The organism is Ruegeria hyattellae (genome assembly GCF_041537925.1).
Lineage (GTDB): Bacteria > Pseudomonadota > Alphaproteobacteria > Rhodobacterales > Rhodobacteraceae > Ruegeria_C.
This window is the reverse complement of record NZ_JBGOSH010000016.1, coordinates 53,383-109,080: the sequence shown is the minus strand read 5'-3', so window position 1 is coordinate 109,080 and position 55,698 is coordinate 53,383. Positions and strand designations below refer to the sequence as shown.

Sequence of the window (55,698 nt, the reverse complement as noted above, 5' to 3'; positions counted from 1 at the left end):
GGATACCGGGGATGGCGTTGCCGTGGTGACCGATCTTTTTGGCGGATCGCCCTCCAACCTGAGCCTGCGCGCCTGCGCCCCTGCCAATAGGCGCATTCTGTATGGCGCGAATCTCCCCATGCTGATCAAACTGGCAAAGAGCCGCCATTTGCCGATTGCCGACGCGGTGCGGGGCGCGCTTGAGGCCGGGCGCAAGTATATTAACGCGCAGAACGTGACGCTGGATTGAAGACAAATGGGACCGAATGATTCAACGCAACCTTAAGATCGTGAACGAAAAGGGCCTGCACGCGCGGGCTTCTGCCAAGCTCGTGGAGGTGGTAGAAGGGTTTGATGCCACCGCAGAGGTCTCGCGCGACGGGCTTTCCGCCGCCGGTGACAGCATCATGGGTCTTTTGATGTTGGCAGCGTCGCGCGGAACCACTATTGACGTTGAAACGTCCGGCCCCGATGCCGAGGCGTTGGCAGATGCGCTCGAGGCTCTTGTGGCCGACAAGTTCGGAGAAGGGTTCTGAGCGCCGCCGCGATGGCGCATAGGACAGGAAGACCAGAACGTGGCCGACACCGCGCATAACGATAAGACAGGTGTGTTGCCGGAGGCAGAGACCTCCCAGGGCGAGGTCTATGACCGCCGCACGCTGACTTATGCCAATTCCTTTGACGACCGCTGGACTTCGACTGCGATCCGGGCCATCGAGTGGGTGACCGGAAAGATCACCATCCTGCGCATGGTCAACAAGTTCGAAAAGCAGAACGAGTATTATCGGGGTCAGAAATTCTGGCGCGGCGCGCTGAACATCATGGGGATCGAGTTGCAGACTCCCTCTGAGCAGATCGCGCGCATACCCACAGAAGGACCGGTCGTCGTGGTGGCCAACCATCCGCATGGCATGGTCGATGGCATGATCTTTGCCGACCTGATCGGGCGCGTGCGGCTGGACTATCGCATTCTGACCCGCTCGGTCCTGACTGGCCTAGACGAGGCGGCGACTTCGTTCATGATCCCGGTGCCCTTCCCGCACGACCCCGAAGCGCAGACCAAGATGATGGAGATGCGCGGTAAAGCGATGGCGCATCTGAAAGAAGGCGGCGCGGTGGCGCTGTTCCCCTCTGGTGTCGTGATGTCCTCTGACACGTGGTTTGGCCCCCCGATTGAACGCGAGTGGAGTGTCTTCACCGCCAAGATGATCCGTCGCTCGGGCGCGCGTGTCGTGCCGATCTACTTCCCCGGCTCAAACTCGCGCTGGTATCAGATCGCCAACCGCCTTTCGCCGATCCTGCGGCAGGGCCTGTTGCTGAGCGAGATCGTGCGTTCCTGCAACAAACCGCAGGCGCCGGTGATCGGCGAGCCGCTCAGCGACGAACAAATGCAGCTGCTGGAAGAGAACCCGCGCCAGTTCATGTCCTGGCTGCGCGACCATACTCTGGCCCTGGGCAAGCAAAACTGATCCGCCCTTCATCTGGCTGATAATATCCTGTGGGTGCACGGAGGCTCGGAAACCGTCCAGTGGACGATTTCAATCGCGAACGGGCGGACCCCCGGCAACGAGCCACAAGTCAAGAAAGGGCTGGCCCCTTGCTTAACGTGTCGGCACCGGGGTTTCGCCGCGATAGTCGTAGAATCCGCGCTGCGTCTTGCGCCCCAGCCACCCGGCCTCGACATATTTTGTCAGCAGTGGGCAGGGGCGGTACTTGGTATCGGCCAGCCCGTCATGCAACACGTTCATTATAGCCAGACAGGTATCAAGACCGATGAAATCCGCCAGTTCCAGCGGCCCCATCGGGTGATTGGCACCCAATTTCATCGACTGGTCGATCGACTGAACCGAGCCCACGCCCTCATACAGCGTATAGACCGCCTCGTTGATCATTGGCATCAGGATGCGGTTGACGATGAAAGCGGGAAAATCCTCGGCGCTGGCGGCGGTCTTGCCCAGCCGGTCGACGACTTCTTTGCAGGCCTTGAACGTCGGCTCATCGGTGGCAATCCCGCGGATCAGTTCGACCAGTTGCATGATCGGAACCGGGTTCATGAAGTGGAACCCCATGAACCGCTCGGGCCGGTCGGTGCCGCTGGCCAGCCGGGTGATCGAAATGGACGAGGTGTTCGAGGTCAGTATCGTGTGCGGCAACAAATGTGGTTGCAGATCCTCGAAAATCGCCTGTTTGATCGTCTCGCGCTCGGTTGCGGCCTCGATCACCAGATCGGTCGCGCCGATCTCGGGCAGGCTCAGCGTGGTGTGGATACGCCCTAGCGCCGACTGCATGTCACCTTCGGTGATCTTGCCGCGCGACACCTGTCGCTCCATGTTCGCCTCGATCAGCGCGCGCGCGCCGTCCAGCGCCTCCTGGCTGACATCGGACAGGATGACTTCGTAATCGGCCAATGACAGTACATGGGCGATGCCGTTACCCATCTGACCCGCGCCGATCACTCCAACCTTGCTGATGCTCATGCCGTCCGCCTTTCGCCCGACTCTCGCCCGGACCATATCGGCATTGCTGCCTGGGCGGAAGAGGGCGGGACCATGAGGATTTGCCGCAAATTGGCGCATTAGCCGAATCGCAACTTGTGTGACTGCACAGTGGCTATCGGGTGAAGACGAAACAATTAGGTGGGTGATATGAGCTATCAGGCTCCGGGCGCGCCGTCGCCGGAAGACGTGACGTGTTTTTATGGAAATTCAAAACTGCCAGTGCGCGGGCCAAGGCGCGCGTTGGACGCGCGCTATCTGGCTTGTCTCGGCGGAACGGAGACCTTTGGCCGATTCGTGCCAACCCCCTATTGCGAGCTTCTGGAACGGCGGCTGAGACGTAAGACGGTCAATTTGGGGGGCGTGAATTGCGGGCTCGATGCCTGGCTTGGCGATCCCGATCTGATCAGCATCGCCAAAGGGGCTGAACTTTGCGTGCTGCAACTGTCCGCCCTGCACCAGCTTTCGAACCGTTTCTACCGCGTGCATCCGCGCCGCAACGACCGGTTTTTACGGGCCTCGGACGGGCTGCAGGCGTTGTTTCCCGATGTGGATTTTACCGAGATCCACTTCACCGGACACCTGATGCGCCATCTGCAAGCAGCGGATGCCGAACGGTTCGAAACCGTGCAGACCGAGTTGGAGCGCGTCTGGCTTGACCGTATGCAACACCTGATCGCGGTCTTGGACACAAACGTGGTTCTGTTGCGGCTGCAGATAGAGACCGAAAACTTGATCGGCGATCCGGCCCCTGTCAGTGCCAGAATGCTGTCCCGGATCGCACCGCAGGCGCAGGCGACTCTCGACATTCCCGTTCATCCGGCGGGGCAATCGATGGAATTGGGCGACATGATTTTCGGCACGCTGCAGCAGCCAGCGGCTGAACACATGCTGGGGCCTGCCGCGCATCAGGTCATCGCCGACAGGCTGGCCCGCAGCATCCGCGATCTGGACTGAGCGACGCCGCCCGGCGGCTTAGCCCGAAAGCCGCGCCAGATCGGCGCTCAGCGCCTTCGCGTCGGCAATGCTGCGTTGCAAGGAGGCCAGTTTCTCGGCATCGGTGGACCCGGTCGGGTTGGAATTCAGAACCCGGTCGATGCGCTGCGCGGTGGCTGGGTCCGTCCCGCCCAGTCCGTCGCGCTGTTGCAGGATCTTCAGCTTCAGCTGCGCCAGCTCAGATTCCCGCCCCCGGATCTGTGCCGCAAGCGCATCATTGCGCGTCTGCGCGCTGGCCACATCCGCTTCGGCAGCGTCGATGCGGTCGTCATAGGCTCCGGTCGCAATGCCCGAGACGCCGTTGAAAAACCCGCCTTCGGCCGGGTCGGTTGTGGTTTGACACCCCGCAAATGCGAGCAGGGTCAGGGGAAACAGGGCCCTCATGGCATCCTCCTCAGATCGCAGTGGCCAGGTCATTGGCGATCGCGCGCATCTGCCCGATCTGGTTCTGCAAAGCGGCCAGATCGCCGTCGATGGGCGAGGCGCTTTGCCCGCGTTTGACGGTCAGGCTGCGCGCTTCGGTGAACTCGCCCTGCCGCTTGGTCGCGCCGTCAACGGCGATCTGCATCTGCGCCAGGTTGCTGTTGGCCTCGGTGATTTCCTGCTGCATCTGCGTGCCCGAGATTTGCCCGGCTGCCGATTGCGCCTTGAGCGCATCCAGTTCGGCCTTTTGCGCCGCTAGCACCTGGTTCATCACGTTGATCGTGGTCTGCATTTCGACAGCATTGGCATCCAGATCCTTCTTGATCTGCCGTAGCCGCGATTCACGCCCGATATATTTTCGTTGGACGAAGGCCACATAGGTTCCCGCCGCGGCACCCGCACCCAGCCCGATCGAGATCCCAGTGCCCACATCATCGCTGCCGCCAAGGCCTAATCCGATCAAACCGCCGGTCGCTCCACCGGCCACGGCACCTTGCAATACCGTCTTCTGCAGCGCCGCAGCCTGCTCGGCAAGTTGCTCTTCGGCCTGACTGTCACCGGTCTGCACCGCCGTTAGTGTGGTGGATCGCGTGTCGTTCCCGCCGTCGCTGCAGGCCGACAGGGCCAGCGCCGTTGCCAGCATTGTCGCGATCACTCTTGGGGTAACAGGTCTGCCAGCCATTGGTAGCTTCCTTTCTTGCTGTCATCTGCCTGAGCGACATGGGCCAGAAATAACGCGGCGTCTTCGTTCAGGTGGTGTCCGGTCTGTTGCAAGTCCCGGAACCGGTCGTCGCCACCCACCCAGGCAATGGTGGCGTCGGGCGGAAAGAACAGGACCGAACGGTTCAGGACCTCGTCATAATAGCTGCGACTTTCGTCCAACCGCCGCAGGATGATGCCGCGTGACCGGTGGATGTCATAGACATCGTTATGGGCCTGCCGCAGCACCGGCAGCGCGTCGGCATTGGTCTCTGCGATTTCTGCGATTTGCTCAAGCGCGACCTCGGCGATGGCGAGCGTGCGCTCGACACTGCGCAGCGCCACCAGATCGGTGCGCAGACGTTGCAGCGTCGTGGCCGCCAGAAACATCGAGACCTGCGCCGCATCGCGATAAAGCGCTTCGGTGCTGATGTCGTCCCCGTCAGAGAGGTGCCTGCGATAGCCCTCCAGCGCCGAGGCCAGATCGGGAGGGACCGCGCGCGCCCGCCCGGCATCGAACAGTCCAAGTGCGGTCAGCGCGGCGGCCATTCGCCCTGGATCAGCCGAAGCGAACAGCGGTTGAGAAGGGGCCGCGGGCGCGGAGGTTGCCTTTGTCGAGAGCATTCGCGTCCTTTCCTGAGCGATGCTACTGAATAACCCGTTGGGATAGTCGCGCAGATAGGCGTCGAAATCACGCGAATCGTCTGAAGAGGCGATGCTGCGCCAGCGGGCCAGCTCGCTGGCAGTGGCGTCATCGGGCGTGTCATCAGGTAGGGCGGGGGCAAAAGCATGCTCGCTCAGCACCGCCTCTTCGACCCAGGGCACCTGCCGCCCGTCGGTCTGCATCACCACCTGCTGTCGTACCCGCCCCAGCATCAGCCGGGTATCGAGTCCGGGCGTTGCGATATGATCAAGCAGTCCGCTGGTGAAAACGCTGTTCTCGCCGGTGCCGTCATAGGCCACGTTGCCGGGATCGGTGGCATAAGCGATCAGAAGGCCCGCGCCGCCCTTGGCCCGAACCAGCCCCTGTTCCACTAACCCGCGTTCAGCAAACGGGTTGTTGCGGCAGGCATCCAGCAGCACGATCCCGATCTCTGGCCCCGCGCGCGAGATTGTGTCGCGCACTCGCGCCATGGTGATCGAGCTTTTCCGAAGGGCGGCGACATCGCTGCCTGAGAATTCGGTTCCGATCAGATGGTTCTCACCGCCGATCTGCACCCCGTGACCGGCATAGAAGAACACCGCCATCTCGGCACCCTGCGCCGCTGCACCAAAGGCCTTTAGGGCGGTTTCCATGCCCGCGGCATCCTGATCGGTTGTTTTTGCCACGACAAATCCCAGATCCCTCAAGACTTGGCCCAAGGCGTCGACATCGTTCGCCGGGTTGCGCAGGCTCATCTCGGGCGTGGCATAGGCGGAGTTACCGATCAGCAGAGCTACCCGCTTTGCGGCCTGTGCGAAGTTGGCCGTGGTCAGCAAAACAAGGCTCAGACAGAGCCATAAGAGTGGGAATTGACGAGATCTCGACCTCATGCGGTGACGTTACCGCACTGGTGAGGGAAGTACAGTTGAATTGATCAGAACGGATTCATCCGGCGCAACAGGCGTGCGCGCCGGGTAAGATGCTATTTCCTGCCCGCTATGATCCGGTCGAGAATGAGCGCGCAGAGCAGGATCGCAAGGCCTGCCAGAATTGCCTGTCCTGCGGCGAGTTATTGCAGCGTCTCAGGCACGTTCTCGCCCAGGCCCTAAACCCCGATCAGCGAGGCGACGACAACCATCGTCAGCAACATCAGGGCGGTCTTGTGCGCCAGCGGCAAGTCCACTTCGTTCCAAGCGAGCAGTGGACCTGTCAGGATTTGATGCCGCTCCGATTGCTCGTTTCGATTGCGCACCCCGGTCAATCGCTGAGTAGGTCTAAGGGTTTTTAATGAACTAGGGTCTATCAGCAAGTGGCGCGTGGCCGATCTTTGCTGATCCTCCGAAGAGCGAGGAATTCCGATGTCATAGTGCGAAACCACTTACCCGTTCTACAAGCCAGTAGGTTGCCAGGCATCCGATGCTGTAGCCGGTTGCTGATTTCGCAATCGATTTGACAGTCGGCGTGGTGAGGTGTCTGGAACTCCGCCCAAGCAAAAACAAAGCAAAGAGCGCTGCGATGAACGTGAGTTGCCCTGCCTCAACGCCAATATTGAAGGCGATTAGTGCAGCCGGGATTTCCGTCGGTGGCAGCCCGATTTCCGACAATGCCCCCGCAAATCCGAGCCCATGCAACAGACCGAAGCAAAAGCAGACGATCCACGGGAATTGTTCGGACAGCCTCATCTGCCCGTCCCTCTGTTTGAGTATTTCCAGCGCAAGAAAGACGATGGAAAGAGCGATCACCGCCTCGACCGGTTGCCCGGGAACGCGCAAGACCCCAAGTGTCGCCAAAGCCAATGTGATCGAGTGCGCCACCGTGAACGCGGTAATCGCGCCGACAAGACGCCAGGGGTCGCGAACCAGAACGAACAGGGCAAAGACAAAAAGAAGATGATCCCAACCTTCCAGGATATGTTCGAATCCAAGGCGAAAATAGCTGGCGAAGACCGACCAGATTGTTGGTGCTATTGGGACAGTCAGAACCGGCGTTTGAGGTGTGAAACGCAAGGTCGTTGGCTCACCATCGAGGGGTTGCAGACGCAGCAGGACGTCATTTCTCTGCGCTTCGAGCCCTTTGACGGTGATCGGGTGGCCGGCAAGTCCTGAATCGCATTCCGCGACCCAGACTGACAACCAGGCGGCGCCATCAGATGTCGGATCCGGGCCGCGTGCAGGTGAGCAGTGCTCGGGCAATACGGCCTCGATCTCCATGGCTCGGCCGTTCACGTCCGGCGTGCGCCAGAGCACTTGCCAGCTTTCAGCCGTCAACTGTCTTATGTCGAGATACCCCGGATCCAGGGCATGGGCATGTCCGGCATTTGCCGCAAAGGCCAGACACATGGACAGCAAGAAAAACCAGGCCGACCTCATTGGGCCATCGCTCCTAGGTCGGGCATGGTGATCTGGTATTGCCCTGCCAGTTTCTCGTATTGCGCTTGCGACAGTTCCACGCTGACTTTGCGGCGCCACTGTTGCACGACGTTCTCGCGGATGCCTTCCAGTGGCGGCAGCTGTGCTGGCCGCGTTTCGGTAATCCGAACAAGGTGTTGCCCGTACCCCGAAGGGACTGGGCCTGTCCAGATACCGGGATGCATCGGTGCAATGACCCCCGAGAAACCACGACCGAAAGTGGCGTCGACAGTGCGACCTGCGGACAGGGGCATCGTCGCGGGAAGCAACGATGGCGTGCCCACCTTTGACCGGTCGATACCGGAATTCAGTGCAGAAAGTGCGTTCTGAACTTCATCAGAGTTTGGTGCATCGCCCAGAAAGACCTGTTCGAATGCAAACTGAGGCGCAGACAAGAACTGCTGGGGGTTGTCTTGCAGATAGGCGGTCAGAACGTCATCCTCTGGAACAACCGAGGAGGCGATTGCGTCGGTCAGAAAGTCCATCTTTTGCGCGAGCCGCGCGCGAATGACCTGATCACCACGGTTCAACCCAAGTTTGCGCGCCTCGCGAACAAGCACCTCTTCACGGATCAGCGCGTCGACCAAAGCCTGCAATTCCGTCTGGTTTGGCGGGCGGTTCCAGCTTGTCTGAAACCGGGTGATCAACAGGTCTACATCGCCTTCGTCCACAATTATCAATTCATGTGGAGCCGCCGATGGGTTTTCAGGTTCAACTCGGGCGAACCAAACAAAGATGGCTATTCCAACCAGCAGAAAGTGAAGCAGGGGTTCTTTGAGAATGCGCATGAGCGATCCCGACTGAGTTCAAGGCAGAGCGTAAGAGTGAGTAACACACCTCAAGAGATCGGCGCAGACTTCCGATTTTCTCTCTGTTACCGGAGCAGAGGTAACCGGGCGGTCAGGTCCGCCCGGTGAAGCATGAATTCGCCGACGGATCAATCACTCGCTGGGCGTATACCAGATTGGCGATGAATAGGCGCGCTCCTGATGGGTCAATTGCGCCTCTTCCGGCAGATCGACACCGAACCGAACCTTGTCATAGAGCACCCAGCGCGGTGACGGGATTTCGAGAACTCTTGCGTAGTAGAACGCTCGCTCCGCAGGGTCGAATTCCGGGTCTGACCAGACCGCAACCAATTCAGACGCACCGATTGTGTTGCTCCAACTGGCGGTTTCCAGGTCAACGGTATTCCCGACGTCGGGAAGCGTGCCGTCGGCTTCGAGAGCCCGATCATCCGACCAAACGACATTAAAGACCTTCTCCTGAAGCGCCCCTTCCGCGTCCAGCCAACCCTTTACAACCTGCACCCGATCAAGATTCGCCCCGATCGGGTCGCGCAGTGCGCCAATCAGGAAAGTTGGCGCGCCATCACCTTCACGCGGGCGCAAATCACCGCCCATCGGCACACCTTTCGTATATCCTACGTCAGCCACGAGACGGGTCAGCAAATCGTCTTCGACAAAGTCCCACCCACCGAAGAAACGGAGCCCGATCCTTGGGCCCGTAGTGGCGTAGGTTTCACGGCGCTTGAACGCGTCGAAAATGGCCGTTCGCGTGTTCTCGGAGGCCCAAACCGCAGTATATCCCGAGGCAACCAGTGTGTGGCCTTCGAACGCGCCCAGGTCACTTTCGACGAAGGGGTGCTGCACCCGGGTCGCAGAGGGTTCGGCGCTGACGGACTTGCCGAAATAGTTCTCTTCCTCGGCGGTTGCCAGGGACGTATGGCTATCTGTGGCGCCGCCCATGCCGAACTTGTAGGGGTTTACGCCAAACTTCTCTTCCAGTGCCAGGCCACGCTTCAATGCTTCGCGCGCGTACTCTCCGGCCAGCATTTCGTCGGTCTTGAGTTCGGTAATGTCGAGGTTGCCAACATCCCAGTTTTCATAATCGGCAAAAGCGTCATCTGGGCTTAGGAAGGGATGTGCCTCGCCGTCACCCTTGATCTGTGTGACCTCGTAATGGGGCTCCCATTTTGCGCGGTTCTGAACGTATTCCTCATCCACTTTGCCGCCGTGATAAGTATCCTCGGTCGGGAACATCCAGCCGTTGGACAGGTTCCCGTTATGGGCAAACGCCACGGCGCGGCCGCCTGTCTTAGCCTGATATTCCTCCAGCCAGGCATATAGCGCTTTTGGGTCGGTATCGCCATATGGCGGCTGGGTGACCGGGGGCACCATCTGAAGCGCCCTGATCGGACCGTCCCGCAACATGACATTGCGGTGCAGGTTGAATCCCTTGGGTACCGACGTCCATTCGAAGCCGATGAATGCGGTGAAACTTCCCGGATCGTTGTGACGCTCCGCCGCCATGACGATTTCTTCCCATGTGAACGAAAACGCATCCGCGCCGGGGCTGTAGGACTCCAGCAAGATCTCAGGAAGGGTCATCTGGGAAAAATTGGTGATGATGTCGAACGCTGCTTTGGCCGCATCCGCGCCGCCGGCTTTATATCCCTCGTACCACTCCAAACCTTTGGGATCAGCAAGAACGCCCGGCTTCCCCGCCTGCAGGTCAGGGGCAAATCCCATCAGGTCAGTGTGATCCGTCAACACCATCCAATCCAGCGGCCGCGCCAAACGGACAGGCTGTCCGGTTGACGAAATCACCTGCTCTCCCTTCGCAAAGCGCCACGCTTCGTCAGGCAGCAGGGTGTTTCCGAATGCACCAGCATCAAGCGAAAGACCGGTGTGCAAATGGGAATCGCCCCAAAGCGGCCGCTCTGGAAATGTCCGGTTGGCATAGGGTGAGTACGGCCGCCCTGCGAATGTGCCCTCTGCCGCTTCCTTGCTGGGAACGGCGTCTGCAATCGCTGACAGGGGCAAAGACAGAAAGGTGACCAAAATTGCGGATTGTCGAAGCATCAAAACCTCCAGAATCAACGGTGCTCAAAACGCCGCAAGGCGCTCACTTTTTCGTGAAATCCTCCTGCATTGATACCATAAGTTAGTGGTTTGACGAGAAAAATACTGCCAACCAAAAAGTTTTTAGGGTTGAACCCGCCTACCTAATGGTAAGGGACAACCGCCACGGAGGAATACCCGGACCCTTTCAGGCGATCGGTCATCGGAACCAGCGTAGGTCAACGTTACTCGATTGGGCCCAGCCAAACTCAATATCCGCATGATACCATCTGGCCTTGCCCCACAAAAGCCGAGGTAGGGGTGGCAATTATCGCGCATATTGGAACGCGTTGATGGCGCGAAACAAAATTGAGCATTGCATGGTCGGGCTGCGCTTTCGCAGTATGGCGGCTGAAACGAGGATAATTTGATGCGACTGCTCGGGTTTCTGACGGGAACCTTCTTCCTGCTTGCACTTTGTTTGCTGACCTCTACTGCGATTGCGCAGGAAGAGGCGCGACCGCCTGAAGTCGTCGCTGAAGACGCGGACACGCAGGAACATTTCTTTGCACCGGTAATCGTTGACGGAGAAGAGCTGTTTCGATTGCGGGGCTCTAGTGCTTTGCCAGCGTCGGAACGGGTTCTCGACGTACAGACGCGCATCATAGATGCGGCAGAAGCGTCGGACCGGAACACGGTCGAGATTACCTTTAAGGACCATGATCTGGGCACACTCATCCTGGCTGATGGCAGCGAGATCACCGTGGTCACCGAGGCAGATTCCGAACTGGAGCAGATGGATGTAGCGGTACTGACGCATATGCAGGCTGAGGCTATCGAACTGGCAATCTTGACATATCGTAGTGATCGAACGGATGAGGCACGGGTTACCGGCGCATTGGAAGCGCTGGGTTGGACCCTGGGTTTTGGTCTGTTTTCCTACGCAATACTCTGGATCAAGAAACGTCTGAAACGCAAGATAACAGGCCTGGTACGCCGCCATTTCGCAAATGTGGAGTCAGCGACAAACGAGCAGGTTCAGGCGGATGCCATCGCGTCGCTGATCCGCTTTGGCGTCAACTTCGTGCTGCTGACGCTCTTCTTCCTCGGTTTCTATTACTACCTCTCTTTCATCTTGCTGTCCTTTGCGGAAACCCGATATATCGCGCAGCTTCTGCTGACCTACGTCACCGAGCCTGTTTTGCATATTGTGCTCGGGTTCATCAGTTACCTGCCAAATCTGATAACCTTGGCGATCATCGCTCTCTTGACGCGTTACGTGATCAAAGGGCTACGCGTGTTCTTTGATGCGGTTGCGGCAGGAACATTCGATCTGGGTGATTTCGAAACTCACTGGATCAATCCAACCTTCAATATCGCCCGTGCCGTCGTCATCCTGCTCGCATTGGTGTTTTCGTTTCCCTACATACCTGGCTCTGACTCCGCGGCCTTTCAGGGGCTCACAATTCTGATCGGCGCGATGCTGTCGCTGGGTTCGAATTCGGTGGTCGGCAACATCCTGGCCGGTCTTTTTGTGATCTACAGGCGATCAACATCCATCGGGGACCGCATCAAAGTGGGCGAGCATATCGGCGATGTCGTGCAGATCAAGCTGATGGAAACGCATCTGAAATCGATCAAGAACGAACTCATCTCGATCCCCAATGCGCAACTGCTGAACTCGGAGGTCATAAATTACTCCAAGAAGATCGACGGGAGCGGGCTGCTGCTTCATACAACGGTGGGAATTGGCTACGAGGAAAGTCCCGAGAAAGTCGAAGCGATGTTGATCGAAGCCGCGCATCGCACGAAAGGGCTCAAGAGCAGGCCCGAACCATTCGTGCTTTGGACTGCTTTGGCGGATTACGCGATAAATTACCAGATCAACGCCTACACGACACGAGGCGCATCCATCCCACGCATTACGTCGGATTTGCATCGAAATATCATGGCGGTCTTCACCGAGAACGATGTGCAAATCATGACGCCATCCTACATTGCCGATCCGGAAGAGCCGAAGATTCCCCGGCAACCGTGGGAAGGACATCTGGCCCATGATCCGGGCGACGCTGACGCAACACCCGATCGATAGCCAAATCCTGCCGCGGTGATTCAAACCGATCGGCGTCAGTTCAGGAATACCTTCAGTCCGAAATAGGGCCCCTGCTGTGTCACATCATAGGCGAAATCGCCAGTATCGAGCGTGTCGCTGTAATCGATACTGAAATAGCGATAGCCGAATATGAGCGCCGTCCTGTCCCAAGGCTGATAGTCAAATCCCACATTAGCCCCGATCTGAAGGTCATTGCCTCCGGCCCCGAACCCGCCAAGCTCCAGCGACGCGACGGTGGTCCATCGCTCGTTCAGACGCCACATGCCGCGACCACCGATCACCGGTTCGATCCAGTCTTGATCGCCGCCAAGCACCGGCGGCATACCGGGCCCGGGTGTTGTGATTGTGATCTCCTGCCGGATCGAATTGTACCGCGCGCCTCCGTGGATATCGAATGTGTAACGTTGATTGTTCGCCCCATAGGTGCCGTCCGCAACGCGGTATGCGGCCATGACCCCGAACCATTTCTGCCGGACATCGACATTCACCCCAGATCCAAGCGGGCCGGGAAGCGTCGTGTCTTCTTCGATCCCCACATAGTTGGCGTCAACAATGAAACCGAGATCTCCGTTCCAGGCCTCATATCGCCCGGCTGCCGCAAAATCGAGGACGTCCAACACGTCTCTGAGGTTGAGATCGAGATCGACCGATCGGCCAGCGACCGTCGATGTGCCGCGGGTTCGCAACGGCGTGAAAAGGTAGAAGCCCAGCGTATGCCGCCACCCGTCTTCGCTCTGCCCCGGCGCGGGCAGTGACTGGGCGGAAGCGCCGCCCGCAAGCAGGCAGCATGCGGCAACGATACATGCGGATCGCGCGCAGTTTCTTGTGGCCATTGATTGGTCTCCTAGTGTTTGTTGCAGCTACGCGGCGTGCGCGCGCCCGGATCAGCCAGATGCTCGCCTTAGTTTCGGTGTACGACGGTCAGATCATTTACTGACGGAGGATTGTTTGAGCAGGAATGCCTCAACCGCAGCCTGACTCTCGGGACGCAGGTTTTCAATCCCTTCGTAGGGAATGCCGCGCGCCGGTTCGGTGTCGGGGTATTTTTCCTTGCGTTTCAGGTGGCGGCCAAGGATGCGCACGAACTCCTGTCCACCCCAGGCACCAACTTCGGTCGAAACAGGATATTTTTCATGGGTGTCGCGATAGACATCAAAAAAGTCCGCAAGGATCGCGCTTTCACCTGAGCCCGGAATTCGCAGCTTCAACTGATCCTTGATGACCGCCCTAGGTGTATGCACCGAATAGACGATCAGGTGATCTCTTCTTCCGTTCGTCTCACCCAACAACAACAGCGCGGACTGATCGACACCATCGACCAGCCGGTCCCGAGGGATACCGCCATCTGCACCCGCGAAACGGGCAAGCGTCGTATAAAGATCGGAGACGTGGACAATATCGCCAACAATCCCGTCAGCCTCGATCATACCGGGCCAGCGGATGAAACTGTCGACCCGGATACCGCCCTCGGATACGTCGCCCTTGCCCCCTGCAAACACCATCGGGGTGAAACCGGATTGCGGCGAATACTTGGTGAAATGCCCATTGTCGCCCATCACAACAACGATGGTGTTGTCGGCGATGCCCAAGGCCTCCATTTCGGCAAAGATGTCCCCGAGCCAGCTATCGAGCTGCTGCATCTTGTCAACATAAAGACCACCATTCGGTGACTCGGGCCCGTCGCGACCTGCCCGGGTATTGTCCAGCGGAATCAGCGGCCAGTATTGGAGGAAGAAAGGCGTCTCTTCACCAGCGAGCTCGCGCAGCTTTAACAGCGTCTGATCCTGGTAGCGCTGGTTCATCTCGTCATATTTCAACGCGTCCCATCGCTCGCCCGCGGCAATGCCGACCTCACGTGCGAGCGTGCCTTTTTCGGCTTCCAGCCCCGTGACCATTGCAGCCGGGTCGGGCCTGAAGAAATCATCCAGAATATAGCGCTCTTCGAAATCCGAAATCCCGACCGACACCTGCTCTTTGATGGCATCGTCGTTGTAGATCGTCAGCTGTCCTTGCTGATGAACGGGAAATCCAGCCCAGTCAAAGCCTTGATTATGCGGCCATGCCTCGGGGATGTCGCCCATATGCCACTTCCCGACATGGGCCGTTGCGTACCCTGCATCGGACAGGACCTCGGCCAGCGTGACTTCGTCGGCGGGCAGTCCGAAGCCTGCTATATCTACCGTGGTGTCGCCCATGCCCATCCGGACCGGCAGCCGACCTGTCATCATCGCAACGCGCGTTGGAGTGCAGGACGGTTCGGTATACATGCGCACCATTCGCATCGCCTCATCCGAAAACGCGTTGATGTTGGGGGTCGAATATCCACGCACGGCATTCAATTCAGGAATGCCCAGGTCGCCGAAACCGATATCGTCAATCAGAATGTTGATGATATTGGGCGGCCTGCCCCCATTCGACTGTCTGAATGCCTCAAGCCGTTGATCAACCTCAGCATTGTCGGCGGTCCACTTTTCGGCGTTCTGGGCTTCGAGGATGTAGTATTCCGCATCGTGGATGATCGGCGCGTCCTGCGCCATCACGACATTGGCGGCAAGGCAAAGGCATGCCGTAGCGGCGCTCAAACGTTTCATATCGATCCTAACTTTTGATTTTTGCTCTGGTGTTGGGCGGCGCGTTTTGTGTTCGATCAGCCTGGTCAGCGACTCCGGAATGCAAATCTGAATGCTCATATTGTGACGCCTTCCAAGGGATCTGATCCGCCTTCCTCTACAGTTGAGTTCATCCGGTTGATGTCTGTCTTGGGAAAGAACTCGACCCAGACATGCCAGAACATGCCCGAGCGCAGGGTTTCGACCCGTTCGAGCTTCCCTTGATCCGAGTTGCCAAAGAAATCGACCTGTGCGACGGGCGTCCCGCTGTCATTGTACCAGACGCCGACACTCTCATAAGCCGGGTCATAAGACACGACGAGGCCTCGGCCGCCAACCGTGGCGTTGATCAGCCCGCGCTGCTCGGCAATGAAATCATCGGTCCAGCACACCGCGTCATCGCCGATTGTCACACCCCATACATAGGTCTTGTTGGGCAGGCGATCATCATAATGGCTCATATTGTCCATGATCGGCGCGGCCTCTTGATGCTGGCGCGCGATGCCTGACGAGAACACGGTCTCGGTAAACATGTCGAAGAGGCGCAGAAGCGGGTTCGAGGGCGGCTTGTTCAGAAAGACTTCCCCATCCGGATAGGCTTTCTGAAACCCGCGAAAGCTCATCCGGAATGTGGGCCAGGGCTGCATTGCCGATTGCTTCGTCGCGTCGTTGTCGTAGTGGCCGTAAATGTGCTGGATCGGTTCCCCGGTGTTGTTGTCCCGCAAGATCAGATTGTTGCCATGCTGGGCCATCACCTCGAGGTCCAGCCGCTTGCCATCTATGACGGGCTTATAGGCAACCCCCAGGTTCGCCATTGCGCAGTAGGTCATCACGATGTCGTCGCCGCCAAGACCCTGCTCGTCCCCGGCAAGATGTGGACGCATGAGTTGCGCGTCCGAGTGCGCCCGAGCGTGGCCGTTGTTTTCGATCACCAAAACACTTGCGGCGGGATTGATGAAATCCTTTGCCTCGGAAATCGGATAATATTGCGCGCTGTTTTGCTGGTTTCGCAGACCGACATGTACCCAGACCCAAGGAAACAGGAAGAGGAACACAATAAGCAGCGTCACCGCTGGCGCGCCCAGAAAAAACAGCCAGCCGGGACCACCACCCATCACATGACCGACAAGCATCAAAGCCAGCCCGCCGATGCCAGCCGCGATGTATGTATTTTCCTTTTGGATGAAGCGGATCATGTTGTTTCGCTTCACCTTCAGCACCATCTGGCTGATGTCGCCAAGGTCGCGGAAATACATGAAGCCAATGGTCAAGGAAACGATCAGCCCGACGTAGAACAGAATATTGGCCAACATTTGGATCGCCTTTTCTCTTTACTGTACCCTTCAGCGGTCGGTGCGGTGCCGTGTCGCCGCGGTTTCAATGCATTGCCGGATTTCCTCTTCAAGCCCGTGGAGGCTGCTGACAATGTCGGAATAGGTCGGGTCGCTGGCATCGCGAGGCAAGAGCGCCGTCAGGCTTTCATAGTCGCTACAAATCTGGGCGAAGACCGTGTCAGAGCTTCGCAGGCGTCCGATTTCATTCAGGTGATCGGGAAAAGATCTTGCAAGTAAATCCACCTTGGCCCTCAAGATTCGTAGATCTCGGAATTGACCCCACTGCGACGAAGCAAACCCCTCCTTTCAAACCGACTATCGCCAAATTTAATTTCCACTATCAGGTTTCTTGACGTATGTTGCTACGTAACACGTTTATTTTCAGGAGCTTACGGGCACCCGTAAGTCGTCGAACCGATGACGTCGAAGACTCTGAAAGAGCAACCAAAGCCTGATCCGGTTCGGGAAATGCTGACGGACGAAGACATTCGGCAGGCGTTGGCAGCGATTCTCGGCAGTCCCGAATTCGAAGGGGCCGAACGCCTTCAGTCTTTCTTGTGTTACATCGTAGAAACACTTTTGGCCGGGCATTCCGATGACATTCGCGCCAAGTCAATTGCAGAAGACGTATATGGCAGATCGCTCGGAGAGCGCGGCGATCCGATGGCTGTTGTACGCGTAGACGCGGGTCGAATGAGAAGACGCTTGGCCGACTATTACTCCAATTCCGGCAAGGACGAGGTTCTGCGCATTCATGTCGATCCAGGCGGGTACATCCCCCGGTTCGAGATTCTCGAGACCGAACAGACCAAGCGCCGTTCGAAACTTGTTTCGAAGGCGTGGCTGCGTGGGGCCGCTACCGTCTGTTCCCTGGTCATTATCGTTATGGCGGTCTGGGTGGCCTTTCTGAAACAAGAGCCGCGTGCTGCATCTGGCATGTCGCAGAACGACCGGAAGCAGCAAGCGATCAGAGAGGCGTTGTTTTCGACCAACCCGACGAAACTGCAGGCGGTCAATCTGGCCACCGAGGCGCGGCCCCTGATGTTTCCGGTGCTGGATCGCGAACGGCTTCTGGCCGTGCGCGGGATGTTCAACCGGGCGATCGCGCTGGATGACAGCTATTTCGGCGGACATGCAGGTGCCGCGCAGGTTCTGGGCATTCTGGCAATCACATCGCCACCTGGAGACGACAAGCAGCAGTTGCTCGAAAAAGCGCGCGCGCGTGCCAATCGGGCGATCGAGATAAGTCCGGACGAAGGCTGGAGCCATTCAGCGCTGGCTCTGGTGTCATTTGCGGATCGGGATTTTGACAACGCCATTGCGCAGTCGACCCGTGCAATGGCCCTTGCCCCCGATGATATACATGTCATGTATTTTGATGCGCTGTTCGCATTGTTCTGCGGGGAATTTGAACGCGCGATTGCATCAGCAAACAAGGCGCAGGCAAGCGATACCAGCAAAAGCAGGTTTCCGTACCGAAGTGTGCAGGCATCGGCCAGCTACCATATGGGATATTTTCAGAACTCGGTGGATCGGTTCAACGAAGCTGTAAGACGGGGCGACCCGGTAAGCGCCATTTCGATCGGGTATCTTGCTGCCAGCTATCAAAGGCTCGGCGAACGCGACAGGGCAGAGGCAACGATACTGCTGCTGAATGAAGCGTGGCCCGACTATCCGCTGCATTCCCTTTTTCGGACGTTGTTTGCGGATCAGCGCAACGCAGAACAGATCCTATCGGCACTCAACGAACTCGCGGTATCACCGGCCAGCCAATGATTGGATTCTACCGCCGCGCCTATTCACCAATTCCACTACTTTACATTTGAAATTGTGGCTGAACACTTATCTTGCCTTTTAGAGATCCCGGTTTCATGGACACATTACGTTGGTTTCCACGAAGTTGGCAGCATGCCACACTGACGCTTCAATACAGAGCTCGGTTAAGCGTGATATGGACGGGCGATCCCGGCTGAAATTGCGTGCTGCCGCGCGCGAGGAGCCAGCCATCCTCACGCTCTAAACGCGCGACGATCTGCAGGGTTGGCGACGTCATCAGGCTTGTAGGCCAAGAGAAAGCAAAGGCTCTGACCTTGGATTTGCCATCGCTTTCAATGTACATATTTGGGGTGATAGCGCGCGTTCTTTCTTGATTGGCGGGGTCGTTGAGGTAGATGGAGATGTGGCCGTCCGGAATAACTGCACCGCCCTCATACTTGACCAAACCACGGATATCGTTTGTTTGCGCAGCGGCTGTATCGACGAACGCAGTGATTGCGGCGGCTCCAACGGAAACCAACAATGTGCGTCGGTCAGTGGGGTGCGTCACTAGTCACATCCTTTTTTGTCTTGGTGAATATGTTGGTTCAAATGCCCAGTGCGGCCCACGCGGTCGAGAGAGGGGCGCCCGAAGGCGCCCATCCCGTTTGTTCGTGTCAGATGACAAAGAAGTCTTCTGCTGAAAGCTCCAGATCTTTGTTCAGTTGCGCGAACTGAATCGCATCAACGTCACCGGAACCATCGGCGTCATAAGACAATTTCCCAGTACTGGTGTCGTAGATGATGCGGTCGTCGCCATCCTGACTGACACCCGCCGCACTTTTGTGGAATGCGCCGAAGGAGAGAACGCCTTCGCCGCCCAGTTCGGTGAAGATGATGCTGTCCAGAAGGACAACATCGTCCGCTGTACTTAAGTCCTTGATCCGGTCGACATTGCCGTTCCCGAGCTCTGTCGAGAAGCGGAACGAATCCTCGCCCGCGCCGCCATGCAGGGTGTCCGCCCCAAGCCCGCCATCCAACAGGTCGCTGCCCTTGCCACCGCGAAGCTTGTCGTCACCGGCAACGCCCGGCTGTGTGGGTGCGGCAGGGAATTCGACGGAAACGTTCAGCTTATAGGTCGAGCCCTCCGGCACGGCTTCTTCCCATCCACCGCCCGGTGCGTCAGGCGACCAGCGACCTTCCAGAATGTAATAGGTTCCTGTTTCCTGAACCACGAAGACCGTACTTGAATCCCGATTGGTTGTTGAGCCAGGGTCGCCGCCGCCATCGTCGTTCTCAGCGACGATTTCACCATCGCTGGCCAGCAGTCTGACCCAGCTGTCATGGACATTGGGATCGGCAATGCCGTCTATGTCGATCGAGATGACTGTCCCGGCTGCCAGATCGATGCTGTAATAGCCGCCCATTCCGTTCCCGGTAGCACTTACTGTTGAATGAAGAACACTTGTCGAGTCGAAGATATCCGGGTCTTCGACGAGCGAGAAGTTGTCCGAAATGTCAAAGGCGGTTTCGATCGAATTGTTCGCCGCGTCCGGTCCAAGCGTGGCATAGCCAGTGCCCATGCCTGGTCGCGGAGGCGCATCGCCTTCATAGGCAAAATCACCGAGCAAGGTGTCATCGCCGTTGCCACCACGGAGCGTATCATCGCCGCCCTGACCGGTCAGCAGATTGGCGGTGCGATCGCCCTTCATGCGATCATCGAAACCGGATCCAGAGAGATTCTCGATCGATATATAAGTGTCGCCCTCGTGCTCACCGCGCGCCAGATTGAGTTCCACGCCGCTGCTCGCGTTGGAGTAATCTGCCGTGTCGCTGCCCGACCCGCCATTCAAGATGTCAGCGCCATCTCCACCGGTCAGCGTGTCTTCGCCCGCGCCGCCAGAAAGCTCGTTGATCTGGTTGTCGCCGATAAGATGGTCATCGTAGAAGGATCCAACGGCGTTTTCGATCTCGGCGAGGATGTCATGCCGGATGGCGGTGCCACGCCCCACGATCTGCACCGGCCCATCGGCGTCTCCGCCACTGGCCGTGCCATTGGCCAGATCAACGGTGACGCCGCTGGCGCTGCCAGCATAGACGACGGTGTCGATTCCTGCACCGCCATTCATATAATCTTGCTCAGAGCCGCCGATCAGCGTGTCGTCGCCGTCTTCGCCATAAAGGATGTCGCCATCACGGCCGCCGTCCAAAATGTCCTCGCCGCCACCGCCACTGAAGTAATCACCGCCACCCTGGCCCCAGAAATGGTTTGCCGCGTCGGTTCCGATGAATCGGTCTATGCGGTCATCGGACCCGATCAGGTTCTCAATGCTGTAAAAGGTGTCTCCGGATGCCGTGCCACCGCTGGCAACGTTCGTTTCAAGGTTGACGAGCAGTTGAAAGGGGCTCTCCATGCTATAGTCGACCGTGTCGATGCCCGCGCCGCCCCTGAAGATATCAACGCCGTCCTGACCCCTCAACAGGTCGTCGCCATCACCGCCATCGAGAAGGTCGTCGCCTGCGCCGCCATTGATAGTGTCGTTCCCGTCACCGCCATAAAGCGCGTCATTGCCGTCATCGCTCTCGGTCTGGTCCTCAAGGTCTTCGACGTTGATCGTGTTGTTGATGTCGCGGCTGGCAAGCGAGTCCCGGCCACCGATTATGAGGTCATCGCCGCCCAGACCAAAGATCGTGTTGCCGCCGGCACCACCATCCAGCGTTTCGTTCCCGTCGTTGCCGAAGATAATACTGCTCAGCGCATTGTCACCCGCGCTGGATTGGACTTCGCCCGCCACATTTTCGGATTGGAAAGGCGACCCGTTCACATAAATAATGGTCTCGACATTAGCGATTTCATCGATGTCCAGATCTGCGGACAGCACCACCACTGTGTCGTTGCCACCATCTGCTTCCTCACGAACGATGTCATCGGCGGAATCGACGAAGTAGATGTCGTCGCCACCATTGCCAGCCATTTTGTCGCCTCCGCCGCGACCGTCCAGAATATTGTTTTCGTCATTGCCGATCAGGATATCGTCATACGCGCTGCCGATTCCATTCTCGATATAATATGCGGTCTGGTCGGCGTTGTGCCCGGCAAAGATCGACACATTGTTATTGTGGCCATTGACGCTGGAGAATTGTCCGGCACGCAGGTCGAGGATCGTACCCGCGGTCGAGCCGGAAAAGTCGACTGTATCAATCCCACCGGTGTCATGAATTACAAAACCGATATCGTGCTGCATGCCCGAGGCGGTGAGTTCGTAGCCATATTCCGTGCTGTTGAAGCCGTAGATATTGTCGCCTGTATTCAGGTCAATGGTCTCATATGTTCGCACGCCGTTCTCGTCGACCGTCGAGAAATAGCGGCGGATGACTGCTTCGATATCCGCCGTGAGCGGTGTTGACGCCGACCAGCGACTGGTTTCGCCTACATCGATCCCATCGAAATAAGACATGACGCTGTATTGCTGACGGTCGTAGATCCAAGTCGCATTGTTCAGGTAATTGATCTGCACGCCGCCGGGACCGCTGTAATTATAAAGGCCTGGATGGTTCAGACCAAACTCGTGACCAAATTCATGAATAAAGGAATCAAACACATAGCCGCCAATATCCGTCTTGTTGGGCTCGGTGTCGTGAAAACGTTGACCGATGCTGACATAGCGATTGCTTGAAAAGGCGCTGCCGTCGCTGGGTTCGCCCAGTTCCGGGCTGACAACCTGCATCCACTGGGTTTCGGAATCGAATGGCGCGTCGTCAACAATTTCGAACTCAAGCGGGGTCACGGAAGACCACATCTGCAATGCACCGATTGCAGCCGCCTTGTAGTCGGGGTGGTCATTGAGCTCCTGCACATTGATCACCAGCGGCTCTGCCGCGATCTCGGGTGTCAGGCTGCGGTTCAACGCCCCGACATAATCGAGGAAGGCCTCGTAGTCGTTGCTCTTTCCATATGGGTTGTCGGGTGTCTGGTCGTTTACCCACCATTCGTCGCTGGTTTGCATTTGAGAAGGCATCATAGGAACTCCCTGTAACAACAACCCTAGGTGGTTGTACCACATAGCATTGGTGATGCCAGCTACCGACCGGCATTGTGTCTATGATCTGTGGAACTTGTCACCGTCATCGGGGGTGATGAGGTGTTTAGGGTATGTCTTTGATTCTGTTTATTGGTCTTTTGTTCGAGATTTATGTATTAATTTCAACATCAAAAATTGAAGAGTGGAGCAATCAGCGGAATTTGGCTTGAGATCTGGATTGCATCTCTGGGCGACATAACCAATCTTCTGAAACTGGATCGGGCAGGATTGGCAAAGCATCCACTCGGTACGTTGGCTGATGAGGAAGATCAACCAAGAGATGTAAATCATTCCGAGACTGAATGGGAGTCCTGGCAGACAGCCCTCCTCCGCGACTGAGGCGTGTTGCACAGACAATCGCGATGCCAAACGCACTCTTGCGATGCGGGCTAGCTATTTGATCCCAACGTTTGATGGTGCGATCCGTTCGGTTGAATGGAAGCAAGCGCTTACCGATCATCGGTACGTTGCCTAAGATGTGGACCCGGCGCGGGATTGTGCCGCTCCAAATCAAAAAGAGGGGCTGCACCTACTGGGTTAAGATGTGGGCCGAGAATAATTGCAGGCCAAACCGCCGACTCCACGCGTCTTTGTTCATAACCTTTGCGCGCAAGGATGGACTAATCGCGGTTACATTTGAACTGAGGACGCAACCAATCTGCATCACCCCAAGCGCGAAAATCAGAAATTCTCATTCATTGCGGGGCGACTGCTACCTATCGAGTTTCTTTCAATTAGAGAATCCAAAGTGTCAGTCCCGGCATCTGGTGGACCGGATTTAGGATGAATTGATTGGTCGTTGCGGTCGTCAACCATGTAGTTCGGAACGCAGATGCTGGCGCCCGCCATGCATGGCCGCGAAGATAACCGCATGAACACCCGGCCCATAGCCCACATCGCCGCCCAGACGGGTTCGATGCACTGGTCGATCTCCGGGCACATGATCTTGGCACCCGACCAGTTCGGCTCACCTGACATGACCCTGTCCTGTGCCAGGCACCACTTGCGCCGGTTGGCCTAGGCCAGCGTGGCGGCGATAAACTTGAGGCGTTTTTTGTTGGCTCTCTGATTGAGGCTTCTGTCCGCGCCCTTATGCGCGGGCCCGCTTGCGTTGCGGGTCGATGAAAGGAATGTCGGTGACAATGCCGCCCAGCCGCTTCATTCGCCCGTCAAGCTGGCCTATCTCCAGCTCGGTGCCTGAACCCGCGTGCTCTACCGACAGGCGGACCATCGCGATGGCGCATTCCAGCATTGGCGAACGTGTGGCCGAGGTGACCAGGCCCACTTGGCGTTCGCCGGCAAAAACCGGTGCGCCATGGGCGGGTATGTCATCGCACCGCAGCTTCAGGCCTTTCAGGATCCGGCGCGGGTCGCGCGCATTGCGCTCCAGCGCTGGTTTGCCGATAAAGTCGGCCTTGGTCAGGTCGACGGCAAAGCCCAACCCGGCCTCGAATGCATCCACGCCGGGTGCGAATTCCGCGTTGGCGGCGGCAAGCCCGGCCTCGATGCGGATAATGTCCAGCGCTGCCGAGCCCATGGGCACGATGCCGAACTCGGCCCCGGCCTGCATCACCGCGTCCCAAATCGTCAGCGCATCACCCTTGGCGCAGAAGATTTCGTATCCCAGCTCTAAGGTATAGCCGGAGCGCGACAGCATGAATGGTGCACCGTCGCGGTCGTTCAGCCGCGCCACCGTGACCCCGAACCATTTCAGGATGTCGAGCGACGGCACCTGCGGCTGGGTGAAGGCGATCTTGCGCAACGGCTCGCGCGATTTCGGCCCCTGCAAGGCCAGATTGGGTAGCGCATTGCGCATCTCATGAATGCGCACCTGCAGCCCACGCGCGTTGGCCAGCGCATTCAGCGCGCGCCCGCTTTCCTCGCTGCCGCAGCACCAGCGGAACAGGTCAGGGCCAAGACGGAACAGTGTGCCGTCATCAATGACTGTGCCGCTCTCGTCACATATCAGCGTGTAAGAGCCGCGCCAGACCGGCAGCTTCGCCACATTGCGCGTGGTTGCCAGTTGCAGCAGTTTCTCGGCATCGGGTCCGACGACGTCGTATTTTCTGAGCCCGCTCATATCCTGCAGCGTCACCGCCTCGCGGCAGGCCCAGTATTCGCCCAGCGTGCCGTGGCCGGGAAAGCTGACCGGAGCCCATAGGTCGCGCGCAGGTGCGAAGTGCTCGGTCAGCGGTGCGAACCGGTCGTGAAACGCAGATTCCTGACTGATTGACATGGGGGCGTCTTCCTTTTCGCGATAGGCGACTGCGCGCCGGATCGGGGTATCGGGGCGATAGATGCGCACATGTACATCGGTCGGGTTCCAGCCATTGATCGGGTCGATGCCGTCAGGGCAGGCGGTCGAGACGCAGACCAGATTCTCAAGCGCGCGCATCGCCACAAAGTCTCCAGGTCGGGAATGGGATTCAGCGGTCATCAGATGATGGGTCGCCGGGTCGATCCATGTGTTCCAGAAGAAGTTGATCGCGGGCCAGGCCGACCGCTGCGCCACCCCATAAGGAGCAAGGGCGGAGGACATGTTGTCAGAGCAGTTCACGTGACCCGGAAATCCACGCTCTTCGTAGCCGCGTGCAGTGCAGGCCAGCCCGAACGTGTCGTGCCGTCCGCAGGTATCTTGGACCACGTTCAAAAGCGGTCGCATTTCGCGGTCGAAGAACTTGTCCAGCAGGCCCGGGCAGGAAAGGCCCGGCGTACCATCGACCGCGTCGCGGTGGAATCAATCATCCATTCTTCATCCCGTTCCAGACCATCTGCGCGGAATGCCATGAAATCGGAACATTGCTGGCCTTCGATATCGATGATTTGCAGGATTTCGCCAGATTTCACCTCATAGGCAAACCCGGTGCCACGCGGCACGGTGAATTCGTCGCGCAGTTCACCCAAAGGCTCCGGCAATAGCAGACCACCCGTTTGCGCAGGTTTATGTGTCACCACGATGCTGCCGCCGCCGTCACCTCGGACAAGTGCCGATGCATCGGCTTGCCGGATCAGCCAGATACTGATCGGCTGGCTGGCCTTGAGGACGAGGGGGGAAGAGTCACCGATCAGGCAATGGCAGGGCGCTGCGCTTTCCAGGTATCCGCCATTGGCCGCAAACCAGCCAATGAACCGGGTGCTGTCAAACGCGTCAGTGGCAAGCCTTTCGCTCGCTGTAAGCGAAAGCGCGGCCAGCGCCGAGGACCTTGCGCGTCGAACGCCGCCAGATGCAGCGGGATTTCAAGGGAGAGTCCATCGATGGCAATCAGGTCTCCCGGCTGCGCTTCGAATTTGACCGCCTCGCGCGCGGCCAGCATATGCGTCGTCGCCCCCGTCTGCGCGGGAAAGCCCGGAAAGCAGCGTCTGGGCCCTGTAAAACCCACGTTTGAGGAGTCGCGCAGGATGGAAGAGTGTGGCATAGAATCGGACACTGGCTGATTTGTACCTAGTTATACAGGTTGATGTAACTAGTTACATGATTCAAGTTTTCCTGAATCCGACGCCTGAAATACGAGAAAATCAACCCATGACGGATGATCAAAACAAGAAACGCGCAAATCTGCGGGACGTTGCCAAATCGGCGGGCGTTTCGGTCGCCACCGTGTCGCGCGTTCTGAACGCCCCCGACGCGGTCCGCCCGAAGACACGCGAAAAGGTCGAGTCCGCCATCCGCACCCTGCGCTTTGTCCCGAGCGCTGCTGCGCGGGCGATCAATTCGGGACGCACCCGGTTTGTCGGCGCGCTGGTTCCGACGCTCGACAATGCGATCTTTGCCCGGTTCCTTGCCGCGCTTGAGCACAAGCTGCTGGACCACCGGCTGTCGCTCGTTGTGGCCAATACCTACAATGACCCCGCCATCGAGGTTGAGAAGGCAAAAACGCTGGTCGACGTTGGGGCCGAAGGTCTGATCGTGTCAGGCATCACTCATGACCCGGCGCTGGACGACCTGATCGAGCGCTGTCAGTTGCCGACCATCGCCACCTCCTACCATGACCCAAGCTATCATTTGCCGACAGTGGGCTATGACAACATGGCCGCAACGGCACTGGCGCTGGACTATCTTGCAGGGCAGGGGCATCGCGATATTGCCGTCGTGCACGGCCCGCTGGCAAATAATGACCGCACCCGCGCGCGCATGGCCGGGCTGGATCCGGTCGGGCACGCGGCCCAGTTGCAGTTCTTCGAAACCGAAATTGCGATCCTCGGCGGTTGCAGGGCCGCCTCGGCTATTCTTGCTGCGCCCAGGCGGGTCAGCGCGATCTTGTGCTTCTCCGACGTGCTGGCGCTGGGCGTTCTGTTCGAATTGCAACGCAACGCAGTGCGCGTGCCCGATGACCTGTCGCTTATGGGGATTGACGATCTTGCGGCTTCGGCGCATTCCGAACCGGGGTTGACGACGGTACATCTACCGGTCTCTCGCATGGGGGAGACAAGCGCGAACGCGGTTGCCGGCTGGATCGAAACGCAGGAACGACCTGCGCCCGTGCTGCTTGTGCCTGACCGGGTTATTCGCGGCTCACCACGCGCTGTCGAGCCGGGCTGACCCGGCATTGGGGATTTTCGCCGGAAATCCCCAATAATCCCCTTGCTACTTGGGCTCGAGTTGCGTACATGGCGGCTCTTATCGCGTGGCCGGCCGGAAGTGGCATGCCGAGTCGCGTGCGAACCGAACCCGAAGAACAGGAGACGGAAATGCCCAAGATGAAGACGAAATCGAGCGCCAAGAAGCGCTTCAAGGTAACCGCGACCGGCAAGGTCCTCGGTGGTCAGGCTGGCAAGCGCCATGGCATGATCAAGCGGACCAAGAAGTTCATCCGTGACGCCCGCGGTAATACAACCCTTTCTGCCCCCGACGCCAAGATCGTCAAGGGCTTCATGCCCTACGACCGTTAAGAGGAGATACCAGTATGTCCCGCGTTAAAGGTGGAACCACAACCCACGCCCGTCACAAGAAGATCATCAAGGCTGCCAAAGGCTATTATGGCCGCCGCAAGAGTACCTTCAAGGTGGCAACCCAGGCCGTCGACAAGGCCAACCAGTATGCGACCCGTGACCGCAAGAACCGCAAGCGCAACTTCCGCGCATTGTGGATCCAGCGGATCAACGCTGCTGTCCGTTCGCATGACGAGGCGCTGACCTATTCGCGCTTTATTAACGGTCTGAACCTGGCCGGGATCGAAGTGGACCGCAAGGTTCTGGCCGACCTGGCCGTGCACGAGCCCGACGCGTTCGGCGCCATCGTTGCAAAAGCACAGGCAGCACTGGCGGCCTAATTCGGCGACACGCCACTCAGATTTCAAAGACCGCCCCATTCGGGGCGGCCTTTTTCATTGCGCCTTCCGTCTGCAGCGCCGATGGGGTCCTAGGGCGCTGCAGGGGCAGGAAGATGGCCTGGTTGATCACGGCCCCGGCATGCCCCGTTTGATAGAGCGGGCGCGGTGGCTGTTGGCTGGTGTCGATCTCTCTTTCCATCCACTGTTGCGAGCGGAGGCACTGCAGCGACGCGGACAAGCGCACCAAACAGGATGGCGGCTTTCGATGGCGGAATCAGGGATTCCAGAATTGTTGCGGATGCGGGCAGAACGATGACACAAGACTTCGGATGGCGCATCAAGCTCCGCGGGGTCGTCTACATCTTCAGAACCGGTCAGGTGACATTCGCCCACCAAATGGCTCCACTTCAACCAGACATGAATGCGCGACGGGCCCCTGGGCGAGCTTTGACGTTCCTTTGTCCAAGGTAAGCGCATTTGGATTGCCCTGAACGCACGTGCTTCCTTCACTATCGAACCAGGCACCGGTAGCAATCTGGATAACACCGGGTCGGATTCCGTCGCTGATCCTAAGCTCGGCAAGACAGGCACCACGCGTGTTGTGAACACGTAGGATCTGTCCGTCGCTCAAGCTGCGGGCGGCGGCATCATCGGGGTGCATCGTCACCAGCTCAACGCCATTGGGACGATCCGCGCGGCTGACCGGTCCGTGGTCAAGCTGGCTGTGCAGTTTATTTTGAGGTTGGTTGGAGATCATGTGCAACTGACCCGGTCTGGCACGGCCCAGCCATTCGACCGGCTCCATCCACGCGGGATGGCCGGGACAATCGTCATAGTCGAAAGATGCGATGGTCTCGGAGTAGATCTCGATCTTTCCGGAAGGCGTATCAAGCGGGTTGGAATCCGGGTCGGCGCGGAAGGTTGCCATCATGATCGTTGGTTTTTCCGGCACCGGCACCTTGACCCATCCAGCGCGCTGAAAGCCCTCCCAATCGGGCAGTTCGATGCCGGCCTGTGCAGCCTGCTGCCGCGAGACATCCCAAATCCAGCGCTGCCATTCCTCCGGGCTGCGGCCTTCGGTAAAGGCGTCTTCCACGCCCATCTCGGCGGCGATTCCCCGCAAAATCTCGTGATCGTCGCGCGCCTCGCCCACTGGGTCAATGGCGCGATCCATAACCACTTGATAGGGATCCTTGGGTGTCAGCGCGATGTCCGATCGTTCCAGCGTCGTGGTGCAGGGCAGCACGATATCGGCATGTTTCGCCGACGCATTCCAGCACCATTCGTTGACGATGACCGTATCAGGCCGTGCCCAAGCCCGGCGCAATCGGTTCAGATCCTGATGGTGGTGGAACGGGTTGCCGCCCGCCCACCAGACAAGTCGGATGTCAGGGTATTCATAGGACTGCCCATCATAATCGAATGATCCGCCGGGATTCTCGAGAAGATCACTCAGGCGCGCGACGGGAATAAAGTGCGGAACCGGATTTCGCCCCTGCGGAAATGTGGCGTAGTTGACCGGCTGGCGGTTCAACCCGACATTGTTCATCGCGGCGTAGCCAAACCCCAGACCGGTTCCCGGCAAACCGATCTGACCCAGCATCGAGGCCAGGGCGATGGCCGCCCAGAATGGTTGCTCGCCGTGATCCTGGCGGGTCAGCGCCCATGCCACCGATATCTTCGTGCGGCTTGACGCCATGCGATGGGCGAGATGACGGATGGTTTCGGCGGGCAGATCGCAAAGGCCCGCCGCCCAGTCGGCCGTTTTGGCCACCCCGTCGATTTGACCTGACAGGTAGGCTGCGAAGGGATCAAACCCGGTGGTGTAGCGATCAAGGAAGGCCCGATCGTGCATGCCTTCGCTCAACAGCACATGCGCCAGACCCAACATAAGTGCCACATCGGTGCTCGGGCGGATAGCAAGCCAGTTCGCGCCCACCTCGTCCATCAGATCGGACCGCAATGGCGAGACATTCACAAACTGCACGCCGGCTTGGTGCGCGGCCAGAACGCCACTTTCCTGGACATGCGCACCTGTACCGCCCTGGCTGATCTGCCCATTCTTGAGCGGGATGCCTCCAAACGCCACCATAAGCTCGCAATCCGAGGCGATGCTTTCCCAACTGGTGGTCGTGTCCAGATGCCCCCGAAACGTACCCAGTACATGCGGTACCAGCACCTCGGCGGCGGCAAAGGAATAGGTGTTTTTCGAGGAGGTATAGCCGCCAATGCAGTTCAGAAACCGCTTGAGCTGGCTTTGCGCATGGTGAAACCGGCCCGCGCTGGCCCAGCCATAGGACCCGCCATAGATAGCGCAGTTTCCATAGGTATGCCGCACCCGGTTCAACTCATCGGCAACCAGCCGGTTCGCCTCTTCCCAGGTGACCTGAACAAACGCGTCTGCGCCGCGCCTTTCACCCGCACATCCCGGTCCGCCCTCCAGCCAGCTTTTGCGGACCATCGGCGCGGTAATCCGCAACGGATCATCAAGCACACCGACAATGCCGTGGCCAATGGGCGAGGGGGCGGGATCTTCCTCAAAGGCGTGAAGACCGACGACCCGACCATGCTCGACCTCTACCCGATAGGTGCCCCAATGGGCGCTTGTCAGAAGGCCGCGATCATGGGGTTTCATGGTCAGTCCCGATCAGAAGTTTCGGCGATCAAGGGCCCACCTGCCTTGTTCCAGGCAGCGATACCGCCCGTCAGGTTCACGACCGGTGCAAGGCCCATCTCTGTTGCCACCTGTGCGGCCAATGCCGAGCGGCCACCAGAGGCGCAGTAGAATATATAGGTCTTGTCCTGATTGAATGCTGGCATGTGGGCCGGGCTTTCAGGATCGATGTGGAATTCCATCATGCCGCGAGAGGTGGCCACAGCGCCTGGAATGGTGCCGGTTTTAGCCTGTTCGGTGCCGTCGCGCAGGTCGACAAAGACATGTGCATCGCTGGTCACAAGCGACAGCGCGTCCGCGACACTGATTGCGGGGACAGCGCTCAGCGCGGCCTTGACGAGCTCCTTAGAAGAGCGGGTGATGGTCTGGGCCATTGGATTTCCTTTTCTATTGCCGCGTCGAGGCATCCACATGCAGCGCTCATGGTCTTCCGGGTCAAATCTTGAGATCCAGCCTCGGCTTCCAGAACGGTCGGAACAGTTCGATCTTGGGGCAGCGGTTCATGACAACCTTCAGCCCGGCCGCTTCGGCCAATGCCGCGGCCCGGTCATCATAAACACCGATCTGGCCCCATAGCACCTTGGCGCCTATTTTGATCGCCTGCTCCGCGATCCCAAAAAGCTCCTCTTTCGGGCGGAAAACCTCGACCATGTCGATGGGCCGGTCGATGTCTTCGAGCGCATGATAGACCTTGATGCCGCGAATTTCGGTGAGTTTCGGGTTCGGATTGACCGGGATCATGTCGTACCCGGTTTCGTGCAACACCCGCAGCACGCCATAGCTGAACTTGGTCTTGTCGGCGCTGGCGCCCACCAAGGCGATGGTTTTGACCGATTTCAGAATATCGGCCAGATCCGCCGGATCATAGTCATAGAGGTCGTCCAAAGCGGTGGCGGGCATGGTTCAGGGGTCCTCCGGTGTGGCAATATCCGCCTTCAGCTCATGCGGCTTCAGGGGATCGAGGAAAGGGTTGCGATACAGCGTGTCGTGGCTTTCGACGCCGATCTCCAGCGTGAGGTCAGAGACGGGCCGCGCGACGCACAAGATGACATAGCCGTCACTGATCTGACGGTTATTGAGCGCCACCTGCCTCCGCTGATCCACCTGTCCGGTGGTCAGTTTTGCCGCACAGGTGATGCAGCCGCCGTATTTGCAGCCATAAGGCAGATCGACGCCGTGGTCGCGCAAGCTGTCCAGCAGCGGGCGGCGGGCATCGACCTCATAGCTGGCGTAGTCGCGATTGGCCAAAGTTACAATATGGGTGGTCATAGCCAGATATCACTGGTGCAGTCTCCGCCGGGATAGCGTGCCTCGTGGCAGCGACTTGGCCCGTTCGGTTCCTGGCCGAAATCGACGATGAAATCGGGGTTGAGCGTCATGCCGCCGTTCTCGGGATCGCAGTCGATCATCACCATGACACCGCCGCGTTCGCGGATTTCGGGATAAAACTGGTTGTCCCAGGTGGAAAACAGCGAGGTCGTGACATAGAGCCGCCGGCCATCGAGCGAAAGCTGGAACATCTGCGGTCCACCGGCCATGGTCACGCCATTGACCACCGGGGCACGGCCCAGAAGCCCGCCCATCCAGACCTGCCCGGTCAGCACCGGATTATGCGGATCGCTGATGTCATACTGGCGCATGTCGCCATGAAGCCAGTTGTTGAGATAGAGGTATTTGTCATCCATCGACACTAGGATCGCCGACATCACGCCGGGAACGGGGATCGGCCATTCGGGATGCGGCTCGTTTTCCACGTCGATGATCTTTTCCCATCGCCATTTGCCCGCACCGTCCTTCCACCAGTGAATGACGTTGGAGCTGAGCGCCGCGCCGCAGAACCCATGCGTGCTGTCGGGGTCATGGTGGAACTTGACCTCAAGCGGAATGAGGCCATCCTCGCCCAGATACATGCTTTCCATCGGTTCGCGTTTCTCGAAGTCCCAGAAATGCAACTCGCGCCCGTATTTCAGGTGGCCAACCTCTTCCAGATCAAACCCCGGCATGAAGGTGTTGGGGGCGGCCCACTCGGAACTGACCATGATGTTGTGGCGCGGCTGGTACCAGAAATCGTAGCCGAACTTGATCGCACCCATCGAGTTTTCCCAGCGCCCGACGATCTCGAAATCCTTGTTTAGATGCAGATAACCGCCCGGCGCCTCGCCTTTGGCGTCGCCGAGAAACGAGATAATGATCTCGGACCCCAGGCAATGTACCGTATGCGGGCCGCTGAGATCGGCCTTCGCCTTGATCTCGGCCCCGTCGATCACCTTGTGCAGGCGCGGGGCACGTGGGTCGATGGCGGTATCCACGATATGCAGGTTGTTCGATCGCACCCCGGGCAGGATCAGGAATTTGCGGGACATGGACCCGTCATCGAAACAGGACGAACAGGCATTCCACCCCATGTGGTGCAGTTCGTCGCCGATGCCCGGCATCTCCAGCCGGTGGATCACCTGGCTGTAGGTCGGGCTGTCGGGGTCCACATCTACTGTCGCCAGGTAATCCGGCTTTTGAATGCCGGTCCCCGTGTAGATCGCAATCGTGTAGAGCATCGTTTCGCGCGGGGCTTTAATGGCCTCGGCAGGGCTTGCATATCCGGGTCCGCAACAGTCCGATGCCATGTTCATCTCCCTCATTTTTTTTCACAGGGTCATCTGTGAGCTTGGCAATGAACAATCAAATTTGCTTGCCGGTCCATCAAGTTTTCCTATGCGTTGCCCATCCAGTCAACGTTTGCGACGATGAAGTGCATGTCTCGCAGTCCCGGTTTCTCGATCAGTTTGCCATCAATCATCACCACGCCCGTATCAACAGCCTCGATCGCGGCAAGTGTTGCAGCCGTTGAAGCGAGTACATTGGATGCCAACATAGGCCGAGTTTGCCTCATGATGAACTTGTAAACTTTTTCGATGGGATCGGACAATCGAAGCCTTTCAGCATCTTGTTGATGGCCGTGATGCCCGCCGTGTTGTTGCTGCTCTTGTCGATCACGCTCTTTCACGGAAGATCGTCGGTATCCAGTTTTCGGGCGAGGAACGTTGTCGCTGCCGGCTTATTGCGCCGCTGCAAGAGCATGAAATCAAGTGTCTTGCCGTATTTGTCGACGGCTCGTCCGAGACAGCCCCATGCGCCTTCCACTCTTAAGTAAGTTCTTTGATTGAGCGGCAGCTATCGATGAGAATCGTCCGGCATCGACCACCTGCAAGTTTCTTTCCGATGTCATCCTGTTGGAGCTTCATCTCGGCGTTCAAGGCATCAATCCCCAATAGGTCTCATGCGCGGTCGAGATTGTGAGCCGCATGTAGATCGAACGGGTTCGGTCGACAGCCTGCCGTGTTGGTCGAAACGGCATCTCGTGAACTGGTAGTCCGCTGACGTCCTTGGCTATGCCTTCATCACTAGAAGGGTTGATCCGTTTATCCAGATGGCGTGCATCAGTACTGCAAGCTTTCGCGCCAGGGCAACGACCGCCTTCTTATAGCTGGTACGGCCTTTGAGAGCCCGAGCCCAACTCTGTAACTCCAACCCCACACCCGGCTTCACGCGGGTAAGCGCACTACTGGCGACCTCGCAGAGCGTTGAGCGCAGCATGGGTTCACCGCGCCTTAGAGTTCGACCTCCATAGTCGATATCCCCTTATTTATATCGCCGGGGGCAGCCCGAGATAAGCTCCGACCGATCTGGATTTTGCAAATCGGTGGGGATCAGCAATCGTCGCGACAAAGGTCACGGCACTCACTGGACGCATACCTGGGCAGTGTCTTTGACATTTATACGAGATTTCAAAGCTATTTCACGGGCTTTCAACAAGGCTCGCCTCTCCTGAGTGATCCGGCTCCTGATTTCGACCTTCCTGCAGAACCCCGTCCGCGCCAGCTCGGCCAGCATGGCGGCATCGTTGGCATCGGTCTTGTTTTGCATCTGACTGAGAATTGCGTGCTCCTGACGCGCACCGATGCAAATCATTGGCAGACCCCGATCCGACAGTTCAGTGTGAAGCCAGATCGCCATTCGCCGGTTCCTAGGACGACGCATTGGATGAATCCACTGTGTTTGCGCTGCGCCTGACAGATCACTGCAGGGACCGTCACTTTCTTCACCGCAAACGCAGTGGCTAAATTCTCATCGCATACACAAATTAGCGTCTTAGTTTTCGATACGTCCAATCCAACAAAACAATGTTCCGTTTTGCTCTCCTATCGTTATTCGGGGACCGTCATGCTCCGGCCTGGAGAGCTGCCGCTCAATTACTAAGAGCCTCATCCATAAGCCAGGAACGGTCGCATGGTGCTTTGCGTTTATGGGCCACCGTGGCGATTTCGCTCGCGTATCATGCTACCCAACAATTCAGCGTGGTGTGATCTATCGACCCGTCATGTTCTGCCATGATTTTCTCAAGATCACGGCACGACACGTCATATCGGACATAGAAGAACACTGCGAACAGCATGACATCCTTGGGATACTGTGCGTCTTTGAAGGAGATTATGGGCAGGCATTCAAATGGCTATCACTGCCACCCACCCACCGCACTAACCAGACCAGCGTAAAGGGTCAAAAGTTTGCAACAGAACTGGGGCCCGGGAATTCGGTTCCGGTTTTTGGGATCGCGGACATAGACACCTCGCGCCGGGGTCTGGAGACGGCGGGCGTCAAGTTTGACGGCGAAACCGATGTGATCGAGGGCATGGTCAGAGCCGCGACATTCTATGATCCGGACGGCAACGCTATGATACCGGCCCTGAACCTGGCGGGAGGCAGTTGACCCTCTCTTAACGATCAGATTCTTCCGGCCTAAGCGGGCGTTGCAGGGCCGCACTGGCTGCACCCGCCAGCAGCATGACGGACGCCACGAGCAACCCGTCTCCGATCTGTCCGGTATGATCCCCGATCCAGCCTGCGCCGATGGGCCCAAGAATTTGGGATACCGCAAAAACCACCGTGCAGGCGCTGATGGCGGCACCCCAATCCGGTTGCGGCAGGTTCCGACGCACAAAACTGGTGATCGCGCTGGGAGGCATGAAGAATGACAGTCCGAAGACCAGCGCCGACAGCAATAGCCCGACCGTGTTGGGCATCAGCACCGGAAGCGCAGAGCCCACAGCCACCGCCACAAGGATCACCGCCATCGGCAGTCCCGAGTCATAGCGCGCCAGCAACCCGCGCCACAGAAAAGGCGAGGCCATCACGCTAACCCCCAACGCCACCCAAGTAGCCGCAATCAGAGCGGTGCTAATATGGTGCGACACCATCCAGGCTGACAGAAAAGTCGGGTAGACGATGTAGCCCAGCCCGAAGAAGCCATAGCTGATCATCTGTCCCAGCATCCGCTTGAAAGGCGGCTTGCTGCCCGGAAACCCGTCGGAGACCGGCGCCGCGACGTTTCGTGCCGCCCAGATCGTGACCGGCACAAATGCCAGCGCCGCAAATCCCACCAGATACCACGCGGTATCCCAGGATTGCGGCCCCATGACACCCAGCATCGGTGGCAGGACCGCTCCGCACAGCGCCAACCCCAGCCCGCCGCCGCCACCAAAGTAAAGCGCGATCGCCAGCGCGTTCCGGCGTGGACTGTCGGTGAACATCGAAGCCGCCAGCGTGCCACCGCAGATAAAGGACAGCGCCCCGAACACGCCCGCTCCCATACGGCAGAGCGATTGCGCCGTCAGACTCTCGTCTACTCCTGTCAGGGCGAGGCTGACCGCTGTGCCCAGCGTGCCGATGACAAATAGCCGCTCCGGCGTGACCCGCCGGATCAGCGCCATGGTCGCCACCGCGCCCGCTACATACCCGATCGCATTGGCGGTGTTCAGCCAGCCGGCCTGCGTATAGCTCCAATGCAGGCTTTCGCGCATCGCGGGCAGGATCAGCCCGTAGGAGAACCGCCCGAACCCGTTTGAGATGGCGACGCTCAACGCCAGCCCCAGCAGCACAAGCCACTGTCTGCTCAGATGAAAGGCGCGCATTTCGAGTCCCCGGTTCGGTTAGCTCACCCTGCAACGCAGGACGGAGCAGCGCAATCCCGCCCTCTTGCTTTCGCGGACCTTTGTGGTAGCAGGACGCAAGCAGAATTCGGGGGACCGTCATGGACGATCTTAAGGCAAAATATCTGGGTCAGATCGCGGATGCGGGCGATGAAGACGCGCTTGAGGCGATCCGCCTCGCCGCCGTGGGCAAGAAAGGCGAGGTTGCGCTGAAAATGCGCGAGCTGGGCAAGATGACCCCCGAGGAACGTCAAGTCGCAGGCCCCGCGCTGAACGCACTCAAGGATGAGATCAATTCGGCGCTCAGCGCCAAGAAATCCGCATTGGGTGATGCCGCACTCGATGAGCGGCTGCGCACTGAATGGCTGGACGTGACCCTGCCCGCACGCGACCGCCGTCAGGGCTCGATCCACCCGGTCAGCCAGGCAAGCGAGGAACTGACCGCGATCTTTGCCGAGCTTGGATTCTCGGTCGCCGAAGGGCCGCGGATCGAGACGGACTGGCACAATTTCGATGCGCTGAACATTCCCGGTCACCACCCCGCGCGGGCCGAGATGGACACGTTCTATATGCACCGCGCCGAAGGCGACAACCGCCCGCCGAATGTGCTGCGCACCCATACTTCGCCGGTCCAGATCCGCTCGATGGAACTGCAAGGCGCGCCGATCCGCATCATTTGCCCCGGCGGTGTGTACCGCGCCGACTATGACCAGACCCACACGCCGATGTTCCATCAGGTCGAGGGGTTGGCCATCGATAAGGACATCTCGATGGCGAACCTGAAATGGGTGCTGGAGGAGTTCGTGAAGGCCTTTTTTGAGGTCGACGGGGTCGAGCTGCGCTTCCGCGCCTCGCATTTCCCCTTCACCGAACCGTCGGCCGAGGTCGATATCCGCTGTTCCTGGGAGGGCGGCCAGTTGAAGATCGGTGAGGGCGACGACTGGATGGAAATCCTCGGCTCGGGCATGGTGCACCCCAAGGTCATCGCCGCCGGAGGAATCGACCCGGAGGTCTATCAGGGCTTTGCCTTTGGCATCGGTATCGACCGTCTGGCGATGCTGAAATACGGGATTCCTGATCTGCGGGCGTTCTTCGATTCCGACTTGCGCTGGCTGCGCCACTACGGGTTCGCTGCGCTGGATATGCCGAACCTGCATGGTGGTTTGTCTCGCTGAGATGTGGTCAATCACGTTCTATTTGAGCAGGTATCTCGATTGGCACTATAGGCTCGCGCAGAGAGCACCGCGATGGACTGGCGCGGCCGTTCAAATAGGTGCACCCTTGGGTTTGATCTTGGGAATTCTTTATGCTCCGGGCTGGGCCACATTTCCCTACGTTATCTTCGCCGCTGCATTTGCGGCGCCATTCGTTTTTGGTGCAGAAAAGCTTTCGCGAGAACGCGAAGAGCGAAAGCGTAAAGAAATGGATCAGATGGCAGGCGCTATGAGGACGCGAGACTTGATTGAGCAGGAAAGGAAGCGCCCTTAAGGTCTTTTGGAGGGCGGGTCGCTTGCGTCTTGAAACCAAACCAACGCGCGGAATCAAGGCCGATAGGCCGCCGCGCCGTCGCCAGACCGCCCGGACGGGCTGGCGATTTGGCTGCCTCCAGCGCACCGTTCGAATGGCACACGATTTTGGTCGACATAAAGCGCCTTGCAATAAGGTCGGATCGCCATCCCGCGGTCTGGCGGTGGCTCGGCTCCGCGTTTTCAGACCCCTCCCTACACCAATATGTTAGGTGACAGCGCCAGCGGTACCGTTAGGCTCAGCCGCATGATCATACGCGCTTTTTTCCTCCTCCTTCTCACTGCCAGCCACGCCACTGCCAATGGGTGTCAGGGCGATACCGCCTGTTCGCTGGGCGACCGCTCATACCACGTGCTGACGCCGGAGGATTGGGACGGGCAAACGCCTCTGCCGGTGTTGATGCATTTCCACGGATGGGCGCGGCAGGGGGATATCGTGGTGGGGCACCCACGCATCGCAGGCGCAACAAAAACGCGGAGCGTGCTGCTGGTCGCCCCCAATGGCCGCCGCAAGACGTGGGATTTCTGGACCTCGGACACGGAGGATGTGGGCTTTGCCAATGACGTGTTGGCGGACGTAGCCAAACACTATCCCATCGATCCCGATCGCATCTATGTCTCGGGATATTCCTATGGCTCGGCCATGGCTTGGCGCTATGCCTGCGACAGCGGCAATGGCGTTGCCGCATTGCTGGCCGTTGCAGGCTCCATCCGCCAGACCGAGACCTGCGCCCAGGCCCCGCGCGAGGTGCGCCATGTGCATGGGTTGAAGGACCGGGTGATGGATTTCCCCATGGGGCCGGACGGTGATACCACCCATCCGGTGGCGCTCTGGCGGGCGAAACTCGGCTGTCATGACGCCACCCCGCAAGGTGATTGGAGCGTTGTGCCCTTCCTGACCCATTCGCGCACCGTCTGGAACGATTGCGATGCCGGACAGGTCACGCTGGACCTGCATCCGGGCGGGCATTTCATTCCACATGGCTGGATCGGCTGGCAGCTCGATGAACTGGCTGGGCGCGAACCGAGCTACCCCTGAATTTGACATTGCTTCCGCTCGGAGGCCAACTGCCGACAGGACAAAAGGGCAGGGTCAGATGAAGCATATCCTTATCGCAAGCGCGCTGACGCTTTCCGCCACGCAACTTGCCGCCAAAGATACATATCCGCCGCTCGACCTGCTGCTGCAGACCGACACTACCGTGATCGGTCAACCCATCACCTACCCGCCAGGGCAGGCCGAGATCACCATGGCCATCGTCACCATGCAGCCGGGCCAGTCGACGCCCGCGCATAAGCATAACGTCCCGCTGGCGGGTTACATTCTGGAAGGTGAAATCACCGTCGATTATGGCACAGACGGCACCCGCACTTATCGCAAGGGCGACACGCTGGTCGAGGCGCTGGGCAGCGACCATGTCGGGACCAATACCGGGGACGGGATTGTGCGTATTCTGACGGTCTTTGCCGGGGCCAAGGGCACGCAGAACACCGTGATCGACGAGTAGCCCCGCGCGCCCCTTCCACCTTCGAGAAATATCCGTTACACGGCGCTGCGACACGACCAAGCAACCGGCGGATCACGACCAATGAAATTCACGCTTTCCTGGCTCAAGGACCATCTGGAGACCGACGCCTCGGTCGACGAGATCACCGAGACCCTGACCGATCTCGGGTTGGAGGTCGAAGAGGTGATCAACCCCGCCGACCGGCTGAAGGATTTCAAGCTGGGCTATGTGACCCATGCCGAGAAACACCCCGACGCCGACAAGCTGAGCGTCTGTAAGGTCGACACCGACGAGGGCGAGTTGCAGATCATCTGCGGTGCGCCCAACGCCCGCGAAGGCATCACAGTCGTGGTCTGCAAACCGGGCATGTATATCCCGGGCCTCGACCTGACCATTGGCGTTGGCAAGATCCGTGGTGTTGAAAGCTTTGGCATGATGGCCTCGGAACGCGAGCTGGAGCTGAGCGACGAACATGACGGCATCATCGAGCTGCCCTCGGGCGCGGTAGGCGACAGTTTCGTGAACTGGTTGGCCGAGAATGACCCCGCCAAGGTCGACCCGGTGATCGAGATTGCCATCACTCCCAACCGTCAGGATGCACTGGGCGTGGTTGGCATTGCCCGCGATCTGGCCGCACGGGGCCTCGGAACGCTGAAGCTGCGCGACGATTTGGTGGTGCCGGGTGATTTCGAATGCCCGATCAAGGTCAGCATCGACGAGGATACGCTGGATGGCTGCCCACTGTTCACCGGGCGGGTGATCCGGGGCGTTAAAAACGGCCCCAGCCCGCAATGGCTGCAGGACCAGCTGAAGGCGATCGGTCTGCGCCCAATCTCGGCCTTGGTCGATATCACCAACTACATGACCTTCGATCACAACCGCCCGCTGCATGTCTTCGACGCCGACAAGGTATCGGGCAATCTGCGCATCCACCGCGCCAAGGGTGGCGAGATGCTCAGCGCATTGGATGAGAAGGAGTACACGTTCGAGCCCGACATGATGGTGATCTCGGATGACAATGGCCCAGAAAGCATCGCCGGGATCATGGGCGGTGAGCAAACCGGCTGTACAGAAGAGACGGTGAATGTCTTCCTTGAAAGCGCCTATTGGAACCATGTGCAGATCGCGCTGACCGGGCGCAAGCTCCGGGTCAATTCCGATGCGCGCTATCGTTTCGAACGTGGGGTCGATCCCGAATACACGCTGCCCGGGCTGGAACATGCCACACAGATGATCCTGGATATCTGCGGCGGAGAGGCATCGGGTGTGGTCATCGCGGGCGCCGTGCCCGATCATTCCCGCACCTACAAGCTGGATACCGACCGGGTCCAGTCGCTGGTGGGCATGGAAATCCCCGAGGCCGAGCAACGTCAGACGCTGACCCGGCTTGGCTTCCGTCTGGAAGGCGACATGGCCCATGTGCCCAGCTGGCGCCCCGATGTGATGGGCGAGGCTGATCTGGTCGAGGAAGTGGCCCGCATCGCGTCGCTCACCAAACTCCAGGGCAAGCCGCTGCCGCGCGTCACCGAAGGGTTGCCGAAACCGGTGATGACCTCGAAACAGCGCCGCGAAACGATGGTGCGGCGCACCTGTGCGGCTCTGGGCTACAATGAATGCGTGACCTACACCTTCATCGATCAGGCCTCGGCCGCGCTGTTTGGCGGTGGTGACGAGAAAACCATGCTGGAAAACCCAATCTCGTCCGAGATGAGTCATATGCGCCCCTCGCTGCTGCCCGGCTTGTTGCAGGCCGCGGCGCGCAACCAGGCACGCGGGTTCAACGATCTGGCGCTGTTCGAGGTCGGCCCGACCTTTCATGACGGTGAGCCGGGTGAGCAGAGCACACTGATAGCCGGCCTGCTGGTGGGCCGCACCGGTCCCAAGGACGTGCAGGGTGCCTCGCGCGGCGTGGACGTGTTCGACATCAAGGCCGACGCCGAGGCGGTGCTGGCCGCCATCGGTGCACCTGCCAAGGTACAGATCCTGCGCGGCGCGGATACCTGGTGGCACCCGGGCCGCCATGGCAAAATTTGCCTCGGCCCCAAGAAGGTACTGAGCGTCTTTGGCGAGCTGCACCCGCGCGTCTTGCAGGCGATGGATGTCAAAGGGCCTGCGATGGCTTTCACCATCTGGCCCGATCAGGTGCCGATGCCGCGCAAATCGGGCGCAACCCGCTCAGCGCTGGAACTGCGCGATCTGCAGGCGGTCGAGCGCGATTTCGCCTTTGTGGTCGATGCCGATATCGAGGCACTGACGCTCGTGAATGCTGCTGCCGGGGCCGACAAGGCGCTGATCGAGGGCGTGCGCGTCTTCGACGAGTTTGTCGGCGGCAGCCTAGGCGAAGGCAAGAAATCACTCGCCATCACCGTGCGCCTGCAGCCAACCGAAAAGACGCTGAAGGAGAACGACATCGAAGCCGTCAGCGCCAAGATCGTCGAGAAAGTGGCCAGGGCGACGGGCGGCGTCCTGCGGGGGTAGCTCCGCCTGCGGCCTAACGCTCAACCTCGGTACGCCCACGGGAAGCTGGCTTATGTTATGTCCTGCTGATCTGAGACAGTCAGTAGGATATCATGCGCTGGAACCCAACATGCCATCGGCGCGTATATCTGACCAAGCCTAATACCTTAGTATATTTGCGCTTTCACTACTGGAAGCGATTTCGGGTTCCGTGGCAGGCTGTCTCCACCGGGTGACGCAACTTCTGCGGCACCAAGGAAAAGGAGAGATGCAATGAGCGTTTATCTGATTGCCGAGATCAAGATAACCGACGACAGCTGGGTCCCGGACTATGCTGCCAATGTCCATAATCTGGTTGAAAAACATGGTGGGAGGTATCTGGCGCGCAGCGGGAATATCGACACGCTGGAAGGTGATGAACGCGACAGCACACTGATCGCGATCCTCGAATTTCCAACCCGCGCCGCCCTTGACGGATTCGCCACAAGCCCCGAATACGCGCCCTACGGGCAGGCGCGGCAAGCCGGGAGCATCTCAAGCTTTCGCGTCATCGACGACACCGACATTGCAGGCTCGATCCCTTATCTGAAGCAAGGGTGACCCCCGCGCATTTATCGGGCGGAATGTGCGCTTAACGCGTCAGATGTTCCGCCAACACATCAAACACCAGTCGGATCCGTCGGCTGGTGTGTAACTCGCGATGGGTGGTCAGCCAGACCGGAAAGACAATCGGATCCATTTGCGGCAGTACCACCTCCAGACCGTCGCACATCCCCGCGATATCCTTTCCCATCGGGGCGATGCCAAAGCCCTGTTTCACGTATTCCCAGGCCACGATCCCACTTTGTGAACCCAGCCTGAAATTTTCAGGCGTCAGATGCAGACCCAGCGGCCTCATATGGTCGATCATGTTTTTGGGCGATCCAAAGCTGATGAAGCTGTGGCGCGCCAGTTCTTCCAGTGTTTCAGGCCGCCCGTGGCGATCCAGATAGTCGGTGGAGGCATAAAACCGCGCAGTCGCCTCCTGCACCAGCTTTGCAATTAGGTCGGGCTGGTCGGGGCGCACATGGCGGATCGCGATATCCGCCTCGCGGCGCAAGAGGTCGCGGATGTCGTTGGCGGCAATCACCTCGATCTGCAGCAGAGGCGCCTGCGCCTGAATTCGCCGCAGCGCTTCGGGCAGCACGCAGGCTGACATGACATCGCTTGCCGTGATCCGGACCTGTCCCTCGATCGATTGAGACTGACCCGAGGCACTCAGCGCGATCCTGTGCGCGGCCTCGCCCATCGACCGGGTATGGTCCAGCAACTCCAGCCCCGATTGGGTCAGTTCCAGCCTGCGCCCGACCCGTTCGAACAGCAGCACACCCAAATCACTCTCCAAGGCCGCAACCTGACGGCTGAGCGTGGGCTGGGTTGCCCCAAGCAGCCGCGCCGCCGCCGAAAGCGATCCGGTCTCAGCAGTGGCCAGAAAAGAGCGGATATGGTTCCAGTCGAAGTCACCCAAACTGTTCATGCAAATATGTATAACACTACTGCAATTTTTGGCAATTTATCTTGGGTATGCGTATGGATAGAAACGGCACCAAAGGAGACATCCCATGACCGCCACCGCAAAATTCTGGGACGGTATCGCCGAGAAATACGCCCGCTCCCCGATCAAGGACATGACGTCCTATGAACACACGCTGGAACGCACCGCATCCTACCTGAAACCCCATGATCACGTGCTCGAGCTGGGCTGCGGCACTGGCACCACTGCGCTGAAGCTTGCCACGAACGTGGCCCGTGTTGTCGCCACCGATCTGTCGCCCGGCATGATCAGGATTGGCAAACACAAGGCGGCAGAGCTTGGCGTCGACAACGTCTCATTCCAAACCGCAGATGTTGGCAAGCCGCCGCAAGGCTCATTCGATGTGGCCATTGCCTTCAACCTGCTGCATCTGGTCGAGGATTTGGAGGCATCCCTGCGTCAGGTTCACGCCACGCTGAAACCGGGTGGGCTGTTCATCTCCAAGACCTTCTGCGCTCAGTCGAATGGAAGCCTGAAATATCGCGCCATCCGGCTGGTTTTGCCCGTGATGCAGCTATTCGGGCGCGCGCCCTATGTGCGCTTCATGCAGGAAAAGGAATTAGAGACCATGATCGAATGTGCGGGTTTCACGTTGATCGAGCGAGACAGTTTTCCGGCCAAAGATGCCCGCCGGCTCCTGGTGGCGCGCAAAACCTAGCGCGCGCCTATTCGGGGCGCACCGCGTCGGGATGTGCCGCCGTGAAACTTGGATGCGCGGCGCAGGCGCTTTCGACACCAAGCAGGCGCGGCATGTCCGAGAGGTCAACCTCCCACCGGCGCGCATTATAAAGCTGCGGCATCAGACAGATATCGGCAAGACCGGGCGCCGTGCCGCAGCAATAAGGGGTCTGCTCGAACCCTGTCAGAAGCGCCTCAAAGGCCAGCAAGCCGGGGCGGATGAAATGCTTCATCCAATTGCCCGGCATCCCCTCGGCCCCACCAGACAGCGCCGTGGCATGGGCCGCGACGGAAATGTTGCAGACCGGGTGGAGATCAACCGCGATCGCATAGGCCAAGGCTTGCGCGCGTGCGCGCTCGGCCGGGTCATCCGGCAACAGGCCAAGATTCCGGGTTCGGTCAAGATAGCCGAGAATGGCCAGCGATTGCGTCAGCCGCAGATCGTCGATTTCCAGAACCGGCACAAAGCCTTGTGGATTGCGGGCCAGATGTGCCGCGCTGCGCTGCTCGCCCTTGACCAAATCGACAGTGACCGCGCGATAGGCGATTCCGGCCAGTTTCAGGGCGATGCGCACCCGGTAACTGGCCGATGACCGCCAGTAGTCGTACAGGATTGCCTCGGTCATATGGACCCGAACGCCGCTGCCTGCAGCGCCTGCTGCAACACCTTCTGGTCGCCGATGTGATTGGCCAGGACCAGAACCAGCCGCGCGTTCAGCGCGTCGCTGGCGGCCTTGTCGAGACCCTCATGGGTCTCCAGCAGGTCGGCGTAGAAATCATCTGCCGCGTCGAAATTCGGTTTCAGGATCAGATCGGACATGGTCTTACTCCTTGCCTGTTGCGCGGCGGATCGCGCTGCGGAACAGGGCGTCATCATAGCTGGGGCGGCGTGCTGCCACATACTGATCCGGCCGGATCAGGTAGACCGCGCTTTCATTGCTGCCCAAGAGCCGTGCTTTCAACTGCATGCTGGGGTCATCCTTGAAGGACAGCGCCAGCCGGGTGACGGTGATCCCGTCCTCTTCGATCACGTCCGGCGCATCCGCGTCGATGGTCAGCAGGGTGAACCCGTCGCCAAGTTTCGACAGCAGGAACGCGTCGCCCAGCGGCGCGTCGGGGCAGGGTGCGCCGGGGCGTGCCCGCTCGGGGCCGTCTAGCGCATCCGCCGAATTCAGCGGCGAGCCCTCATAGATGGTCGGTGTCGACAGACGGCCCGAATTCACCAGCGGTCGGGCGAAATCGTAATGCTCGCTCAGATCCAGCACCGCATCGCGGAATAGCCGCGAGGTCTCGGATTTCGGCGTAATGAAATCGGTCGAGCGGGTGGAGTTCAGGATATTCTCGTCCGCCCCCTGCATTCGCTCGGAGTCATAGCTGTCCAGCAGGCTGTCAGGCGCTTTGCCATCGATCACCAGCTTCAGTTTCCAGCTCAGATTGTCGGTGTCCTGAATGCCCGAGTTTGCGCCACGCGCGCCAAAGGGCGACACCTGATGCGCGCTGTCACCGGCAAAGATCACATGGCCATGGCGGAATTGCTCCATCCGGCGGCACTGGAACGTATAGATGCTGACCCATTCCAGCTCGAAATTCACATCCTCACCCAGCATCGCCTTGAGCCGGGGAATGACATTCTCGGGCCGCTTCTCACGTTCCTTGTCGATGTCCCAGCCCAGTTGCAGATCTATGCGCCAGACGTTGTCCGGCTGCTGATGCAGCAGCGCCGACTGCCCCTTGTTGAAGGGGGGATCGAACCAGAACCAGCGTTCGGTGGGGAAATCCGCCTCCATCACCACATCGGCAATCAGGAAGTTGTCCTCGAACACCCGGCCCACGAAATCCATGCCCAGCATGGCACGGGTCGAGGACGCCGCCCCGTCGCAGGCGATCAGCCAGTCGGCCTCGATATTGTAGGGACCTTCGGGCGTGTCGATCTCGAGCGTCACATGCTCGGGATGGGTGCCGATGGCCGAAACCTTGTTGCGGCCCCGGATCTCGATCTTTGCGCCTTCGCCCTGTAGCGCGCGAATGCGTTCGACCAGGTATTCCTCGACATAATATTGCTGAAGGTTGATGAAGGCAGGGTGTTCGTGGCCCTCTTCGGCCTGCAGGTCGAACTCATAAACCTTTCGGTCGTCGAAAAAGACCTTGCCACGGTTCCACAACACACCTTTGTCCACCATCGGTCTGCCGCAGCCCAGCCGGTCGGCGATCTCAAGCGTTCGTTTGGAAAAACAGATGGCCCGCGAACCGAAGCTGACCTTGTCATTGTCGTCCAGCACGACAACCTCGATCCCCTGCTGCGCCAGATCGATCGCGGCAGCAAGACCAACGGGGCCGGCGCCGATCACCACCACCTGATGCCGGACCGGAGCGGGTGTCGCCTGATCGGCACTGTGCTCATATGCATAAAGCGGCGTTTCAAAGATCTTGTTCATGGGTCTCCTCCCCATAGAAGCGGTTTCGTCGAAGCTTGGCATCGATTCCCGTTCGCCAAAACGATCTGGATCAAGGTCTTTTGCAATTTTTTTCGTGACGCTGACCGGTCTCAGCCCTGCAAAGCCTCCCACATGTCCAGGTCGCGCTGGGCGGTCCAGATGCGTGGCGTGTCGATCCCGCGCGCCTCGTCATAGGCGCGGGCGACGTTGAAGGGCAGGCAGTGTTCGTAGATCGCGTAGTCCTTGAACTTCGGGTCGCATTCCGCACGCACCGCGTCCCAGGCCTCTTTTAGCGTGCCGTTTCGAGCCGCCACACGCGCGGCGGGGCGAAAGGTGCTGGCGACGAAATCGCGGGTGTTCTCGATGGCGGCGTTCACCATTTCCTTGCCGATCAGCGCGTCGCCGCGTCCCGGTGCGATGGCGTCAACGTCGAACCATTTGATCGCGTCCAGCGTGTCGCCCCAATCGCCGAAATGCCCGTCACCGCAATAGCAGGCCGAGTGATATTCGACGATATCGCCGGTAAACATCACGTTCTGATCCGGCACGTGGATAACGATATCGCCCGCGGTGTGCGCGCGGCCCAGATGCATCAGGTCGATCCGACGATTGCCCAGGTAGACGGTCATCGTGTCACTGAAGGTGGTGGTCGGCCAGGTCAGGCCCGGAATGCTCTCATGCCCCTCGAAGAGGCGCGGGAAGCGCTGAAATTCGCTGTCCCAATCTTCCTGCCCGCGTTCGACGACCATCGCGCGGGCCATGTCCGACATCAGGATCTGCTGCGCCCCGAAAGCGCTGGCCCCCAGCACGCGCACGGCATGGTAATGGGTCAGCGCAACGTGGGTGATGGGCTTGTCTGTCACGCCGCGCACGCAGTCGATTACCTTTTGTGCCAGACGTGGTGTCGCCTGCGCCTCGACGATCATAACGCTGTCATCGCCGATGATGACGCCGGAATTCGGATCACCCTCGGCAGTGAAGGCATAGAGACCCTCGCCCACTTCGGTGAAAGAGATCTTTTTCTCGGTCATGTCCCCCTGGGACGCGAATGCTTTGGCCATCAGATCAATCCTTGAATTCGTAGTCGATTTGCAGAATGCCGCCCGGCCTTTGTGCCGATTCGATCAGAGAGAGGTTAGCTTGAGGACCGGGTGCAAAGCAGGGCAGGCCGCCACCCAGAACGACGGGCATGACAAAAACCCGAAGGCTGTCGAACATGCTGGCGTCCAGCGCAGCGCGCTGTGTTTCACCGCCACCCATGACCCAGACCCGCTTGTGCCCGTCCGCTTCGATTGCGTTGCGCAACTCGTCGATATCCCCAGCAGACGAAACATGTTCGCCAGAAAAGCCCGGTTTGCGAGTAAGTACATAACAGGGGCGGTTATCATACGGCCAGCCCCACCCCATGACCTGTTCGTAGGTCGACCGCCCGACGATCAACGCATCAATTTGTTCAATAAAGTCGCCGTAGCCGTTATCGGTCCCATTGGATGAAGCGACCTCGTTGAACGGGTCAAGCCAAGCGACGCTGCCTTCGGCATCGGCGATGAAGCTGTCCAGGCTCATCGCGATGTAGCCGACATATGTGGGGCGGGTCTTCACTGCGTCATCGCGTATATGGGTTTTCAAGTGCAGGTAGAACCGTTCCGGCACAATCCCCAAACCCGATCACATAGCCATCGCCCTGTGCCGCGCCTTTGAGGGTCAGCGTGTCGCCATCCTCGATGAAGGACCGGGTCTCGCCGCTTTCCAGCGTCAAGGGCTCTTTGCCGCCCCAGCTCAGTTCCAGCAGTGAGCCACGCTCGGGCTTGGTCGGGCCGGAGATGGTGCCGGACCCAAGCAGGTCGCCGGCATGCATCGGGCAGCCAGACGTGGTGTGATGGGCCAGTTGCTGGGCGGCGGAATAGTACATCTGGGTATAGTTGGTGCGGGCGATAGTGCTGGCGGGCTGACCCTCGGGGGCCATAGTCACCTCAAGCTCGATATCATAAAGCATCGGGCCGCAATCCTTCAGGTGGTCCAGCAATTCGATCTCACGCGGCGGCGTGTCGCGACGGAACGGCTCTAGAGCGGTTTTGGTCACGATCCAGGGCGAGATCGAGGTGGCGGTTGCCTTGGCCTGGAACGGCCCGAGCGGCTGGTATTCCCAAGCCTGAATGTCGCGCGCTGACCAGTCGTTCAGCAGGACATAGCCAAAGATGTGATCATCGGCCTCCTGCACGGAGATCGGCCCATCCGAGGGGGTGCCGACAATCGCACCCATCTCCAACTCAATGTCAAAGCGTGCGCAGGGTGCAAACCGGGGCTGGGAGTCGTTGGGCCCTTTGAGTTGTCCCCAGGGGCGGCGGATATCCGTGCCCGACACTACGACCGAGGAGGCGCGGCCATTATAGCCGATGGGGATATGCAGCCAGTTCGGCGGCAACGCATTTTCCGCGCCGCGAAACATCGTACCCACATTGGTGGCGTGGTGACGGCCAGCATAGAAATCGGTGTATTCGCTGACCGCAAAGGGCATTTGAAGCTGCGCAGCTGCCATCGGGGCCAGAAATGGCTCGACCGTGTCGCGCTCTGCCGCGCCCTCTGCCAGCAGGGTGACCAGCCTCTCGCGCAAGGCGGCCCAGACAGCGGGGCCTTCTTCCATGAGCGGGTTCCAGAAGGGCATATCGAAGAGCGCATAATCGGCCAGCGCGATCAGGCCGCTTTCCTCAGCCGCCGTCACATCAAGGATCATGTCGCCAATGGCAACGCCGCAGCGGGGCGTTTCAACTCCGATGGAAAACACCCCATAGGGCAGGTTGTTCAGGGGAAAAGGGTTGCCAGCGGTGTTGGCCGAGGCGACCCAGGATGTCATCAGGGGCATTCTGTCTCCAAGCGTTGCAGTTGCGCGACCCAAGATTATTTCGAAAAATCTTGGCAAGAAAGTTTGAGTTTTCTTGCGCCTATTTCTTGCCGGGTGTTCCGTCGAATTTCTTTTCGATATCGGCCCAGCAGTCAATGTAGTCATCCTGCAGCGGTGCCTCATTCGCGGCAAAACCGGTCAGGTGCTGCGGGAAGCGGGTTTCGAACATGAAGGACATGGTGTTGTCGAGCTTGTCGGGGCCCAGATTGGCGTTCGAAGCCTTCTCGAAAGCTTCCCGGTCCGGTCCGTGCGGCAGCATCATGTTGTGCAGGCTGGTACCGCCGGGAACGAAGCCCTGCGGTTTGGCGTCATACTGGCCATAGATATTGCCCATCAGTTCCGACATGATGTTCTTGTGATACCAGGGCGGGCGGAACGTGTCCTCCATCACCATCCAACGTTCGCGGAACAGCACGAAATCGATATTGGCTGTGCCCGGAACGCCCGAGGGTGCGGTCAGCACCGTAAAGATCGACGGGTCGGGATGGTCAAACAGGATCGCACCGATCGGGCAATAGTCGCGCAGATCGTATTTCACCGGCGCGTAGTTGCCGTGCCAAGCAACCACGTCCAACGGGCTTTGGTCGATCTTGGTCTGATGGAACTGGCCGCACCACTTGATGGTGACGGTCGATGACACCTCGCGATCTTCGAAGGCCGCGACGGGTGTCTTGAAGTCGCGCCGGTTGGCCATGCAATTGGCCCCGATCGGGCCGCGCCCCGGCAGTTCGAATTTTTGACCGTAATTCTCGCAAACAAAGCCGCGCGCGGGACCTTCGAGCACCTCGACCCGATAGAGCAAACCGCGCGGAATGATAGCAATCTCTTTGGGTTCCAGATCGATGATCCCAAGCTCGGTGCACAAGCGCAGGCGGCCGTCCTGCGGGACGATCAGCAATTCACTGTCAGCGGAGAAGAAATAGCTATCCACCATTGACTCGGTCACCAGATAGATATGGCAGGCCATACCGACCTGGGTGTTCACGTCTCCGGCGGTGGTCATGGTGCGCATGCCGCTCAGCCAGGTCAGGCCTTCATCGGTATGGGGCACCGGATCCCAGCGATACTGGCCCAGTGAGATCACGTCCTCCAGCACATGTGGGGCGGATTTCCAGTAGGGCAGGTCGATCTTTTCGTAGCGATGTGAATGCTTCACCGAGGGGCGGATGCGATAGCACCATGTGCGCTCGTTCTGATGGCTGGGTGCGGTGAAGGCGGTACCGCTGAGCTGTTCGCCATACAGACCATAGTTACATTTTTGCGGGCTGTTCATGCCCTGCGGCAGCGCGCCGGGCAGAGCCTCGGTCTCAAAATCATTGCCGAAGCCGGGCATATAGCCCTCGGTGGTGCCTGTCGGGCTGTCGGCTTGGGTAAACTGATGTGGCGCGGTTGGACGATTCATGGCCTCTCCTCCGGTTGCTGCTTGTGGAATATTAGTTGTTTTTGTAACTAACAAGGTAAGGAGCCGTAAAAATGGTAAAAAATGATGAGTTCGATTTGCAGAATTTCCTGCCCTACCTGCTCAACCAGGCGGCCGAGCAGAGTTCGTTGGAGTTTCAGCGCATCTACAAGGACCGCTACGGTTTGCTGCGTACCGAATGGCGGGTGATGTTTCACCTGGGCATGTATGGCGAGATGACCGCCAAGCAGATCGGCGCACGCGCCATGACACACAAGACCAAGATCAGCCGCGCGGTGTCACGGTTGGCGCAGCGGCGCTATATCAGCCGGACCCGCAGTGAAAACGATCGCCGTGCCGAGGTGCTGGCGCTGACACCGTCAGGGCAGAGTGTCTATCAGGAATTGCGCGGGATCGCCGAGGACTATGACGCCCGGCTCGACCGCCGGTTTTCTCGCGGCGAGGGGGCCTTGCTACGGATGATGCTGCGGCGTCTCGCCGGACTCGATGATTGATCTAGCAAAATGCGCCATGCGTGCTCATGTGACATACTGCACACACCTCTGTTCCGGAGACCTCTATTGCCCCTGACATCACCCACCGCCCAAGGCGCGGACACCCGACATGCCACTTTGACCTCGTGGCTGTTGCAGCGGGGGCAGGTCGGAGAAGAGCAGCAGCAACTGCTGGAAGGGTATTGCAGCCTGTTGCTGGACCTGGGCGTTCCGTTTTTGCGGCTGCACGTGGCCCAAAGCGCGTTTCACCCCAAATATGGCGGCATCGGCTTTGACTGGCTGCGCGGCGAGGGTATGTCGCGCCAGACTTACGAACATAACCCATCGCCGCGCGACGACTGGTTGAAAAGCCCGCTTTACTGCCTTTTGTCTTCTGGCGAACGTGAAATGCGCGAGCCGGTTCCTCAGGATGATAGTCCGGCGCGGTTCCCAATATTTGAGGAGTTGCGGGCGTTGGGGGCGACCGACTACTTCGCCGTGGCCGTGCTGTTGCAGGACCATGATCCGGTTGAACCGATCGATCCCGACAATGCCCCCGAAGGTGTCCTGATCTCATGGGTGAGTGATGCGCGGGCTGGGTTTTCGGACGCGGATATCGACTTGATCCGGGCAGGGTTGCCCGCGCTTGCGCTGGCCCTGAAATCCGCCGCAAACCGGCGCATCGCTGAGGATCTGATGCAGGTCTATCTAGGGCGCGACGCAGGCCGGCGTGTGTTGTCGGGTGAGATCCAGCGAGGATCATTGCAGCAGATCGACGCGGTTCTGCTCTATTTCGATCTGCAGGGTTTCACGCACTTGGCCGAACAGGTGGCGGGAGGTGACCTGATCGCCATGCTCAATGCCTATTTAGGGGTGGCCGTCAAATGTGTTCACACCTTCGATGGCTCGATCCTGAAATTCATGGGTGACGGCATGATGGCGATGTTCAATCTGGACAGTGCCTCCGCCTCGGCCAGGGCGGGTCTGGATGCGGTGGTGCGGCTGCGGCGGGAACTAGAGGCTCTGCAGGCCGACCGCGCGGCGGATGGTCTGACCACAACCGGCTTCACGTTCGCGCTGCATGCGGGCGAGATTCTCTATGGCAATATCGGGGCCGAGAACCGTCTGGACTTCACCGTGATCGGCCCGGCGGTAAACCTTACGGCGCGGCTTTCCGGCATGCACCGCGCGGTTGGGCAGGATGTGATCGTATCCAACGTGATCCGGAGGGCAGCGGGACGGACCGAGCATGATCTGGTCAGCCTCGGGCGCTATATGCTGCGTGGGGTCTCCGAGCCGCAGGAGCTGTTCACCATTTATGACGGGGATAGATGAGAGTGATCAGAACTCGATCTCGACACCGGGCAAGCTGAGGGCCTTCATCATGTCGCGCAACTCCTGACGGGCGGCGACGTTCGAGATGTTGAGCTGCTTGACGCCGATATCCTTGAGGTCCAGCAGGGTCAGACCACGCGGGAATAGCTCGCGGAAGATGACCCGTTCGGAAAAGCCCGGCGCGATGCGGAAGCCGATCCGATCGGACAACATCTTGAGCGCGCGTTCCATCTTTTCCTTGTTGACCATGCGCTGGGTGCCGACGCGGTTGCGCAACACGACCCAGTCGATCGGTTTCAGCCCGGCCTGCGCCCGCAGCTGGCGGGCATTCCAGACCATTTCGGAATAGACCGAGGGACCGACGATGGCCTCGCCGGTGGAATCGGTGCGGGCCAGCAAATCGAAATCGATAAAGCTGTCATTGAGCGGCGTGACCAGCGTGTCGGCCAGCGAATGCGCCACCTGACTCAGCCGTGTGTGCGAGCCGGGGCAGTCGATCAGAATGAAATCACTGTCGGTTTCCAACGTGCCGACTGCGGCGGACAGGCGGTGGTCATAGATGTTCTCACCCGGCTTCAGGGTTTGCGGGTCGATCTCGGGAAGGTCGTGGTTGACCGGGCCGGGAAGGTCGATCTCGGCATCGCGCAGGAAGCTACGGCGGTTCTCAAAATAGCGCCCCAAGCTACGCTGGCGCAGGTCCAGATCCAGCGTGTTGACCTTGTATCCCATCCGCGCAAGGGCCGTGGCCACATGCATCGAAACCGTGGATTTACCCGCGCCGCCCTTTTCGTTTCCGACGACAATGATATGTGCCATGCCTGTCTGTCCCACATTCCGCGCGATTGTCTCCGCGCTGTTGCGTCGCACTATATGTTGTGTGCCTTGCAAAGGGAAGCGGTGTTGCACCTGTTTGCCTTGGCGATGTTGCCGGCGGAACAGTTGGAGCGGCCGACCTGTCGACGGGGTGGGCGCCCGGCAACGCTTGGCCTTGCAGCCTAAGGGATACAAAAGTTTTTACAATTCGCGCAAAGCTGGTAACCTCCTGACCTTACGAGACATTGAATTTCAGAGCCGGTGAATAGGGGCTGAAAATAATGTGCTCCCTGCATCGCCCATTCAGCGCGCAATGCGCGCGTTCTGCCCGAGAGGAGACGCTTCGTGTCGGTTTTTCATAGTATCTTCGGACTGATCGGTGATCTGACCTGGGGCTTTGCCCTGATCCCGATGCTTGTGGTGTTTGGCGCATTCATCACCTTGATGACCCGCTTCGTGCAGCTCGAATATTTCACCCGTATGTTCCGAGTGCTGTCAGGAAAGAACAAACCCGGTGATCCCAATGCGATCTCGGCGCGCGAGGCGCTGCTGTTGTCGGTTGGGGGCCGTGTTGGCGGTGGCAATATTGCGGGGGTCGCCGTGGCGATCAGCCTTGGCGGGCCCGGCGCGGTGTTCTGGATGTGGGCGATTGCGCTGCTGGGCATGGCCACCAGTCTGGTGGAATGCTCGCTGGCGCAGCTCTACAAGCAGAGGCAGCCGGACGGGATGTTCCGGGGCGGGCCCGCGCGCACGATCATCCACGGATTGGGTAGCGAGTACCGCTGGCTGGCACTGGTTTATGCGGTTTGCCTGATCGCGTCCTTTGCCTTTGGCTTCAACGCGTTTCAGGGCAATACCGTGGCCGGTGCTGTGCAGGACAGCATGGGGATAGACCGGCTCTGGACCGGACTGCTGCTGGCTGGGGTCTCGGGCTTTATCGTCTTTGGTGGCATCCACCGGATCACCAAAGTCGCCGATGTGGTAGTCCCGATCATGGCGGTGGCCTATATCGCGATGGCGCTGGTTGTGATCGTGCTTAATATCGGTGAGGTTCCGGGCGTGATCGTTTCGATTGTGGCCAACGCGTTTGGCATCGAAGAGGCCGTGAGCGGCGGCATGGGCGCGGCGCTGGCGCAGGGGCTGCAGCGCGGGCTCTTTTCCAACGAGGCGGGGCTGGGTTCGGCCCCGAACGTCGCCGCCACCGCCGATGTGCGCCATCCGATCAGCCAGGGCATCACCCAGTCGTTTTCGGTGTTCATCGACACGATCTTCATCTGTAGCTGTACTGCCTTTGTAGTGCTGCTGGGCGATGTCTATGTGCCGGGCGCCGAGGGAGTGGACGGCATTGCCCTAACCCAGCAATCGCTGGTGTCGCATCTGGGGACATGGTCGCAATACCTGTTGTCGTTTATGCTGCTGCTTTTTGCCTTCAGTTCGATCATCTACAACTATTATCTGGGCGAGAACGCGCTGAGTTTCATCACCAAGGCGCGAAACGCGCTTCCCGTTCTGCGGGTCGGCGTTGTTCTGGTGGTGCTACTGGGGGCAATTGCGCCGGGCGCCACAGCGGTCTTCTTCTTCTCGGACCCGCTGATGGGGTTGCTGGCGGTGGTCAATCTGGTGGCGCTGATGATGCTGATGCCCATTGCGCTGCGGCTGCTTGGAGATTTTCGCAAGCAGTTGAATTCCGGTGTGGACCGGCCCGTATTCGACCCCGAGACATTCCCCGACCTCGATATCGATCGCGCCGCATGGTCCGGTGCGCAGGACGTGGACGGGGACTGATCGCTTGCCAAGTCCGAAACGAAAAAGGCCGCCCATCGGGGCGGCCTCAAATCCGTAAAGCGTCGAGCGTTTAAAAGCCCAGGCCTTCGTATTTCTTCTTGAACTTCGACACGCGGCCGCCGGCATCCATCAGGCGGGTGTTGCCGCCGGTCCAGGCCGGGTGCACCGAGGGGTCGATATCCAGCGCCATCTGGTCGCCTTCCTTGCCCCAGGTCGAGCGCATCTGCACAACCGTGCCGTCGGTCATTTTGACGTCGATCACGTGATAGTCGGGATGAGTGTCTTTTTTCATGGGTCCGCTCCTTACGCCTGGGCGCCAGCCTTGGGCTTGTAGTGGGTGTCTTCTGCGATACGGGCGGATTTACCGCGGCGCGAGCGCAGATAGTACAGTTTGGCGCGACGAACGCGGCCACGGCGGACAACAGTGATGCTGTCGATATTGGTCGAGAACAGCGGGAACACACGCTCCACGCCTTCACCAAAGGA

General features: G+C 59.2%; 55 protein-coding genes and 2 pseudogenes (2 of these 57 cut by a window edge). 19 read left to right on the top strand and 38 right to left on the bottom strand.

Annotated elements, in window-relative coordinates:
* The 3 genes in view from AB1E33_RS25705 to AB1E33_RS25695 are tightly spaced (at most 39 nt apart) and all read left to right on the top strand, a layout consistent with a single transcriptional unit that may run on beyond the window.
* Positions 1-229, top strand: the 3' portion of a protein-coding gene (locus AB1E33_RS25705; protein WP_372580088.1) for a PTS sugar transporter subunit IIA. 164 nt of this gene lie to the left of the window's left edge; 229 of the gene's 393 nt are visible here — the last part of the coding sequence; its start codon lies beyond the left edge, outside the window; it ends in the stop codon at positions 227-229.
* Positions 230-245: 16 nt separating this feature from the next.
* On the top strand, positions 246-515 hold the full coding sequence (locus AB1E33_RS25700) for an HPr family phosphocarrier protein (RefSeq protein ID WP_249710539.1): 270 nt from the start codon (positions 246-248) through the stop codon (positions 513-515).
* A 39-nt stretch (positions 516-554) separates the two neighbouring features.
* A complete protein-coding gene (locus tag AB1E33_RS25695; RefSeq protein WP_372580087.1) occupies positions 555-1,448 on the top strand; it encodes a lysophospholipid acyltransferase family protein in 894 nt (297 codons plus the stop codon).
* A 132-nt stretch (positions 1,449-1,580) separates the two neighbouring features.
* Here the strand turns inward: AB1E33_RS25695 and AB1E33_RS25690 are convergent, their stop codons facing one another.
* A complete protein-coding gene (locus AB1E33_RS25690; RefSeq protein ID WP_372580086.1) occupies positions 1,581-2,456 on the bottom strand; it encodes a 3-hydroxybutyryl-CoA dehydrogenase in 876 nt (291 codons plus the stop codon).
* Positions 2,457-2,624: 168 nt separating this feature from the next.
* On the opposite strand from AB1E33_RS25690, the gene AB1E33_RS25685 reads away from it, so the two are divergent.
* Positions 2,625-3,431 (top strand): DUF6473 family protein, encoded by an 807-nt coding sequence (locus tag AB1E33_RS25685; RefSeq protein WP_372580085.1) that lies wholly within the window; start codon positions 2,625-2,627, stop codon positions 3,429-3,431.
* Between the two features lie 18 nt (positions 3,432-3,449).
* On the opposite strand, the gene AB1E33_RS25680 is transcribed toward AB1E33_RS25685, so the two are convergent.
* From AB1E33_RS25680 to AB1E33_RS25655, 6 genes are all read right to left on the bottom strand, one after another.
* On the bottom strand, positions 3,450-3,854 hold the full coding sequence (locus AB1E33_RS25680) for a hypothetical protein (RefSeq protein WP_372580084.1): 405 nt from the start codon (positions 3,852-3,854) through the stop codon (positions 3,450-3,452).
* 10 nt (positions 3,855-3,864) lie between these two features.
* A complete protein-coding gene (locus tag AB1E33_RS25675) occupies positions 3,865-4,575 on the bottom strand; it encodes a hypothetical protein (RefSeq protein WP_372580083.1) in 711 nt (236 codons plus the stop codon).
* Entirely contained in the window at positions 4,545-6,071 is a 1,527-nt protein-coding gene (locus AB1E33_RS25670) for a caspase family protein (RefSeq protein ID WP_372580082.1), read from the bottom strand. Before AB1E33_RS25670 ends, AB1E33_RS25675 begins: the two co-directional genes overlap by 31 nt.
* A gap of 525 nt (positions 6,072-6,596) precedes the next feature.
* Complete coding sequence (locus AB1E33_RS25665) at positions 6,597-7,445, bottom strand: HupE/UreJ family protein (protein WP_372580081.1); 849 nt, start codon at positions 7,443-7,445, stop codon at positions 6,597-6,599.
* Between the two features lie 155 nt (positions 7,446-7,600).
* Complete coding sequence (locus AB1E33_RS25660) at positions 7,601-8,431, bottom strand: peptidylprolyl isomerase (RefSeq protein WP_372580080.1); 831 nt, start codon at positions 8,429-8,431, stop codon at positions 7,601-7,603.
* A 153-nt stretch (positions 8,432-8,584) separates the two neighbouring features.
* A complete protein-coding gene (locus AB1E33_RS25655; protein ID WP_372580079.1) occupies positions 8,585-10,507 on the bottom strand; it encodes a DUF3604 domain-containing protein in 1,923 nt (640 codons plus the stop codon).
* Between the two features lie 409 nt (positions 10,508-10,916).
* Here AB1E33_RS25655 and AB1E33_RS25650 point away from each other — a divergent pair, with 409 nt between their 5' ends.
* Positions 10,917-12,578 carry a mechanosensitive ion channel family protein gene (locus AB1E33_RS25650; RefSeq protein WP_372580078.1) on the top strand — a complete coding sequence of 554 codons (1,662 nt, stop codon included), beginning with the start codon at positions 10,917-10,919 and terminating at the stop codon, positions 12,576-12,578.
* 35 nt (positions 12,579-12,613) lie between these two features.
* On the opposite strand, the gene AB1E33_RS25645 is transcribed toward AB1E33_RS25650, so the two are convergent.
* The 4 genes from AB1E33_RS25645 to AB1E33_RS25630 form a co-directional block, all read right to left on the bottom strand.
* Positions 12,614-13,432, bottom strand: coding sequence for a hypothetical protein (locus AB1E33_RS25645; RefSeq protein WP_372580077.1), 819 nt, complete (start codon positions 13,430-13,432; stop codon positions 12,614-12,616).
* A 93-nt stretch (positions 13,433-13,525) separates the two neighbouring features.
* Positions 13,526-15,190 carry a sulfatase-like hydrolase/transferase gene (locus AB1E33_RS25640; RefSeq protein WP_372580076.1) on the bottom strand — a complete coding sequence of 555 codons (1,665 nt, stop codon included), beginning with the start codon at positions 15,188-15,190 and terminating at the stop codon, positions 13,526-13,528.
* A 95-nt stretch (positions 15,191-15,285) separates the two neighbouring features.
* Positions 15,286-16,521 (bottom strand): DUF3179 domain-containing (seleno)protein, encoded by a 1,236-nt coding sequence (locus AB1E33_RS25635; protein WP_372580075.1) that lies wholly within the window; start codon positions 16,519-16,521, stop codon positions 15,286-15,288.
* Between the two features lie 30 nt (positions 16,522-16,551).
* The gene (locus AB1E33_RS25630) at positions 16,552-16,785 is read right to left on the bottom strand and encodes a hypothetical protein (protein WP_372580074.1); all 234 of its coding nucleotides are present in this window, start codon (positions 16,783-16,785) and stop codon (positions 16,552-16,554) included.
* Between the two features lie 174 nt (positions 16,786-16,959).
* Here AB1E33_RS25630 and AB1E33_RS25625 point away from each other — a divergent pair, with 174 nt between their 5' ends.
* Positions 16,960-18,318 carry a tetratricopeptide repeat protein gene (locus tag AB1E33_RS25625; protein WP_372580073.1) on the top strand — a complete coding sequence of 453 codons (1,359 nt, stop codon included), beginning with the start codon at positions 16,960-16,962 and terminating at the stop codon, positions 18,316-18,318.
* A gap of 148 nt (positions 18,319-18,466) precedes the next feature.
* On the opposite strand, the gene AB1E33_RS25620 is transcribed toward AB1E33_RS25625, so the two are convergent.
* The 5 genes from AB1E33_RS25620 to AB1E33_RS25600 form a co-directional block, all read right to left on the bottom strand.
* Positions 18,467-18,868, bottom strand: coding sequence for a hypothetical protein (locus AB1E33_RS25620; protein WP_372580072.1), 402 nt, complete (start codon positions 18,866-18,868; stop codon positions 18,467-18,469).
* A 106-nt stretch (positions 18,869-18,974) separates the two neighbouring features.
* Positions 18,975-22,319 (bottom strand): M10 family metallopeptidase C-terminal domain-containing protein, encoded by a 3,345-nt coding sequence (locus tag AB1E33_RS25615; protein WP_372580071.1) that lies wholly within the window; start codon positions 22,317-22,319, stop codon positions 18,975-18,977.
* A gap of 1,150 nt (positions 22,320-23,469) precedes the next feature.
* Positions 23,470-25,041, bottom strand: coding sequence for an aminomethyltransferase family protein (locus tag AB1E33_RS25610; RefSeq protein WP_372580070.1), 1,572 nt, complete (start codon positions 25,039-25,041; stop codon positions 23,470-23,472).
* Positions 25,026-25,331: a DUF1989 domain-containing protein gene (locus tag AB1E33_RS25605; RefSeq protein ID WP_372580069.1), complete on the bottom strand. Its 306-nt coding sequence runs from the start codon at positions 25,329-25,331 to the stop codon at positions 25,026-25,028. The genes AB1E33_RS25610 and AB1E33_RS25605 overlap by 16 nt, the downstream gene beginning before the upstream one ends.
* Before the next feature lie 113 nt (positions 25,332-25,444).
* Complete coding sequence (locus AB1E33_RS25600; protein ID WP_372580068.1) at positions 25,445-25,693, bottom strand: hypothetical protein; 249 nt, start codon at positions 25,691-25,693, stop codon at positions 25,445-25,447.
* Between the two features lie 209 nt (positions 25,694-25,902).
* On the opposite strand from AB1E33_RS25600, the gene AB1E33_RS25595 reads away from it, so the two are divergent.
* The 3 genes from AB1E33_RS25595 (at position 25,903) to rplT (ending at position 27,649) form a co-directional block, all read left to right on the top strand.
* On the top strand, positions 25,903-26,919 hold the full coding sequence (locus AB1E33_RS25595; protein ID WP_372580067.1) for a LacI family DNA-binding transcriptional regulator: 1,017 nt from the start codon (positions 25,903-25,905) through the stop codon (positions 26,917-26,919).
* Positions 26,920-27,068: 149 nt separating this feature from the next.
* On the top strand, positions 27,069-27,269 hold the full coding sequence (gene rpmI, locus AB1E33_RS25590) for a 50S ribosomal protein L35 (RefSeq protein WP_132830341.1): 201 nt from the start codon (positions 27,069-27,071) through the stop codon (positions 27,267-27,269).
* Between the two features lie 14 nt (positions 27,270-27,283).
* Positions 27,284-27,649: a 50S ribosomal protein L20 gene (gene rplT, locus AB1E33_RS25585; RefSeq protein ID WP_372580066.1), complete on the top strand. Its 366-nt coding sequence runs from the start codon at positions 27,284-27,286 to the stop codon at positions 27,647-27,649.
* A gap of 16 nt (positions 27,650-27,665) precedes the next feature.
* On the opposite strand, the gene AB1E33_RS25580 is transcribed toward rplT, so the two are convergent.
* From AB1E33_RS25580 to AB1E33_RS29620, 10 genes and pseudogenes are all read right to left on the bottom strand, one after another.
* Complete coding sequence (locus AB1E33_RS25580) at positions 27,666-27,848, bottom strand: hypothetical protein (protein WP_372580065.1); 183 nt, start codon at positions 27,846-27,848, stop codon at positions 27,666-27,668.
* Between the two features lie 165 nt (positions 27,849-28,013).
* Complete coding sequence (locus tag AB1E33_RS25575; protein WP_372580064.1) at positions 28,014-30,284, bottom strand: molybdopterin guanine dinucleotide-containing S/N-oxide reductase; 2,271 nt, start codon at positions 30,282-30,284, stop codon at positions 28,014-28,016.
* A 2-nt stretch (positions 30,285-30,286) separates the two neighbouring features.
* Complete coding sequence (locus AB1E33_RS25570; protein WP_372580063.1) at positions 30,287-30,697, bottom strand: rhodanese-like domain-containing protein; 411 nt, start codon at positions 30,695-30,697, stop codon at positions 30,287-30,289.
* A 61-nt stretch (positions 30,698-30,758) separates the two neighbouring features.
* Complete coding sequence (locus tag AB1E33_RS25565; protein WP_372580062.1) at positions 30,759-31,223, bottom strand: CoA-binding protein; 465 nt, start codon at positions 31,221-31,223, stop codon at positions 30,759-30,761.
* Between the two features lie 3 nt (positions 31,224-31,226).
* On the bottom strand, positions 31,227-31,592 hold the full coding sequence (locus AB1E33_RS25560; RefSeq protein ID WP_372580061.1) for a 2Fe-2S iron-sulfur cluster-binding protein: 366 nt from the start codon (positions 31,590-31,592) through the stop codon (positions 31,227-31,229).
* Positions 31,589-32,944: a selenium-binding family protein gene (locus AB1E33_RS25555; RefSeq protein WP_372580060.1), complete on the bottom strand. Its 1,356-nt coding sequence runs from the start codon at positions 32,942-32,944 to the stop codon at positions 31,589-31,591. Before AB1E33_RS25555 ends, AB1E33_RS25560 begins: the two co-directional genes overlap by 4 nt.
* A 194-nt stretch (positions 32,945-33,138) precedes the next feature.
* Positions 33,139-33,473 (bottom strand): annotated as a pseudogene (locus AB1E33_RS29625) (DDE-type integrase/transposase/recombinase); the annotation flags it as partial.
* 490 nt (positions 33,474-33,963) lie between these two features.
* Positions 33,964-34,071, bottom strand: coding sequence for a transposase (locus AB1E33_RS25540; RefSeq protein WP_372580057.1), 108 nt, complete (start codon positions 34,069-34,071; stop codon positions 33,964-33,966).
* A complete protein-coding gene (locus AB1E33_RS25535; RefSeq protein WP_372580056.1) occupies positions 34,059-34,334 on the bottom strand; it encodes an IS110 family transposase in 276 nt (91 codons plus the stop codon). Before AB1E33_RS25535 ends, AB1E33_RS25540 begins: the two co-directional genes overlap by 13 nt.
* A 247-nt stretch (positions 34,335-34,581) precedes the next feature.
* Positions 34,582-34,812, bottom strand: a pseudogene (locus AB1E33_RS29620) (IS6 family transposase); the annotation flags it as partial.
* Here AB1E33_RS29620 and AB1E33_RS25530 point away from each other — a divergent pair.
* Positions 34,699-35,088 (top strand): VOC family protein, encoded by a 390-nt coding sequence (locus AB1E33_RS25530; protein ID WP_445758222.1) that lies wholly within the window; start codon positions 34,699-34,701, stop codon positions 35,086-35,088. The pseudogene AB1E33_RS29620 and the gene AB1E33_RS25530 sit on opposite strands and share 114 nt — an antisense overlap.
* A 7-nt stretch (positions 35,089-35,095) precedes the next feature.
* On the opposite strand, the gene AB1E33_RS25525 is transcribed toward AB1E33_RS25530, so the two are convergent.
* Positions 35,096-36,289 carry a YbfB/YjiJ family MFS transporter gene (locus tag AB1E33_RS25525; RefSeq protein WP_372580054.1) on the bottom strand — a complete coding sequence of 398 codons (1,194 nt, stop codon included), beginning with the start codon at positions 36,287-36,289 and terminating at the stop codon, positions 35,096-35,098.
* A gap of 119 nt (positions 36,290-36,408) precedes the next feature.
* Here AB1E33_RS25525 and pheS point away from each other — a divergent pair, with 119 nt between their 5' ends.
* From pheS to AB1E33_RS25500, 5 genes are all read left to right on the top strand, one after another.
* Complete coding sequence (gene pheS, locus AB1E33_RS25520) at positions 36,409-37,482, top strand: phenylalanine--tRNA ligase subunit alpha (protein ID WP_372580053.1); 1,074 nt, start codon at positions 36,409-36,411, stop codon at positions 37,480-37,482.
* 598 nt (positions 37,483-38,080) lie between these two features.
* Positions 38,081-38,872, top strand: coding sequence for a CE1 family esterase (locus AB1E33_RS25515; RefSeq protein WP_372580052.1), 792 nt, complete (start codon positions 38,081-38,083; stop codon positions 38,870-38,872).
* Positions 38,873-38,930: 58 nt separating this feature from the next.
* Positions 38,931-39,341, top strand: coding sequence for a cupin domain-containing protein (locus AB1E33_RS25510; protein WP_372580051.1), 411 nt, complete (start codon positions 38,931-38,933; stop codon positions 39,339-39,341).
* Positions 39,342-39,422: 81 nt separating this feature from the next.
* Positions 39,423-41,819, top strand: coding sequence for a phenylalanine--tRNA ligase subunit beta (pheT, locus tag AB1E33_RS25505; protein ID WP_372580050.1), 2,397 nt, complete (start codon positions 39,423-39,425; stop codon positions 41,817-41,819).
* A gap of 252 nt (positions 41,820-42,071) precedes the next feature.
* On the top strand, positions 42,072-42,398 hold the full coding sequence (locus AB1E33_RS25500; RefSeq protein ID WP_372580049.1) for a DUF1330 domain-containing protein: 327 nt from the start codon (positions 42,072-42,074) through the stop codon (positions 42,396-42,398).
* 31 nt (positions 42,399-42,429) lie between these two features.
* Here AB1E33_RS25500 and AB1E33_RS25495 read toward each other — a convergent pair whose 3' ends face one another.
* A complete protein-coding gene (locus AB1E33_RS25495) occupies positions 42,430-43,314 on the bottom strand; it encodes a LysR family transcriptional regulator (RefSeq protein ID WP_372580048.1) in 885 nt (294 codons plus the stop codon).
* Between the two features lie 85 nt (positions 43,315-43,399).
* On the opposite strand from AB1E33_RS25495, the gene AB1E33_RS25490 reads away from it, so the two are divergent.
* The gene (locus tag AB1E33_RS25490) at positions 43,400-44,029 is read left to right on the top strand and encodes a class I SAM-dependent methyltransferase (RefSeq protein ID WP_372580047.1); all 630 of its coding nucleotides are present in this window, start codon (positions 43,400-43,402) and stop codon (positions 44,027-44,029) included.
* A gap of 7 nt (positions 44,030-44,036) precedes the next feature.
* Here the strand turns inward: AB1E33_RS25490 and maiA are convergent, their stop codons facing one another.
* The 7 genes from maiA to hmgA form a co-directional block, all read right to left on the bottom strand.
* On the bottom strand, positions 44,037-44,675 hold the full coding sequence (maiA, locus tag AB1E33_RS25485) for a maleylacetoacetate isomerase (protein ID WP_372580046.1): 639 nt from the start codon (positions 44,673-44,675) through the stop codon (positions 44,037-44,039).
* Entirely contained in the window at positions 44,672-44,869 is a 198-nt protein-coding gene (locus AB1E33_RS25480; protein WP_372580045.1) for a DUF2783 domain-containing protein, read from the bottom strand. The genes maiA and AB1E33_RS25480 overlap by 4 nt, the downstream gene beginning before the upstream one ends.
* Positions 44,870-44,873: 4 nt before the next feature.
* On the bottom strand, positions 44,874-46,484 hold the full coding sequence (locus tag AB1E33_RS25475; RefSeq protein ID WP_372580044.1) for an FAD-dependent oxidoreductase: 1,611 nt from the start codon (positions 46,482-46,484) through the stop codon (positions 44,874-44,876).
* A 110-nt stretch (positions 46,485-46,594) separates the two neighbouring features.
* On the bottom strand, positions 46,595-47,545 hold the full coding sequence (locus AB1E33_RS25470; RefSeq protein ID WP_372580043.1) for an MBL fold metallo-hydrolase: 951 nt from the start codon (positions 47,543-47,545) through the stop codon (positions 46,595-46,597).
* A 4-nt stretch (positions 47,546-47,549) separates the two neighbouring features.
* A complete protein-coding gene (locus AB1E33_RS25465) occupies positions 47,550-48,086 on the bottom strand; it encodes a dihydrofolate reductase family protein (RefSeq protein WP_372580042.1) in 537 nt (178 codons plus the stop codon).
* A 4-nt stretch (positions 48,087-48,090) separates the two neighbouring features.
* A complete protein-coding gene (fahA, locus tag AB1E33_RS25460; protein ID WP_372580041.1) occupies positions 48,091-49,347 on the bottom strand; it encodes a fumarylacetoacetase in 1,257 nt (418 codons plus the stop codon).
* 79 nt (positions 49,348-49,426) lie between these two features.
* Positions 49,427-50,788 carry a homogentisate 1,2-dioxygenase gene (gene hmgA / locus AB1E33_RS25455; RefSeq protein WP_372580040.1) on the bottom strand — a complete coding sequence of 454 codons (1,362 nt, stop codon included), beginning with the start codon at positions 50,786-50,788 and terminating at the stop codon, positions 49,427-49,429.
* Positions 50,789-50,859: 71 nt separating this feature from the next.
* Between hmgA and AB1E33_RS25450 the strand changes: the two genes are divergently transcribed.
* Entirely contained in the window at positions 50,860-51,300 is a 441-nt protein-coding gene (locus AB1E33_RS25450) for a MarR family winged helix-turn-helix transcriptional regulator (RefSeq protein ID WP_372580039.1), read from the top strand.
* Positions 51,301-51,366: 66 nt separating this feature from the next.
* Entirely contained in the window at positions 51,367-52,614 is a 1,248-nt protein-coding gene (locus AB1E33_RS25445; protein ID WP_372580038.1) for an adenylate/guanylate cyclase domain-containing protein, read from the top strand.
* A 6-nt stretch (positions 52,615-52,620) separates the two neighbouring features.
* On the opposite strand, the gene AB1E33_RS25440 is transcribed toward AB1E33_RS25445, so the two are convergent.
* The gene (locus AB1E33_RS25440; RefSeq protein ID WP_372580037.1) at positions 52,621-53,430 is read right to left on the bottom strand and encodes a division plane positioning ATPase MipZ; all 810 of its coding nucleotides are present in this window, start codon (positions 53,428-53,430) and stop codon (positions 52,621-52,623) included.
* 342 nt (positions 53,431-53,772) lie between these two features.
* Between AB1E33_RS25440 and AB1E33_RS25435 the strand changes: the two genes are divergently transcribed.
* Positions 53,773-55,212 carry an alanine/glycine:cation symporter family protein gene (locus AB1E33_RS25435; RefSeq protein WP_372580036.1) on the top strand — a complete coding sequence of 480 codons (1,440 nt, stop codon included), beginning with the start codon at positions 53,773-53,775 and terminating at the stop codon, positions 55,210-55,212.
* 70 nt (positions 55,213-55,282) lie between these two features.
* Here AB1E33_RS25435 and rpmE read toward each other — a convergent pair whose 3' ends face one another.
* Both rpmE and rplS read right to left on the bottom strand, forming a co-directional pair.
* The gene (rpmE, locus tag AB1E33_RS25430; RefSeq protein ID WP_249710580.1) at positions 55,283-55,504 is read right to left on the bottom strand and encodes a 50S ribosomal protein L31; all 222 of its coding nucleotides are present in this window, start codon (positions 55,502-55,504) and stop codon (positions 55,283-55,285) included.
* Positions 55,505-55,515: 11 nt separating this feature from the next.
* Positions 55,516-55,698, bottom strand: partial view of a 50S ribosomal protein L19 gene (gene rplS / locus AB1E33_RS25425; RefSeq protein ID WP_306198144.1) — the 3' end only. It continues 201 nt past the right edge of the window; the window shows 183 of its 384 coding nt (coding positions 202-384); the start codon falls outside the window, past its right edge — the gene reads right to left on this strand; its stop codon occupies positions 55,516-55,518.

Excerpts from the sequence above, each read along its gene's own strand:
- AB1E33_RS25700 (WP_249710539.1), top strand. The coding sequence starts at position 246 with ATGATTCAACGCAACCTTAAGATCGTGAACGAAAAGGGCCTGCACGCG.
- AB1E33_RS25690 (WP_372580086.1), bottom strand. The coding sequence starts at position 2,456 with ATGAGCATCAGCAAGGTTGGAGTGATCGGCGCGGGTCAGATGGGTAAC.
- AB1E33_RS25685 (WP_372580085.1), top strand. The coding sequence starts at position 2,625 with ATGAGCTATCAGGCTCCGGGCGCGCCGTCGCCGGAAGACGTGACGTGT.
- AB1E33_RS25680 (WP_372580084.1), bottom strand. The coding sequence starts at position 3,854 with ATGAGGGCCCTGTTTCCCCTGACCCTGCTCGCATTTGCGGGGTGTCAA.
- AB1E33_RS25675 (WP_372580083.1), bottom strand. The coding sequence starts at position 4,575 with ATGGCTGGCAGACCTGTTACCCCAAGAGTGATCGCGACAATGCTGGCA.
- AB1E33_RS25665 (WP_372580081.1), bottom strand. The coding sequence starts at position 7,445 with ATGGAGATCGAGGCCGTATTGCCCGAGCACTGCTCACCTGCACGCGGC.
- AB1E33_RS25660 (WP_372580080.1), bottom strand. The coding sequence starts at position 8,431 with ATGCGCATTCTCAAAGAACCCCTGCTTCACTTTCTGCTGGTTGGAATA.
- AB1E33_RS25655 (WP_372580079.1), bottom strand. The coding sequence starts at position 10,507 with ATGCTTCGACAATCCGCAATTTTGGTCACCTTTCTGTCTTTGCCCCTG.
- AB1E33_RS25650 (WP_372580078.1), top strand. The coding sequence starts at position 10,917 with ATGCGACTGCTCGGGTTTCTGACGGGAACCTTCTTCCTGCTTGCACTT.
- AB1E33_RS25645 (WP_372580077.1), bottom strand. The coding sequence starts at position 13,432 with ATGGCCACAAGAAACTGCGCGCGATCCGCATGTATCGTTGCCGCATGC.
- AB1E33_RS25640 (WP_372580076.1), bottom strand. The coding sequence starts at position 15,190 with ATGAAACGTTTGAGCGCCGCTACGGCATGCCTTTGCCTTGCCGCCAAT.
- AB1E33_RS25635 (WP_372580075.1), bottom strand. The coding sequence starts at position 16,521 with ATGTTGGCCAATATTCTGTTCTACGTCGGGCTGATCGTTTCCTTGACC.
- AB1E33_RS25625 (WP_372580073.1), top strand. The coding sequence starts at position 16,960 with ATGACGTCGAAGACTCTGAAAGAGCAACCAAAGCCTGATCCGGTTCGG.
- AB1E33_RS25615 (WP_372580071.1), bottom strand. The coding sequence starts at position 22,319 with ATGATGCCTTCTCAAATGCAAACCAGCGACGAATGGTGGGTAAACGAC.
- AB1E33_RS25610 (WP_372580070.1), bottom strand. The coding sequence starts at position 25,041 with ATGCGACCGCTTTTGAACGTGGTCCAAGATACCTGCGGACGGCACGAC.
- AB1E33_RS25600 (WP_372580068.1), bottom strand. The coding sequence starts at position 25,693 with ATGCTGGCCGCGCGCGAGGCGGTCAAATTCGAAGCGCAGCCGGGAGAC.
- AB1E33_RS25595 (WP_372580067.1), top strand. The coding sequence starts at position 25,903 with ATGACGGATGATCAAAACAAGAAACGCGCAAATCTGCGGGACGTTGCC.
- rpmI (WP_132830341.1), top strand. The coding sequence starts at position 27,069 with ATGCCCAAGATGAAGACGAAATCGAGCGCCAAGAAGCGCTTCAAGGTA.
- rplT (WP_372580066.1), top strand. The coding sequence starts at position 27,284 with ATGTCCCGCGTTAAAGGTGGAACCACAACCCACGCCCGTCACAAGAAG.
- AB1E33_RS25580 (WP_372580065.1), bottom strand. The coding sequence starts at position 27,848 with ATGGAAAGAGAGATCGACACCAGCCAACAGCCACCGCGCCCGCTCTAT.
- AB1E33_RS25575 (WP_372580064.1), bottom strand. The coding sequence starts at position 30,284 with ATGAAACCCCATGATCGCGGCCTTCTGACAAGCGCCCATTGGGGCACC.
- AB1E33_RS25570 (WP_372580063.1), bottom strand. The coding sequence starts at position 30,697 with ATGGCCCAGACCATCACCCGCTCTTCTAAGGAGCTCGTCAAGGCCGCG.
- AB1E33_RS25565 (WP_372580062.1), bottom strand. The coding sequence starts at position 31,223 with ATGCCCGCCACCGCTTTGGACGACCTCTATGACTATGATCCGGCGGAT.
- AB1E33_RS25560 (WP_372580061.1), bottom strand. The coding sequence starts at position 31,592 with ATGACCACCCATATTGTAACTTTGGCCAATCGCGACTACGCCAGCTAT.
- AB1E33_RS25555 (WP_372580060.1), bottom strand. The coding sequence starts at position 32,944 with ATGGCATCGGACTGTTGCGGACCCGGATATGCAAGCCCTGCCGAGGCC.
- AB1E33_RS25540 (WP_372580057.1), bottom strand. The coding sequence starts at position 34,071 with ATGCGTCCAGTGAGTGCCGTGACCTTTGTCGCGACGATTGCTGATCCC.
- AB1E33_RS25535 (WP_372580056.1), bottom strand. The coding sequence starts at position 34,334 with ATGGCGATCTGGCTTCACACTGAACTGTCGGATCGGGGTCTGCCAATG.
- AB1E33_RS25530 (WP_445758222.1), top strand. The coding sequence starts at position 34,699 with ATGTTCTGCCATGATTTTCTCAAGATCACGGCACGACACGTCATATCG.
- AB1E33_RS25525 (WP_372580054.1), bottom strand. The coding sequence starts at position 36,289 with ATGCGCGCCTTTCATCTGAGCAGACAGTGGCTTGTGCTGCTGGGGCTG.
- pheS (WP_372580053.1), top strand. The coding sequence starts at position 36,409 with ATGGACGATCTTAAGGCAAAATATCTGGGTCAGATCGCGGATGCGGGC.
- AB1E33_RS25515 (WP_372580052.1), top strand. The coding sequence starts at position 38,081 with ATGATCATACGCGCTTTTTTCCTCCTCCTTCTCACTGCCAGCCACGCC.
- AB1E33_RS25510 (WP_372580051.1), top strand. The coding sequence starts at position 38,931 with ATGAAGCATATCCTTATCGCAAGCGCGCTGACGCTTTCCGCCACGCAA.
- pheT (WP_372580050.1), top strand. The coding sequence starts at position 39,423 with ATGAAATTCACGCTTTCCTGGCTCAAGGACCATCTGGAGACCGACGCC.
- AB1E33_RS25500 (WP_372580049.1), top strand. The coding sequence starts at position 42,072 with ATGAGCGTTTATCTGATTGCCGAGATCAAGATAACCGACGACAGCTGG.
- AB1E33_RS25495 (WP_372580048.1), bottom strand. The coding sequence starts at position 43,314 with ATGAACAGTTTGGGTGACTTCGACTGGAACCATATCCGCTCTTTTCTG.
- AB1E33_RS25490 (WP_372580047.1), top strand. The coding sequence starts at position 43,400 with ATGACCGCCACCGCAAAATTCTGGGACGGTATCGCCGAGAAATACGCC.
- maiA (WP_372580046.1), bottom strand. The coding sequence starts at position 44,675 with ATGACCGAGGCAATCCTGTACGACTACTGGCGGTCATCGGCCAGTTAC.
- AB1E33_RS25480 (WP_372580045.1), bottom strand. The coding sequence starts at position 44,869 with ATGTCCGATCTGATCCTGAAACCGAATTTCGACGCGGCAGATGATTTC.
- AB1E33_RS25475 (WP_372580044.1), bottom strand. The coding sequence starts at position 46,484 with ATGAACAAGATCTTTGAAACGCCGCTTTATGCATATGAGCACAGTGCC.
- AB1E33_RS25470 (WP_372580043.1), bottom strand. The coding sequence starts at position 47,545 with ATGGCCAAAGCATTCGCGTCCCAGGGGGACATGACCGAGAAAAAGATC.
- fahA (WP_372580041.1), bottom strand. The coding sequence starts at position 49,347 with ATGCCCCTGATGACATCCTGGGTCGCCTCGGCCAACACCGCTGGCAAC.
- hmgA (WP_372580040.1), bottom strand. The coding sequence starts at position 50,788 with ATGAATCGTCCAACCGCGCCACATCAGTTTACCCAAGCCGACAGCCCG.
- AB1E33_RS25450 (WP_372580039.1), top strand. The coding sequence starts at position 50,860 with ATGGTAAAAAATGATGAGTTCGATTTGCAGAATTTCCTGCCCTACCTG.
- AB1E33_RS25440 (WP_372580037.1), bottom strand. The coding sequence starts at position 53,430 with ATGGCACATATCATTGTCGTCGGAAACGAAAAGGGCGGCGCGGGTAAA.
- rpmE (WP_249710580.1), bottom strand. The coding sequence starts at position 55,504 with ATGAAAAAAGACACTCATCCCGACTATCACGTGATCGACGTCAAAATG.